Raw genomic sequence first — 57,671 nt, forward strand, 5'->3', positions numbered from 1 at the left:
CCTCTGTGAGTACTAGGCACCTAAACGTAATATACGCGGGAATTTATTTTTGAAATATTCGGGGATTATCTCAAAATTCTCACTAAATCAGTTCAATAGAGCATCTTGTTTGACATCTATAGGCCTCAAAATGCATACTTGCATTGTAAACATTCAACCACTGGTTGAGGCGTAATATTTGCCGAAGAGATAGGTTTCGAACGCCCCTGCACATACCCTTGATGTAACGGGATATGACGTGTGAAGGTTTCGGCCCTCCTAGATATCGATTCCTTCTCCCGGAACGCCATACCCGGGTGAATTTCAGCATCTTCGTACCGTGCCGTTATTCACCGTTGAGTCCTTAATTCCGGCCAGGCGCCCCTCTAGACACCTTCGGATTGAGGTCTCACCAATGATTAGTGTGGGCCCCACGGACATGGTCAATGGGGACTATGTCCGCCACACTAATCCGGGGCTTTTAGGACATTGCATGACTTCGTGGTGGTTCGCCCGCCACGCTATAAATTTACCTGCCGGCACGGGTAACATAGCCGGGTTCTCTACTCACTCGGTAACCCACCCGCTGCAGAACGCATCTTGATTTTTGTGTTGTTCAGAAGATGCGCCCTGTAGCAAAAGAACGAGGGGCACCTCTGCCAGGTGCCCCTCGTTTTTATATGCGCGTTGCAGTGTTTAGCAACTGCCTCGCTGTTTAGTAGATACCACGCTGCGCGGTCCAGCGGATCGTGCCGCGCTCAAAGTCCATGTAGTACACGCCGTTCACGTAGGATTCGTCGCCGCGTGCCGCACCGTAGCGAGCGGTATTCTTCTCCCAGTGCTTGAAGATTGCGCCGTTACCGTTGGTCTCGTACGCACCGTACGCATCCGACCAGAGCAGTACCTTACCCGAGGCGAACTGAATCTGAGCGCCCGTGGAGGTGACAGTCTCGTCGGTCACCGGTGCACCCCAGGTGCCGCGGTGCTGCAGGAAGCGGTGGTAGAACGCGCCGCCGGTGTGCATGCGGTGGGTGCCGGTCTGAGCAGACCACACGTAGGTGGTGCTGCCGGTGAATTCCTGCTTGATGAGGCTGTTGCCCAGGTTCTGCTCGTCGGTGGTGGGCACGCCCCTCATGCCAGCTGCACGCCAGGTCGCATAGATGGAGCCGCGCTCATTGATGATGTGGGTTCCGTATGCGTTGGACCAGTAGCCACCCTCACCGTTGGCGAAGGAGACTGCGATGGTGTCGGAGCGGGCTTCCTCGTTGGTGGTCAGGCCGCGGAATCGTGCCACGTCCGAGCGGAACTTATGATCCAGACCGCCGTTGGTGACCAGCCAGTGCGAACCGTGAGAGTTCGTCCAGTAGATGGTCTTGCCGTTGGTGAACTTCTGCGCGTACACGCCGTTGCCGAGGGTGTACTCGGTACCGATCGGGTTGCCGTAGAAGGAGCGGTTTTCGTTCCAGTAGCCACCGATACCGGTGCGAATATCAATGGAACCGGTCGCAGTGGTCACCACATTCGAATCCTGTGCCGCACGGTCTTTTGCCGCACGGTCCTCAACCGCGCGGTCCTGGCCGTTCGACCAGTTGCGGTGCACGGCCTTCGGGTTCTTCGCCAGAACCTTCAGATCGTTCACGGTGCCGGGGAAGAAGTTCGAGTCACCCACGAACGGGCCCGAATCGGTGAACTGCCAAATGTCGTAGCCGCTCCATCCCGCCGGAATTGCACCGACCACGGTGGAGTAGCTCGCCAGGTGCAGCGGCAGGGTGCCGAACTGCTGTGAACCCACGCAGTGCGACCACCAGGAGGTTGCGGTGTACACCATGGGGTCGCGCCCGGTCAGTGAACGGTAAGTGTCCACGAAGTCGCGGGTCCAGGCGGTCAGCTGCGCCGGGGTCATGTTGAAGCAGGTGTTGCCGTAGGCGGGGTAGGGGTTGAACTCGATGTCCAGCAGGCCGGGCAGGGTCTTGCCGTCGGCAGTCCACGCGCCACCATTCTGCACGAAGTAGCGTGCCTGATCGGCACCCGAGGAGGTGCGGGGGTTTGCGAAGTGGTAGGCGCCGCGCACCATGCCGACCTGTGCCGAACCGTTGTACTGCTGACCGAAGTAGGGGTTGGTGTAGTAGCCGCCCTCGGTTGCCTTCACGTAGGCGAAGCGGGAACCTGCGGCGTAGGCGCTCGCCCAGTCCACGTTCTGCTGGTGCGAGGAGACATCCATGCCGAGGGTGCCGCCGCTCGGGGTCCATGCGGAGCGGCCCTGTGCCAGTGCCTGACCGGCTGCCGGAGCTCGACCAGCTCCCAGACCCTGCGCGGAGCTCTGGGTCGCGGAAATACCGCTCAGAGTTGCGGTAGAAGCGGGGGAGGTGGCTCCGGTGCGTGCGTTCGCGGTGCCCAGTCGTTCGCGTTCGCCCGCACCCATGGCGGGGTTGGAGCGTTCGACCAGGGATGCATCCGGGGCGGGGGCGTAGGTGAGCTCCTCGTAGGATGCGTTGGGGTTGACCTCTGTGTCTGCACTCGCGCTGGGGGCGGCGAAGGCTGCGGGAACGGAGGTGAGGGATGCGGCGACCAGGGAGAGCGCACCTGCGGACGCCATGATGGAGCGGGCTGCCGCGGAGCGCGCGGCAGTCTGGAGTTTCTTCATAGATTTTGCCTGTGTTTGAGAGGTGGATGTGTCGATGTGGCCCTGTGTGGGGGCTTCTGGCACGAGTGAATGGTGAGGTAGTTGAGTGAGGTTTATGTGTCGATTGTTGCCGCGTCAAGCGACCGGCACAGCTATCAGCCTACGGTACCTGCACCGCTGTGCGCAATGCTTTGGCATGTCATTCTGGCGGCATATCTTTCGCAGAGTGCACAGTAATTTGGGGTCTTTGGGGGACCTGTTTAGTTTTGCGGCTTGTCGGTGTATTTATGGGCTCAGTTTTTTGCGAAAAATTTTAGGTGGGTGACACGCCGGGGGCATTGCGAATTTCATTCTGTGGACTGCTCTGTCGGAGGTTGCGCTGCAGGGGCTTTGGCTTGCGGGCATAAGGAAAGGGGTGGGCCGCACACACAAAGACCCACCCCTCATGTTCCGGGTACTGTATTTGGCGCGGCCTCGCACCGGCACCCGGAGTTTCATGGTCGATGCAGGAGAGATGAAGAGTCATCGACCACGTATATGGTGCCTGTTGGCACGTTTTTCTCGGCTCTTCCCGCCCGCTCTTTCAGGTTCTGGTGTCCGGCTGAAAGATCGGGAGGGAAGAGGCGAAAGTTTATTTTTCCTCGAATTTTTTAAAATTTCGAGGGCTTAGAGGAACTTGGCGATGTCCTCGACCAGCGGCTTGAGGGTCTCGCGGTCGATGTACTCAGCCTTGCCGGTCTTGTAGCATTCGAGCATCTGCTTGATGCCCTCGTTGGGGTTCGGGTTGGCCATGAGCCATGCGCGGACCGGGCCCTTCAGAGCAGTCTTGTGAGCCAGCGAAATCTTGTCAAAGTCGATACCGCCACGCAGGTGGTAGACGGGGCGACCTTCGGTCAGTTCGGGGGTGTAGCTCTTGGCGACAGCCTTGTCCAGCAGCTTCTTCGAGTACTCACCGGTGAAGGAGACGGTGAAGAACGCGGTGCGGTTCTTCTTGGGCGCAATGATCGGCAGGATCTTCTTGCGAAGTGCCGGTGCGCCGTTGAGGAATCCACCGTAGTCGCTGCCGGCAATGACGAAAGCATCGAATGCCTCTGCCTGCTCGGGGGTGACCTTGGAGGCGGGGACAGTCTCAACTTCGGGAGCCTGTGGGAGTGCACGCAGATCTTCTGCCAGCCAGGTGGCGTACTGTTCGGTGTAGCCGTAGGTGGAGCCGAAGATAATCAGCACGCGAGTAGTCATCTGTGAACCTTCCAGATATATTTCGCATTTCAAATACTAATTATGGGTTCCAATATAGGCTAGGCGCGCGAAAATGTGAAATCGCCCAGCCCTTGGATGCCCTATCTATCTTCTCATAGCCCACTCTGAGTGTCTCTATGTTTTTGAAACACGCCCGAAGGTTCTCGAGTGTGACTAAATATTGCACAGTGCCCATTTTCTATAGGTAAAAAGCACCCTAATTTACTTTCTGGGTGAGGCGGGGGTTGAGGGGGTGGAAACCGGCTTTCTGTGGTGTGCTCGATGGGGAAGGGGTGATGTTCAAAATGCGACGTGAAACACAAATTCTTCGATGGAAAGAGTTGGGAGAGGCATACCCAAGTGGGCTTAAAACCCCTATAATTGAGAAAGAGTCCCACGCATCCGGCATGTGGTTACCTGTTAGAACACGTGGGAATAATTGGGAATTTGACGTTAGTCTTCCCCGGAAAATCAGTGTGAGCCCTCAGGGGCCACATGAAACAACACACAAAGGTTAGGTACATGAGGCGCGCAAAAATCGTTGCAACCATCGGTCCGGCAATCGAGTCCCCCGAGAAGATCTCCGAGGCAATCAAGGCTGGCCTGAACGTCGCCCGTCTGAACATGAGCCACGGTGACCACGCCGAGCACCAGGCACGCTACGACACCATCCGTGAACAGTCTGCAAAGCTCGGTAAGGACGTTGCTATCCTCGCCGACCTGCAGGGCCCCAAGATTCGCCTCGAGCGTTTCGCAAACGGCAAGGAATACCTTGAGCCCGGCGCAGACTTCACCATCACCTCCGAAGACGTTGAAGGTACCGCAGAAATCTGTGGCACCACCTACAAGGGCCTGCCTGGCGACGTAAAGCTCGGCGACAAGCTCCTGCTCGACGACGGCAAGATTCGCCTTGAAGCCATTGAGGTAACTCCCACCCGTGTTCGCACCCGCGTGGTCGTCGGTGGCCCCATCTCCAACAACAAGGGCATCAACCTGCCCGGCGCAGCAGTCTCCCTGCCCGCGCTGACCGAGAAGGACGCGAACGACCTGCGCTTCGCACTGAAGATGGGTGCAGACATCATTGCGCTCTCCTTCGTCCGTACCGGTGCAGACGTTGACCCCGTCCACAAGATCATGGAAGAAGAGGGTATCCGCGTACCCGTCATCGCCAAGATCGAGAAGCCCCAGGCAGTTGAGAACCTGCAGGACATCATCGACAAGTTCGACGGCATCATGGTCGCTCGTGGTGACCTCGGTGTTGAGCTGCCCTTCTCCGAGGTTCCCCTCGTCCAGAAGAAGGCAATCGACATGGCACGCCGCTGGGCAAAGCCCGTCATCGTGGCAACCCAGGTGCTCGAGTCCATGACCGACAACCCCGTCCCCACCCGTGCAGAGGTTTCTGACTGCGCTAACGCAATCCTTGACGGTGCAGACGCTGTGATGCTCTCCGGTGAGACCTCGGTCGGTAAGTACCCGATCCTGACCCTGCAGGCTATGGCTGCAATCGTTCAGGATACCGAAAAGGGCGGCCTGTACCGCGTGCCCGAGCTGGACCGCAAGCCCCGCACCCGCGGTGGCGCAATTACCCGCGCAGCAGTGAACATCGCCGACCAGCTGGATGCAAAGCTCATCGTTACTTTCACCCAGTCCGGTGACTCCGCACGTCGTCTGGCACGTCTGCGTCCCGAGACCCCGATTGTCGCGTTCACCACCAGCTCGAAGGTTCGTTCCTTCCTGTCCATGCTGTGGGGCGTTGACGCTGAGCAGGTTGAGATGATCACCGATCAGGAAGGTCTGTTCCATTTCGTGGACGAGTACCTGCTGAAGAACGGTCTGGCAGAAGCTGGCGACCTGGTCGTCGTTGCTGCCGGTGCTCCCGCAGGCCGCGCAGGTACCACCAACATGGTTCAGGTACACCGCGTCTACGGTGCTGAGGGCGAGCGCGAGGCTCTGCGTCCTTACGAGGAGGACGAGGTCAAGCGCTAAGCCGCTCACCAATCTTTCCGATGCGTAGCTGAGGGTAATCCTTCGCCTGTACGCCCGGTATATAGAACCGCCGCCCGGTCGTGAACTCTCACGGCCGGGCGGCGGTTTTGCGTGTTGGTGTAGTTGTCCCATCTGATGCGCGGGTGGGGTACAAGGGGTATAGAAGCGGATACAGAAAAGCGGCGGGAAAGCTTCAAACTTTCCCGCCGCTTTTGCGTTGGTGCCCGAGGTGGGACTCGAACCCACACTCCGAAGAACCTGATTTTGAGTCAGGCGCGTCTGCCAATTCCGCCACTCGGGCGTATCACGCATTTGTGCGTAACACCTTTAGAATTCTAACCCAGGCTGTCTAGAAAATCTAATCTATCTGACGTGTTGAGCAGGCTGAGGCGGGGCGCGGAACATCTGCTGAGGGTTTCTGTTGCGCCTCTACACGGGGGTAGGTCTGGTACCTGCCGCGCATTTGCTGAGGGGCGCGGGAGGGGATGTTGAGTGTAAATCCTGAGCTCAGGGTGAACCGGTGCCACTTATCCACAGGTGGAGGCGGGGGAGAAAGCGCGCATCCTGTATCCTTAAAGACTGACTAACCATCCCCGTTCGCCTTCGCGGCTGGGGGCCACCTCAACGTTAAGAAAGTGATCACGGCTCGTGTTCAATTCTCTCTCCGACCGCTTGACGGCAACTTTTAAGAACCTGCGCGGCAAGGGCCGCCTCTCCGAGGCAGACATTGATGCAACCGTCCGCGAAATCCGCCGCGCCCTGCTCGACGCTGACGTCGCCGTCCCCGTGGTCCGCGAATTTACCGCCCACGTGAAGGAACGCGCTCTCGGCGCGGAAGTTTCCGAGGCGCTGAACCCCTCCCAGCAGATCGTCAAGATCGTGAACGAGGAGCTGGTGAGCATCCTCGGCGGTTCGACCCGCCGCATCAACATGGCGAAGAGCGGCCCGACCATCATTATGCTGGCGGGTCTGCAGGGTGCCGGTAAGACCACCCTGGCTGGCAAGCTGGCTCACTGGCTGAAGGGCCAGGGCCACACCCCGATGCTGATTGCATCCGACCTGCAGCGCCCCAACGCGGTGACCCAGTTGAAGGTTGTCGGTGAGCGTGCAGGCGTGCCCGTGTACGCGCCGCACCCCGGTGTGACCAGCGAGTTTGACGTACCCACCGGCGATCCCGTGCAGGTGGCACGTGACGGTGTGGCTGAGGCTCGCGCTAAGCTGCACGACGTGGTGATTGTCGATACCGCGGGTCGTCTGGGTGTTGACGCTGAGCTCATGCAGCAGGCACGTAACATTCGTGACGCTATTGAGCCGCACGAAGTTCTGTTCGTCATCGATGCGATGATCGGTCAGGACGCCGTGAACACCGCTAACGCCTTCAACGAGGGTGTGGACTTCACCGGTGTGGTCCTGTCCAAGCTTGATGGTGACGCCCGCGGTGGTGCGGCGCTGTCGGTGGCTTCGGTGACCGGCAAGCCGATTATGTTCGCGTCCACCGGTGAGAACGTCACTGACTTTGAGCAGTTCCACCCGGACCGTATGGCAAGCCGCATCCTGGATATGGGTGACATCCTGACTCTGATTGAGCAGGCTGAAGCTCAGTGGGATAAGGCTGAAGCCGACCGCATGGCGAAGAAGTTCATCGATCAGGAAGACTTCACTTTTGAGGACTTCCTGGCTCAGATGCAGCAGATTCGTAAGCTTGGTTCCATGAAGAAGCTGCTCATGATGATGCCCGGTGCGGCTCAGATGCGTCAGCAGCTTGAGGCTTTTGACGAGCGCGAGATTGACCGCGTGGAGGCGATTGTTCGCTCCATGACCCCGCACGAGCGTGTGGCTCCGCGCATCATTAACGGTTCTCGCCGTGCCCGTATCGCTAAGGGTGCGGGCGTGACCGTTTCTGAGGTGAACCAGCTGATGGAGCGTTTCGCTCAGGCTCAGAAGATGATGAAGAAGCTCGCTTCGGGCAAGATGCCCGGCATGCCCGGTGGTATGCAGATGCCCGGTATGGCGGCTGCGGCGGGTGGCGCTCGTAAGAACGCGAAGAACAACAACAAGAAGAAGAAGGCTCGCTCCGGCAACCCGCAGAAGCGTGCGGCGCAGGAGGCGGCAGCAGCTAAGGCGCAGCAGGCTCGCGCCGGTGCTGCATTCGGTCAGCAGGCTCAGAACCAGGAGATGGATCTGTCCAGCATGAACCTGCCGAAGGGCTTCGAGAAGTTCCTGCAGTAAGAGCAAATATGAGCCCCGGTGAGGGGTGGTACGGGTGCGCACGTGGTGACGGGGCGCACCCGTACCGGTATGGTGCCCGGTTTGGGTGCATGAATGGGTGTGAAGGGAAGGTATCAATGGCTCAGAACGAGCAGAATTGGGATCGAGAGAACGCGGATGATCAGCTGAATAAGCAGGTCACGCCGTGGTCTCAGCGCGCCTTCGCTGATGATGCTGTAGAGGACCCTGCTGGTGAGTCTGCTGGAGAATCTGCAGGCGATTCTGCAGTTGAGGAGGGCTCGCTGAGCTTCTCTGATGCTCCCGCAGAGGATCTTGAAGACGACCTTTTGGGCGATCTTGAAGACGGCATCGCACACGACTTTGCGGACGGCTTCGACGATGATTCGAGTATCCTTCCCGGGTACACCCCCGTCTGGGCGCGTATTGCCCTCGAGTACGGTGAGCACTCCGCCGAACTGGCTGGCGACCTCGTCTACTCGAGCGAGAGCGACGACCCCGCAGTCGACGATGTTGCCGCAACTATCCTGAACCTCATTCGTGAAGCCCGCAGCATGCACGATGAGGTGAAGGCGGAAGACCCCGATACGCAGCGCGCCTGGAATGACCGCACGAGGGTTGACCGCCTCGCCGCCGCCCTGGAGAGCGAAGAATGGACCGTCGATAAGCTCACCGGCATGTGGGACGATGCCCCCGCACCCGCCGGAACTGGCGAATCGGATAGCCCCGAATACCTGCGCGCCCAGGACGAGGAGCGCACCGCCGAGAAGCAGCGCAATGAGCGCATCGAGCAGACCATGGAGCTGGAAGAGAAGATTCAGCGCCGCCGCATCATGGCTCGTTCCACCACCGATGAGGAGCTGATCGCCGCCCTCATTGAGGCGACCGCCGCCTCCCCGGAGCTGATTGCTTACGAGATGGGTGAGCATCAGGTGCAGCTCTACGTGCTGTGCGCCGTGGATGATGAGGGCTACATGAACGTGCTGGAGGTCGCTGACGGTCACCTGCACGTGGGTACTCCCGTTGAGGATTATGTGGCGCAGCTGGTGGATCAGCTACCGGTTACCGGTGCCGCCCTTGAGGGCGAGGCTACCGTGTGGGAGGATCTGCCCGGTGAGCAGGGTGAGCTGGAGTTCCTGGTGGATGGTGACGCCGCGATGCTCGTTGACCTGCCCATTGACATGATTACGGGGCTTCTTTTGGCGTACCTTCCTGCCGGTACTCGGCAGGTTGTTGCCGCGCCGGCGGGGGAGTGGACCCTCATTTCTGCCGACCCGGTGGACCTGATGGCGCTGCTGGGTCTGCTGAACTGCAACGCCCTGATTGCTGAGGGCAACGCGAACCAACAGCACCTGGTGGTCTATGAAGAGCCCGCCCGCGAACCCTACCCGGATGAGGGGTGGTACCTGGAGGCGTTCGGCGAACCCTACGAGAATATCGTGGAGGAGTTCACCTGGCAGCGCGTGCCTAAGCGCCTGAACCGTGCCCTCAGCCGTGAGGAAGTTGCACGTTTTGGCGGCGTGCTGGAGGACCTGCTCTCGGAGCTTCCCGGTAGCGCCCCGGAGCTGTCGGGTTCGAAGATTTTCGGTTCCGATGAGGAAGAAATCGAGCAGGGCATCGCTAATGTCATGGCGATGTTTGGTGTGGAGGCTGACTCCATTACCGGCCGCCGCCTGAATGCGTACCTGCGCGATACGAGCAATACCCTGGCGTTGGAGTCGGTGCTGCAGCTGCTGGATGTTCCCACGGAGCTGGCGCTGGTTCCGACCACCGGTTTTGATGTGGCGTCGATTAGCACAGCTCGCATCTTCGGCAACGAGGATGAGGGCTTCGCGCAGCCTGCTGCTGAACCTGCTGACGAGGCGCAGACTTCTGAAGCCCTGGACGTTACCTTCCCGCTGGATGACTCCGCTGCCGAGGCTACTTTCTCCGAGAGCACCCCCGTAGAGGACGATTCCTTCGAGGATGACGAGGAGATTGAACCCTACCCGGGCAACTTCCCCTCGCCCATGGAGCGTAGCTACCGACTGGTTGCGACCGGCCGCCGCGTGACCCTCGCCGAGTGGATGGACGCCATCAGTGAAGGCCATATTCCCTTCGAGTACACGCATATGTCTTTCACGGAAGACGCTCTTGATGAGGAAGAAGACTTCCTGGACTCTGAGGCGTTTGATGACTTCGAGGGTCCCTATGAGCAGGACCGCGATTTCGATAGGGACGACGCGGACCAGCCTGTGGGTCGCAGGGTTTTCACCCCGGAGGAAGAAGAAGCTGCTCTTGCGCATTTGAGGGCTTCCCTGGCACCGCACTCTGCCAAGTCCGCAACAGAACAGTCAGCCGCATCGCGGTCCGAGGTGACCCCTGCTGAGGATGCACAATCCGATGCCGCGCGCTCTGATGATGCACAGTCTGAGAACGTATCCGCTGAAGATGCTCCGTCGCAGGTAACGCAGGCTGCCCCCTCCGCAGGGTTTGCCTCAAAGAAGTCTGCCTTGGAGAAGCGCCTGACTCCTGAGCAGATTCGTGCGAAGACCCGCCGTGTGGGTCTTGTCCTGGGTGCGGATGTGACGGCTCAGAGTGCTATCGCTCTGACCTTGGCGAATGTGGCGCGCCGCCGCCGTGCTCAGGGTAAGGCGAGCCGTAAGTTCTCGGTGGCCGCGGCACTCTTTGCGCTGAATGCCACGGTTGAGTCGGCACTGATTCCGACGGTGCTGCGTTCTTTTGAACAGACTCAGATGAAGAAGCATGCCCGCCCGGTGGCGGATGCTGAGCTGGTGCATCCGGGTGACACCGCAGGGGAGCATCCCTCGACCAAGAAGCGTACTTTGATTGATGATTTGCGTGAGGGCCACTACCGCACGGTGGAGGATGCCGCCCCGTCCACGGAGCAGGCACCCTCTGGACTGCGTGAGCGTGCCCTGGGTATAGTGCGTAGCATCAGGCAGCGTGCTGCGAAGAAAACCGACCGCTAAAGGAAAGAAGCCATGAAGGATTCCTATCTGAGCGATGAAGAGCTGAAGGCTTTTATCGCCACCTTGCCCACGCGCCGTTTGGCGGCGGGTGCGCTGATTCGTAATGAGCGCGGCGAGATGCTGCTGGTGAAGCCGAACTATAAGGACGGCTGGATTCTTCCCGGCGGCACCGTGGAGGCTGGCGAGGCGCCCAAGCCCGGTTGTGAGCGTGAGATTGTGGAGGAGCTGGGCCTGGATGTGAAGCTGGGCCGCGTGCTGCTGATTTTCCACGGCTTGTCGCTGGGTGTGTGGGGCGATTCGACCTACTACATGTATGACGGCGGCGTGATTGCGGCGGATACGAAGATTACCCTGCAGGATGCTGAGCTGGTGACCTATGAGTGGGTTGCTCCGGAGAACCTGGAGGGCTATGTGCGTCCGTCGATGGTGGAGCGTCTGCGTGAGTGCTACCGCGCCCTGGAGACGGGGGAGACTCTGGAGATGAGCAACCTCGACTCCTAACAACCTCGCCTAGCGGCGGCTGCAGGGCGGCTCGCCGGGCGTAGCTATCTGAGCCGAGTAACAGCCCAGTGGCCGGGCGCATCACCCGGCGCAGAACACTGTTACGGAACGCTGTTTAAAAGTGATGTTCGGTGCCTTGGGCAATTATTTTTCCGTGTCGCTAGCTTAAAATCTTGGGCTCTGATACCCTAGCTGAGTACCCGGCGACGCGCGACCCCTCTCTTCGCGCGCCGTTGTGTCCATAGAGGCGCCGTGAATGGCCCGCCCCACGGGTGCTGAACCGTGTGCCTCGCACCAAATTATGAAACAGGAGTAACCACTAAAGTGGCTGTTAAGATTCGTCTCAAGCGTATGGGTAAGATCCGCGATCCTCGTTACCGCGTCGTGATCGCTGATTCGCGCGTCAAGCGCGACGGTAAGACCATCGAAGAGATCGGTATTTACCACCCGACCGAGCACCCCTCGCGTATCGAGATCAACTCTGAGCGTGCTCAGTACTGGCTCTCCGTCGGCGCACAGCCGACCGAGCAGGTTCTGGCTCTGCTGAAGCTCTCGGGCGACTGGGCTGCATTCAAGGGCGAGAAGGCAGAGTCCAAGGTTCTGCCCGTCGAGGCTAAGGCTGAGTTCGTTGTTCCCGAAAAGGGTTCCGTGATTCTGCCCGAGGCTATCACCCCCAAGGCTGAGAAGGCTGAAGAGGCTGCTGAGGAAGCAGCACCCGAGGCTGAGGCTGAGGAAGCAGCTGAGTAATTATGTTGGCTGACGCACTCGAACACCTGGTTCGAGGGATTGTCGATCGTCCGGAGGACGTGAAGGTGCGCCTGCGCACTCAGCGTCACCGTGAAACCCTTGAGGTTCGCGTGCATCCGGATGACCTGGGCCGAGTTATCGGCAGGTCTGGTCGTACCGCCAAGAGCATCCGTCTGGTGATGGACGCTATTTCTGATGGCGAGCCGATGCGTATCGACATTATCGACACCGACAAAAAGCGACGCTAGCTCGTAAACGCTTGAAGCCCCCGCTCCCGGAGTTTTTCCGGAAGGCGGGGGCTTTCGCGTACCCGGGTCCCGGTGGTAGTGCGGGCGGCAGCATGCGCCCGTCCTAAGTGCCCGGTAGAATAGTGGGAGCCGTGCACGTGCACGGCGTAGGTTTTTAGCTTGTATCCAGCGGAGGAAAATTATGCAGGTTGTGGTGGCTCGTATCGGTAAGCCTCACGGTATTCGTGGTGAGGTGACGGTTCAGCTCTTTACTGATGCCCCGCAGGAGCGTTTTGCCCGCGGTGAGGTGGTCGGCATCGAGAATTTCAAGCCCGGCTCTGCTGCCGCTTCTGTGGCGCCTACCGGTGAGCTGACGGTTGCCGGTGCCCGCTGGAATAAGAAGATTCTGGTGGTCCGTTTTGATGAGGTGACTACCCGCAACCAGGCTGAGGAGCTGCGCGGTAGCCGCCTGGTCTACGAGGTTCCCGAGGATGAGGGCGATGAAGAGGGCTTCTACGAGCAGGAGCTGGTGAACCTGCCCGTGTACCTGCTGGCGGACGTTCCCGAGGGTGAGAGCCCCGTGGATAACCCGGCTGTGGGCAAGCCGCTGGGTAAGGTGACCGGTCTGCAGACCATGCCGGTTCAGGATTTGCTGCTGATTAAGCTGGCTCGTTCGCCGCGTCTTGCCTCCGGCGCGGGTGAAGAGATCATGATTCCTTTTGTTGAGGAGATTGTGCCTGAGGTGGTTCCCTCGACCGATGATGAGCCCGGCTTTGTGTTGCTGACCCCTCCGGCGGGTTTGATTGACCTGGTCGAGGACGCTGCGCAGGCGACTGAGCAGGCGGGGGAGTAGTCCGTGCGCTACGATGTGGTCACGATTTTCCCCGAGTACCTAGAGCCGCTGAAGCTGTCCCTGCTGGGCAAGGCACGCGAGAAGGGTCTGGTGGATTTGCACCTGCACGATTTGCGTGAGTACACCTTTGACCGTCACCGCACGGTGGATGACACCCCGTATGGCGGTGGCGCGGGCATGGTGATGAAGGCGGAGCCGTGGGGTTTGGCGCTGGATGAGGTGCTTGCCGCCTCCCCGCTGAACGCTTCTGAAGACTCTACTGAGGGTGCCAAGTCTGAGGGCACCGAGCTCGCTGCCGAACCCGCCGCTGATACCCGCCCGCTGCTGATTGTCCCGTCCCCGGCGGGTGCCGTTTTCGATCAGGCGATGGCGTACGAGCTGGCAGAGGAGAAGCATATTGTCTTCGCTCCGGCGCGCTACGAGGGCATTGACGAGCGTGTGCTGGACTGGGCGCAGGAGAGCTTCCGCGTGATGCCCGTGTCCCTCGGCGATTATGTGCTTTACGGTGGCGAGGTTGCGGTCATGGCGATGATTGAGGCTATCACCCGCCTGATTCCGGGCGCGATGGGTAACCCCGCCTCCCTGGAGGAAGAGTCGCATACGGGCGGCCTGCTGGAGTACCCGGTGTACACGAAGCCCGCCGTGTGGCGCGACCGTGAAGTGCCGGAGGTGCTGCTGTCGGGTAATCACGGTGCGATTGCGCGTTGGCGTCGTGACCGTCAGATTGAGCGCACCCTGGAGCGCCGCCCGGATCTGCTGGAGGCGTACCCGGTGGAGCAGTGGGATAAGAAGGACCGCCGCTTCTTGGCTGAGCGCGGGGTGCATTTTGCGAACCCGGCGAAGGCGGCTCAGAAGAAGGCGAAGAAGAACCCCGCACCGCAGGCTGATAGCGCGGCTCAGGCGGCACAGCCTGATACTGCACAGTCTAATACCGTGCAGCCTAATACCGTGCAGACCCAGCCGGATTCCTAAGCTTCGAACGGGTGCTTGTGGGTGCCTCGTGATTCTCTGAATGGGGGTTAGCGTCATATAACTGTTAGTTGGCGCTAACCCCTATTTTTTGTGCCCGCGACCCGTTATTCTGAGGTTACCCTCGCTAAGAACATAGCTCATCTATAGCTGGTGCGAGGTTGTAGCACGCTTTCATCGTTGAAAGCACGTACTCAACAGAAGGAGGACACATGTCCGTTGTTAAGGTTCACCGTCTTGCTGTCGTTGGCGACAACCAGGCTGAGCTGGAGAAGCGCTTTGCCGCTGCCCGCCACATCGCTGACTCTTTCCCCGGCTTTGAGGGTTTTGAGCTGTGGCGCCCCCTGGATGAGGGCGGCGACTATTTCGTGGTGACCCGCTGGGTTGATGAGGCAAGCCATGATGCGTATGCGGCGGCTCGTCGTGAGCGTGACCCGAACACTGTTGTTTCTCACGCTGATGGCACCATGAGCTTCGAGAAGGTGGAGTTCGCCGACTAGCATCTGTGTTTGTCTGCGTCTGACCGGATTTATGGCTGAAGCCCATGTGAGACGAAGAATTTATCTCAAATAGTGAGGGGCTGCACTAACTTTTCTGAATATTGCTTTAAGTGGGTATTAGCCCATGTGGAGGCGATATAAGAAGGGCTTGATGCGGCCCCTCCTTGATTTTTCGGGGCTTAAAATCCGCGGGTATTTCGCGGTGATTGGATATGTGGGTTCAGCGTTATAAAACACCTGAATTATGGTCAATAAATACCCTCTATATCCTTCAACCCGAAAGTGACACCATGATGCAAAAAGGTTATTATTAGTCCCGAGAGCACACATTCGTCCGTGCCGGTAGTTCGGGCGAAGACAGCGATCCCCTCTCAGCTGCATCGCATGACGCGGCTGAGTCACTCAAGGGAAATATTCAGCGCACCCATGTGAGCATCTCCTCTGCATAGGAGGTCTGGCAAGGGTGCCGACTCAACTATCACGTATTCACACAAGTGGTGCATGGTACGGAACCCCGCAATATATGGGATGGGAGCTTGGTGGTTCGAGCGTTCATCGTGGTTGATGACCCTCCCAGCCGCGGATAGGAATGTGCTTTGCAAAGCGGGTGAGCAAGCCGGTGGTCCGGACCGGTGCTCGCCCGCTCCGCTGTTTAAAACCGCCTTTTACACGTCCCAGACTTGGATTCTACGTGTCCCTAACGTTTTTCAGCCTAGTGCTTTTCGGGTACCGGGCGCTCGCGGAACTCAATGGGTCGCTTCGCCTTGGGTAGCGAGTACATGACGCGCAGGTACGCATCCTCCACTAGCTCCTCCAGAACCCGCTCGGTGACACCCTCACCGGCACCCACAGAAATCCAGTGCCGCTTATTCATGTGCCATGCCGGGATGATGCTCGGGTAGATGCGCCGCAGTACCTCGGATTCTTCCGGGTCGGTTTTGAGGTTCACGATGGGGTAGCCGATACCCTCCGTGTACATGGCGAAGATCTTGCCGCCCACCCGGTACACCGTGTGCTCGGGCCCGAACGGCTGATCGCGCGTTGCCAGCGGCATGGCGAGCGCGAGGCGGTGCAGGGTCTGCTCCAGGTCCTCGGGTCGCAGAAGTTTGGGGGAGGGGTTTGTGCTCATAGCTTCGAGTCTAGTGCCCCGCACGGTACCCCGCCTAGCACGCAACCCAAAACTCTCGTATCCTCAGCCGAATCCACGCTAAAATAGGTAACTATGGCTGAATTTATTTATCAGATGATCAAGGCCCGCAAGACTGTGGGCGACAAGGTCATCCTTAACGACGTGACGATGTCGTTCTTCCCCGGCGCCAAGATCGGTATGGTTGGCCCGAACGGTGCGGGTAAGTCGACCATCCTGAAGATCATGGCTGGCCTCGACCAGCCCTCCAACGGTGAAGCACGCCTGACCGCAGGCTACACCGTGGGTATCCTCATGCAGGAGCCGCCGCTGAACGAAGAGAAGACCGTTCTGGGCAACGTTGAAGAAGGCGTGGGCGAAATCAAGTCCAAGCTGGACCGCTTCAACGAAATCTCCGCCCTCATGGCTGAGCCCGACGCTGACTTCGACGCCCTCATGGAAGAAATGGGTCAGCTGCAGGAAGCTATCGACGCCGCTAACGCATGGGACCTCGACTCCCAGCTGGAGCAGGCAATGGAAGCGCTGCGTTGCCCGCCCGCTGACATGCCCGTCACCCACCTCTCCGGTGGTGAGCGCCGCCGCGTGGCACTGTGCAAGCTGCTGCTGCAGAAGCCTGACCTGCTGCTGCTCGACGAGCCCACCAACCACCTGGACGCAGAGTCCGTGCTCTGGCTGGAGCAGCACCTACAGTCCTACGAGGGTGCCGTCATCGCGATTACCCACGACCGTTACTTCCTCGACCACGTGGCAGAATGGATTGCCGAGGTTGACCGCGGTAACCTGTACCCCTATGAGGGTAACTACTCCACCTACCTGGAGAAGAAGCGTTCCCGCCTCGAAGTTCAGGGCAAGAAGGACGCTAAGCTCGCTAAGCGCCTGAGCGAGGAACTGGACTGGGTCCGCTCCAACGCTAAGGGCCGCCAGGCTAAGTCGAAGGCTCGTCTGGCACGCTACGAGGAGATGGCTGCGGAGGCTGAGAAGACCCGCAAGCTTGACTTCGAAGAGATTCAGATTCCTCCGGGACCCCGCCTGGGTAACGTCGTTATTGAGGCTGAGAACCTGCAGAAGGGCTTCGACGGTCGCTCCCTGATTAACGGTCTGTCCTTCTCCCTGCCCCGTAACGGCATTGTCGGTGTGATCGGTCCTAACGGTGTGGGTAAGTCCACCCTGTTCAAGACCATCGTTGGCCTGGAGCCCCTGGACGGCGGCGAGCTGAAGGTCGGCGAGACCGTGAAGATCTCGTACGTCGACCAGAACCGCGCGAACATCGACCCGGAGAAGAGCCTCTGGGAGGTCGTCTCTGACGGTCTGGACTACATCCAGGTCGGCAACGTTGAAATGCCTTCGCGTGCGTACGTTTCCGCGTTCGGCTTCAAGGGCCCGGATCAGCAGAAGAAGGCGGGTGTGCTCTCCGGTGGTGAGCGTAACCGTCTGAACCTGGCGCTGACCCTCAAGCAGGGCGGTAACCTGCTGCTGCTCGATGAGCCCACTAACGACCTGGACGTTGAGACCCTCGCATCCCTGGAAAATGCGCTGCTGGAATTCCCCGGCTGTGCAGTAGTCGTCTCCCACGACCGTTGGTTCCTGGACCGCGTGGCAACCCATATCCTGGCGTGGGAGGGCACCGACGAGAACCCGGATCAGTGGTACTGGTTCGAGGGTAACTTCGAGTCCTACGAGAAGAACAAGATTGAGCGCCTCGGCCCTGAGGCTGCTAAGCCGCACCGCGTGGTGCACCGCAAGCTGACCCGATAGGGTTTGGTGGTGAGCCCCGCCTCCTGATGCTGTTATGGCGCAGGAGGCGGGGCTTTGCTGTATCTGCTTGCTGTGCCAGCCAGGGGAGGGGCGTGTGTTCACCGGTAGAAATAGTCTATTCTCTGGTATCGAGCGGATTATGGTGCGGTTCACAGATGCGGTTTAATGGGCACGTATACCTCATGCATGTAATACGAAAGATTGGATGTCATGCTTTCAAAATATAACTGGATGTCCCTCATTACCGGCGTGCTGCTGGTGGTCATCGCTCTCTACCTGTTCTCGAACCCCGAGGTGCCGCTGGCTATTCTTGGCTCCACCTTTGCCGCCGTGATTCTGCTCGCCGGCGTGTTTGAGCTGGTTCGCTACTTTGGTGCTCCCAAGTCTGTCCGTAATGTATGGGAGCTTTGGGGTGCGATCGGTATGGTCGTGTGGAGTCTGATTCTGCTGAACTCGACGGACAGTACCCAGATTCTGCCAATCTTCATGGGAACATGCCTGCTGATTTGGGGCGGCGCCCGTATTTATGCCGCGCTGATGGTGAAGACTGTGATTCCCGGTGTCGGTCGCCACATGCTGTTCTCCGCTATTGGCGTCGTTGCGTTCGCTATGGCAATGATTTATCTGCCCATGTTCTTCGGTGTGGCGGCAGTATGGATGGCTGCCCTGGCTCTTCTGGTGACCGGTCTGGTGTTTGTGGGTGACTTCTTCGTTTCCCGCCGCACCAAGCGCACCGTGCACATTTCCCCGGACGGTGTGATTGACGTCGAAGCCCGATAAACACCCGTTAGCGGAGCTGAGCGCATAAACTAGATACAGAAAGACCGTGTGAGACAACCACCTCACACGGTCTTTCTGTATGCTTTTACGGTTTGCGCCGGAACCCTAACGGTGCTCGGCTTTATCGGTACTCTGCTTTAGCGGTACTCAGGCAGGCGGAACATCATTTCCTGCGCCACGGTCGCCACCAGCTCACCGGAACGATTGAAAATCGAACCCTGCGCGAGCATCCTGCCGCCCTGCGCGCTCGGGGAATCCAGCACGTACAGCAGCCACTCGTCGGCACGCGCCGAACGGTGGAACCACATCGCGTGATCCAGAGAGGCGCTCTTGAGGCCCGGCTCCAGCCAGAACTTGCCGTGACGGCGCAGAGCCGGCTCCAGCGGCAGATAATCCGAAGCGTAGGCGATAGCGGCGCGGTGCTCCGCCTCCGAGGCCTCAGAACCATCAGCGTGCACCAGGCGGTCAAAGGTCTTGAACCACACGCAGGCACGCGGCTGTGTCGAGGAAGAATCCGGCTGAGTGTACAGCGGTGCATCCACGTGTCGCATATCAATCGGGCGTTCCCACGCGACCGCCTGTGCAATGGGGTGGGGGAGCTGGCCCAGGTAGTCGCTGACCTTCGGCAGGGATTCGGGGTCCGGGACCTCAGGCATGGTTACCGCGGTGTGCTCCGGGCCGCGGCTTTCGGATTGGAACGACATAATTGCCGAGAACATGGGCGCCTCATCCTGGAACACCTGCACGCGGCGGGTCGAGAAGGAACGGCTATCATTCAGGCGCTGAGTGGCGAAGAATAGTTCACGCTCAATATCGCCGGGACGCAGAAAATAGGCGTGAATCGAGTGGATGTCCTTGCCCTCCACCGTGCGGTCGGCGGCAATAATCGACTGGGCAAGAACCTGACCACCGAAAGTACGCGGCTGCTCGCGGGTGAGCGTCACGCCGGTAGACACTTCATCACTACCGAAGGAGGCGGGTGCCGCCTCCACGGGGGAGAGGTCCAGCATCCGCATGAGGTTTTGGGTCACAGTGGGCTTGGTCATGGTTTTATTCTCGCACGTTTTCAATGAACCGGTTTCTGGCGTAGAGTGGGAGAGCATACTCTGAGACAACCACGACAGGTTGATTCGGAGCATTGACTAGGAACAATGACACCGGATATCGATCCGGAACGTCTGCCTAACACACCATCGCAGATATCACCCACCCGCAGATATCACCCACCAACTTGCCACCGAGCAGGCCAACGCCGAAAAGGAGCAGAAATGACTACGCCGTCTGAAAACACCCCTGACAATACCCCCGTGCAGGAGAACGCTCCCGACCAGAACAGCGCATCGAACGCGGCAGCACCCATTGAGCTCAAGTACAACCCCCACGAAGGCGTGGAGGAGCCCTACCTGATTCTGCCCGGCGGCGCGCAGGGTGCCGCAGTCGTCAAGGATCTTGCTACCTACATTTCTCGCGCCCTGGCGGTGAACCCGGACGCCGCTATCCGCCTGACTGCGCGCGGTCGCGTGGTGGCGGTGTTCGCCTGCTCCCTGGAGCCGGAGGACGCCTCCTCGGAAACCCCGGTCATCATGGGTCTGCGTGCCCTGCACCTGCTGGCTGACTCCACCCTGGACATGACCGTACAGGCGCAGTCGCTGCTGGACCGTCTGGCGCGTCTGCAAAAGCAGGCAGAAGAACAGAGCAATGAAGAGAACCCGCAGCTGGTGCTGTTCATGCCGCCGGTGACCGTCAACGCCAGCTGGGCTGGCAAGTCAGCCCCGCTCAGCGGCTGGTACGAGGTCGGCACCGTCCCGGTTGAGGAGTTCCACCGCGCCACCGCAGAGGGCCTGGAGGCGGTAGAACGCGCACTGCCCGAGAACCCCGGCGCTGCTGTGCTTTCCACGGTGCGCTCGCGTATTTGGTCCTCCGATATGGTGCTGGAGTACCTACCTGAGTTCGATACCGTGCTTGTGCCGACCGGTGCGGCATTCGCCCTGCGCGTGTTCGGTTTCATTCCGGAAGGCTTCACGGGGGACCTGCCGTTGTTCGCGGCGCACGTAGGTTCGGAGGAGTGGCTGCGCATTGTGGCGCCCGCCGGTATGGTGCTGGTACGCCGCGGTTCCGGTTCGCTACTCTAACTTTCCTCGAGACATTTCTAGACTTTTTACGCTGGTGGTGTGGGCTCTTTGCCCGCGCCACCAGCGGTTTTTCTAGGCGTACTGAAATAAAGATGATGAGCTTAATATGACGCTTGATAGGGCATTACTTTACGAAAATAGGGTATTCTAGAAAAACTACGCCCTTTCACCGGGGCGTCTTTGACACACCGATTACCAGCCACACCGCACGGGAACTCTTCCGCCGCGCCCTCACCAGGCGCATTCTTCCCGTACGGATCGAAAGTGAGACCTATATGGATCTGATTGCAGTCGACATTGACGGTACCCTTGCCAGCAACCGAGATCAGATGGACAAGTACCTGACCGGTTTCTTCGCAAGCAACCGCCGATTCTTCAAGGCCATCCGCAACGCCACGGTCAATGTTGAAGTTGCCGACCGTGTTCGCGAAATCGCGGCAGAAACCGGCGCAGAGGTCGTAGTGATTACCGGCCGCGACGGCACCTACATGAAGGAACTGAACCAGTTCATCGCCCGCGCGGGTCTGGAACCCAAGCACGTGTTCGCTAAGCCCGGCAACGACGGCTCCAACAGCCCCGCATGGAAGGACTCCGTCATTGAGTCCCTGATTGCTGACGGCAACCGCATTATCCACGCTTTTGAAGACACTGACCACGAGGTGTACCTGCGCCGCGGCATTCCTGTCACCTGGGTCGCCCCGATTCGCGACTACATTGGCGAATGGCACTACGAGTCGATTGACATTGACCCTGTCGCCTGGGCTGCCGAGCAGCGTGAGAAGGAAGCCGCTCGTGAGCGTCAGAAGCGTCGCCTTGCGGAGGGCGTGCTCGCACACCAGAAGGCTGAGGCGAAGGAACGCCAGGCAAGCGTCGCGGTATAAAACCCGCACACTAACTTGAGAGCTGCGGTGGGTAACCCACTCAAACGAATGAGGCGCCGGAAGGACATAATTCCTTCCGGCGCCTCATTCTAATGCTATATGCGTTGATTGAAGCTGATGTACTCGGCTGATTACACAGTTAGTTTACGCGGTGCCGAGCAGTTCACGCAGGCGAGCCTCGAACGGTGCCGCCAGCTTGTACTGCGCCTCATCCTTCAGATGCACGCCATCAGCCATGTCACCCTCAGCCAGGTAGAGGCTCTGCCAGCCCGAGGTGTCCATGAACAGCACGCCGGTCTCGCGGGCACCCTGCCTTGCCACCTCGTTTGCCACGTGACGCTTATGCGCCACCTGCTTATCCGTCGCCGCATCCTCACTCATCGACACCACGCCGCCGAACACGATCTTCGACGACGGGTACATGCGTCGTAGCTGCTCAATGACCTGAGTCTGGTGAGCGTTCACGTGTTCGCGAGCCTTCGTCTCATCCTCGTGAATGTAAATGTCATTGCCGGAGGCGTCCAGGTAAATCACGCCGGGGTTACCGTTCGGCAGAGCCCAACGGCCACCCATCACCCCCTGATAGTAGGAAGGGCACACACCCTCGCGGGCGGTCACAAAACCGATGCCGCCGCAACGGAACAGGTACGGGACGAAACCTGCCTGCTTCAGACCCAAACCAACCCAGGAGGTTGCGGTCACCTGCGAGTCACCAATCACTAGGGCGTCCTTAGGGCCAAGAACGTTGGTGTTACGCGGCAGACCGTTCGCCGTATCCCAGTAGAGTTCAGCCTTCTCGAACTTGGTGTACAGAACGCCGTTCTCGGAACGCCAGCTCACCGGCAGACCCTCCCAGCCAGCAAAGTCACTGTACTCGCGCTGCTTCCACCAGTGCGTGTAGACGCCGGTTTCCACCGCGACCGGGCCGTACTTGGGGGTGTACATGACCACGCCGCCCTTGAACTGCTGAACCAGCATGTCGGCGGCATCAGCGGAGGTGGAGAACGGCGCCTGAATCTCACCGGTTGCCTGCGCGCCTTCCTTGCCGAAGGCGTTCTGCGCGGTGCGTTCCATCTTCTGAGCCGGGGTAGTCGGTTCCGGAGTCGGCTCGGGGGAGGGGGACTCGCTGGGGCTTTCCTGCGCCGACTGGGTAGGCTCGGCGCCCGCGGCAGCGGTAGCGGCGGTGCCACCGGGCGCGTTGAAGCCTCCTGCGGAGTACACGCCAAAGGAACCGGCGGCAACCACCGCAACGATTGCGCCGGTCAGAGAAGCTTTCGCGATAGGAGACTTGATAGAAGGCATGCACAACAGTATACGATAGGCGCAACCCCAAGTAGAGAGCTTTTGAGGGATATTCAAATGAAAACGACGAAAAATATGCACCGCAGTGACAATATTTTGAACTTGGGGTGTAACTCGGTGTGAAACTGCTGCGCAAACCGGTACGCGACTTGGGGCGCAACCCAAAATAGAACCGGCATACCCCAATACAGAAACGTCCCCTCCCACCCCGCAAATGGGGTAGAAGGGGACGAACAGAAACTCATGAGAGCGGGCAGTGAACCCGCCTCAGCTCACAAGCATTGTTAGTTGTCAGCCGCCTGAACCTTCAGCGCACGAGCCACGCCGTCGCGTGCCTCCGCAATCTGACGGTACAGAGCCGCAGCATCCTCAGGCAGAGATGCCAGGTACGCCTCGGTACGCTCCAGCAGCTCAGCGGTCGGCTCGCTCGGGTACATGCCACCAATAATCTGCATGGAAATCTCGTGCGAACGCGAACGCCAAATACCCTCAATCTGCTCGAAGTACGGCTCATCGTACTGGGCAATCAGCTCGGGCTTGCCGGACTTGAAACCGGAAATGGCGTAACGCTGAATCATGTTCGACAGCTCGCCGGTTACCATGATCTTGTTCCAGTACTCAGCCTTTGCCTCGGCAGTCGGAAGCGACGCGTATGCCTGAACGGCGTACTGCTGGCCGTTCGCGGTGTTGTCGTTCTCCAGCTCCGCAGCGATCTGCTCGGCGGAGAAACGGCCACCGGTAGCCAGGCGGCACACCAGGTTCCAACGCAGGTCAGCGTCAATATCCAGGCCCTCAAGGGTCAGCTCACCCTCGAAGAGACGCTGCACATTGTTGTACTGATCCTCGGTGCGGGTCTGGTTGATGAACGCCTGCAGCAGCTGCAACTGAGCATCCGAATCGGGCTCTGCAACGCATGCCAGCTCCCACAGACGGTCAGCGGCACGGTGACGGGTCTCCTCGCGAGCTTCAGGAGCCACGAAGGAGTGCAGGGTAGCGGACAGGTTGTTAATCTGGGTGCGCAGAGCGGTGGAGTTGGTCTCCTTACCGATGTTGTTCAGCACCAGGTCAACGTACTTACGCGCCGGCATCTGGGCATCGCGCACGGTGTCCCAGAGCGAACCCCAGACCACGCCACGAGCCACGGAGGAATCGATGTCGCCCAGGTGCTTGATAGCGGTCTCGATGGAGCGCTCGTCCAGGCGAATCTTAGCGTAGGCCAGGTCCTCATCGTTCAGCAGCAGCAGGTCGGGGCGCTTCTTGCCGAGAGCCTCCTCAACCACGGTCAGCTCGCCGTCAATGTCCAGCTCGATGCGGTCGGTACGGGTCAGCTTACCGTCCACCAGGTTGTAGAAACCAATCACCGCACGGTGCGGGCGCAGGGTCTCGAAGCCCTCAGCGTAGGACTGGCGGATACCCAGCGAAGAGATGTTGCCAGCCTCGTCATTCTCAATCTCAACGGCGAGAGTGTTAACACCAGCGGTCTCAAGCCACTTAGCGCTCCACGCACGCACGTCACGGCCGGAGGTGCGCTCCAGCTCAACCAGCAGGTCATCCAGAACGGTGTTGCCCCAGCTGTGCTTATCGAAGTACACCTTCAAGGCAGCCATGAAGTTCTCCTGGCCAACCCACGCCACCATCTGACGCAGCACCGAAGCACCCTTCGCGTACGTAATGCCGTCGAAGTTCACCTGAACATCGGCAAGGTCACGGATCTCAGCCACAATCGGGTGAGTCGAAGACAGCTGATCCTGACGGTACGCCCAGGTCTTCTCCGACGCGGCGAAGGTGGCCCACGCCTCCTTCGCGTAGCGGGTGTTCTCCGCAGCAGCCAGGGTCGACATGAACTCAGCGAAGGACTCGTTCAGCCACAGGTCGTTCCACCACTTCATGGTGACCAGGTCACCGAACCACATGTGAGCCAGCTCGTGCAGAACGGTGATAGCGCGGCGCTCACGCAGAGCCTCCGCAACCTTGGAGCGGAAGACGTAAGTCTCCAGGTAGGTCACGCAGCCAGCGTTCTCCATCGCACCGGCGTTGAACTCGGGCACGAACAGCTGATCGTACTTCTCGAACGGGTACGGGGTCTTGAACTGCTCCTCGTAGAACTCGAAGCCCTGACGAGTCAGCTCAAACATGTCCTCAGCATCCACGAACGGCATGAGGGACTTACGAGCGTACACGCCCAGCGGAATCACGCGACCCTCAGAGTTGGTCAGCTTGCTGGTGACCTTCTCGTAGGGGCCAGCCACAATCGCGGTAATGTACGAAGACATGCGCGGGGTCGGCTTGAAGAACCAGGTCTTCGCACGGCCGCAACCGCACTCCTTCTCCTCAACCTTCACCTCGGGCTGGTTAGACACAACCACCCAGTGGGAGGGAACGCGCACAATAAACTCGAACTCAGCCTTCAGGTCGGGCTGCTCAAAGACGGGGAACACACGGCGGGAGTCCGGCACCTCAAACTGGGAGTACAGGTACACTTCGCCGTCGGCGGGGTCCACGAAACGGTGCAGACCCTCACCGGTGTTGGTGTAGAACATCTCTGCGTCAATGACCAAGGTGTTCTCAGCAGCAAGGTTCGGCAGCTGGATGCGCTCGCCGTCCGCCAGGTCGGTGCTCAGCTCTTCGCCGTTGAGGTTAATGGACTTGACCGAGGAGGTGATGGCGTCAATGAAGGTGGAGGCACCTTCCTGAGCGTCGAAGCGGATTTCAACCTTCGAGGAGAAGACGTCTTTGTCCTTCGGAAGATCGAGTTCAATACGGTACGAGTGCACGCGCTTAATGATGGATGCGCGTTCGGTTGCCTCATTGCGGGTTAGGTTCAGGCCGGGCATACAGCTCCCTCTCCTTAGATGTGAATAGCGTGCCGTGTTGACACGCCCTGTCATGGTGCGCTGGTTCCCGAGGTGCGCGGCTCCTGCGACGCTGCATACGTAGCGCTGGAGGCCTTCAAGCTTGGGCGCGGCGAATCGGGACACCAAAAAGTGCCATATCCCACAGTCTACCGTATAGGTGGGGGTCTAGAAGGCTCCGCATTACCCGAACCCGCGCGAATTCGATACAGTTAAGACAGAAAAAACCCAAACGGGGAAGCGTATCCCACCTGATGGATGCGCGGCGCACTCTAGCAACGGCGCTCAGAACTGAGAACCGGCGCCTCCCACGAACGCACAAACGCACGTCACACCAAGACAAAATCACCAGGAGAGTACCATGCGCGTACACATCGCAACCGACCACGCTGGCCTCGAACTGAGCCACTACCTGATCGAGTCCCTCACCGCTGAGGGCTACGAAATGATTGACCACGGCCCCGCCGACTACGACCCGCTGGACGACTACCCCTCGTTCTGCATTAACGCAGCCCTTGGCGTGAAGCGTGACCGCGAGGCTGGCCTGGACTCCCTGGGTATTGTGCTGGGCGGTAGCGGCAACGGTGAGCAGATGGCTGCGAACAAGGTTGATGGTATCCGCGCGGCTCTGGCATGGAACCACGACACCGCGGCGCTGGCTCGCGAGCACAACAACGCACAGGTTGTAGCTGTGGGCGGCCGCCAGCACAGCAAGGAAGAAGCACTGGAAATCATCAAGGTCTTCCTGGCTACCCCCTGGACCAACGAGGAGCGTCACGCACGCCGTATCGGTCAGCTGGCTGAGTACGAGCAGACCGGCGACATTGCCGGCAAGCAGATTGACGCTGCCTAAGCTCTAAAATCTGAGGCGCATAGTGCAGGCTATGCGCCTCAGTCGTCCCTGCACCCCATATAATCCGCAGCTATTTCTAGCCGACAAGTTTTCGAGGAGAACCCGTGCCCGAAGGCCACTCCATCCACCGTATCGCCCGCCAAATCAGTGACGTCTTCACCGGCGAGCGCGTGCAGGTTTCCTCCCCGCAGGGCCGCTACGCTGAGGGTGCCGCCCTGCTGGATGGGCACACCATCACCGGGGCGTACGCGCACGGTAAGCACCTGTTCGTGACCTTCGAGAACGACCTGACCCTGAACGTGCACCTGGGTATTTACGGTAACTGGAGCTTCGGCGGGGACGAGACGTTCACGGGTGCTTCGAGCATTGGCGCGCCCCGCAAGATCGGCGAAAAAGAATACGCGGCGGGGGAGGGGGAGCCTTACGCCGGTCCTCCCGAACCGAAGAGTACGGTGCGTTGCCGTATTGTTTCGGAGCACGGCTGGGCGGACCTGGTGGGCCCGACTATCTGCCGCACCCTCACCCCGGAGGAGGTGCGCACCGTCCGCTCCAAGCTCGGCCCCGACCCGCTCAACCCGGATGCCGACCCCGAACAGTTCTACCGCGCGGCACGCAAGAGCTCCCGCCCGATCGGTGTGATTCTGATGGATCAGGCGGCAATCTCCGGCGTGGGCAATATCTTCCGCGCCGAATCGCTCTACCGCCAGGAAATTGACCCGCTGCGCCCCGGCAAGAGCCTCAGCGACGAGGAACTGGAGCGACTCTGGGAAGACAATAAGCACCTGCTGGTCATCGGCGTGCGCGTGGGGCGCATCATCACCACCGAACCCGAAGACCGCCCCGGCATACCCGAAACCGAAGCATGGCCCGACCACGCCAACTACGTGTACATGCACCACGGCGAGCCCTGCCGCCGCTGCGGAACGACCATCCGCATGGAAGAAATTGCCGGCCGCAAACTCTACTGGTGCCCCGGCTGCCAGAAGTAGCTACAGGAGGAGAAGAACAATGGCTGAGGCTCTATTGGTGGTGGATGTTCAGAGGGGTTTTCTGCATCCGCAGCTACCGGCTAGAAATAATGACGGTGCGGAAGAGAAGATGCAGAAGATTATGGAGGGTTTTCGCTGTTCAGGGCGCGAAATAATCCATATTCAGCATCGGGGAACGGATTCGAGCTCCTTCTTTTACGATGAGGAAAATATTAGGTTCCAGAGCGGATTTGAGCCTCGTGTGGGGGAGAAGGTATTTACAAAAAATGTGAATAGCGCATTTATTGGTACAAATCTGCTTGCCTATCTGCGTGAACGCGGGATTGATCGGCTCACGGTGATGGGTTGTACGCTGCCGCATTGTGTGTCTACCACTGTGCGGATGGCGGCAAATTATGGTTTTCAGGTGACTCTTGTTGAGGATGCCTGCGTAACCTTTGCTCTTTCTGATGGTGCCGGTGATTTTCTTTCCCCGGAGATGGTGCACCTCTACAATATTGCGGCGTTGCGCGATGAATTCGCCACGATTGTCTCGGCGCAGCAGGTGCTTGAGAAGTATATGTAAGTTAGGCTGGAGCGTGCGGATTCCGAGCGCGCGAGGAAACAAATCCGCATGCGGAAGCGGTTCCCACGATTCGTTCAGGATAGTTCTCGAGGGGATGACGGGCTGGAGGGCGAAAATCCCGAGCGCGCGAGGGAATGCATTTTCGCCCGTAAGCGATTCCCGGCATCCCCGAGCACAAAAAATCCCCCCGACAACGTCGGGGGGATTGTGCGAGGGGATGACGGGAATCGAACCCGCGTAATCAGTTTGGAAGACTGAGGCTTTACCATTAAGCTACATCCCCGGAATGGAACTTGACCATAGTAGCGAGGTTCCATCTGTGCTGTCAAACTCTTTGGCGTGTTGGCGCGGTTTTGCGTGGTGGCCTTTGCCTGTTCTTGTGGGCGCTCGCCTCCTCTTTTTGTGCCGGTCTGCCCATCCTTATTAGGGGAGTACGCGCACAGTGGAAATAAACCGCGCACGAGCCGCTGTGTTGGGCATTTAGAGGGAAAACAGGTAAACTAGGGCACTGACTGTGTTAAGCACGCAAGTGCGCAACACGGTCGGTTTCACGGGGCGTGGCGTAGCTTGGCTAACGCGCCTGCTTTGGGAGCAGGAGATCGCAGGTTCGAATCCTGTCGCCCCGACGTGAAACGGTTGCCGCGACGCTACAAGGTCGTGGCGCTCTTTCCACTAAGCAACCGCGGCACACACGATTCGTGCCGCACCGAAACTATATGAGGAGATCACGGACGTGAAGACCGCCGTCGAGAAGCTCAACCCGACCCTCGCAAAGATTGAGGTCGAGGTTCCCTTCGCAGAATTCAAGCCCTACCTGGACCGCACCTACAAGAACCTCTCGGGTCAGATCAGCGTTCCCGGCTTCCGCAAGGGTAAGCTGCCCAAGCAGCTCATCGAGCAGCGTGCGGGCTTCGACTACATCGTCGAGGCATCCCTGAACGACGCTCTGAACGACTACTACGCACAGGCACTGGGCGAGAACGAACTCTCCCCCCTGGCACAGCCCGAGCTGGACGTTCAGTCCCAGCCCTCCACCGAGAACCGTGAGGCAGACGTCAAGCTGACCATCACCGTCACCGTCCGCCCCGAAATCGAGCTGCCCAACTACGAGGGCCTCGAGGTTGAGGTTGACGAGGTAGAGGTCACCGCTGAGGACGAGGTTCAGGCACTGGACGCTCTGCGTGAGCGCTTCGGCACCCTGAAGACCGTTGAGCGCCCCGCAGCTGACAAGGACTTCGTGACCATCGACATCGCCGCAGAAATCGACGGCGAGCAGGTAGACGCAGCAAACGACCTGTCCTACCAGATCGGTTCCGGCACCATGCTCGACGGCATCGACGAGGCTCTGACCGGCCTGTCCGCTGGCGAGGACGCAACCTTCGAGACCAAGCTCTCCGGTGGTGAGCACGCAGGCGAGCAGGCAACCATCAAGGTCAAGCTCACCGCAGTCAAGGAGCGCGAGCTGCCCGCAGCTGACGACGAGTTCGCACAGCTGGCTTCCGAGTTCGACACCATCGACGAGCTGAAGGAAGACATCAAGAAGCAGGTTGCAGAAGCTAAGGTTGCCGAGCAGGGCACCCAGGCACGCGACAAGGTCCTCGCAAAGCTCGTTGAACTCGTTGAGATCCCCGTCCCCGAGAAGGTTATCGAGGACCAGCTCGAGCAGCACTTCAACAACCCCAACGCTGAAGCAGACCACGACACCGAGGAGCACCGCGCCGAGGTTCGCGAGAACACCGAGACCGCATTCAAGAACGAGATGGTTCTCGACGCTGTTGCGGACAAGGAAGAAGTGACCGTTGACCAGGCTGAGATGATTAACTACATCATCACCATGAGCTCCCAGTACGGCATGGACCCCAACCAGTTCGCACAGATGCTGGACGGCTCCGGCCAGGCTGGCGCACTGGTCGGCGAGGTTCGCCGCTCCAAGGCTCTGGCAGCAGTGCTGAAGACCGCAGTGGTCAAGGACACCAAGGGCAACGTTGTTGACCTGTCCAAGTACCTGGGCGAGGGCGAAGAGGCAGCTGCCTAAATCCCCGCCACGGTCTGCAAAAAGCCACCCCGCTAGAGGGCGTGAGCTGATTGCTTGAAACGTGTAGCCTCAGCGGGCATCCACCGAATTACCGGTTGGGTGCCCGCTGAGGCTCTTTTCACCCCAAACTATTCCGTCCTCAAGTTATTCCGTACCGAGGTTTTCGCATCTGCTTCACCCCCTGGCGAACGAACAACCCGAAGGGAAGCGGGGGAGAGCAACTATCGGTAAGGTAGTAGCAACGAAACTTTTCGCGTGCGCTCCGGCGCGTAAATCGCGCAAAGATGCAGCGAAGACCCATTAGAGAAGAAGAGGAAGAATGTCCAGCTACATGCCTCTGCCCATCGGCGCCTCCCAGGCAGCCGGCGTGGCGCCCGCGCCGTCTATGGCAACCCCCATCGTTGGTGCCCAGGAAGATTACGTCTACAACAGCCTCCTGAAGGAGCGCATTATCTGGCTCGGCTCCGAGGTGCGCGACTCCAATGCCAACCTCATCTGCTCCCAGATGCTGCTGCTCTCGGCTGAAGACCCCGAGGCAGACATCTACCTGTACATCAACTCTCCCGGCGGCTCCGTCACCGCCGGCATGGCTATCTACGACACCATGCAGCTCATCCCGAACGACGTGGTGACCGTGGTGACCGGTATGGCAGCATCCATGGGTCAGTTCCTGCTCACCGCAGGCACCATCGGCAAGCGCTACGCAACCCCGAACGCCCGCATCCTCATGCACCAGCCCCTCGGCGGTATTGGCGGTACCGCATCGGATATCCGCACTCAGGCTGAGCTGATTCTGGACATGAAGAAGCGCCTGGCAGAAATCACCGCTGAGCGCACCGGCAAGAGCCTGGAAACCATCCTGAAGGATAACGACCGCGACAACTGGTTCAACGCGGAAGAAGGCCTGGAATACGGCTTCTTCGACCACATTGCCACCACCGCCGGTAAGCTGCCCGAATCGAAGAACGCATAAGGGAGATGCACATGAACTACCTGCCGAACGATATCACCACCTCGGCGCCGGCTATGCCGAGCAACCGCTACGTGCTCCCCAGCTTCGAGGAGCGCACCCCCTACGGTTACAAGCGTCAGGACCCGTACGCAAAGCTGTTCGAGGACCGCATTATCTTCCTGGGCACCCAGGTGGACGACGCATCCGCTGACGACATCATGGCTCAGTTGCTGGTCCTGGAGGCACAGGACCCCGAGCGTGACATCACCCTGTACATTAACTCGCCCGGTGGCTCCTTCACCGCAATGACCGCCATCTACGACACCATGCAGTTTATCCGCCCCGAGATCCAGACCGTGTGCCTGGGCCAGGCGGCATCCGCTGCGGCGGTTCTGCTGGCTGCCGGTACTCCCGGCAAGCGTCTGGCACTGCCGAACGCTCGCGTGCTGATTCACCAGCCCGCGCTGAGTGGCCAGCAGGGCGGTCAGGCATCTGACATTGAGATTCACGCGAACGAGGTTATGCGTATGCGTGAGTGGACTGCACAGACCCTGGCACTGCACTCGGGCAAGACCTACGAGGAAGTTGACCGCTCCATTGAGCGTGACAACATTCTGACTGCGGCTGCTGCCCTGGAGTACGGCCTGGTCGATAAGGTGCTGGAGTCGCGTAAGCTGCGTAAGCCTGCGACCAACACCGCTATTTCCCACACCTAAACTTTAGTTTTGAGGAATATCCCCGAGCATTTTTCGGGGGAGGGGCGGCATCGCTCCGTGTGCGAGCCTTCGGGCTGGTGCGCGGTGCGGTGCCGCCCTTTTTGCACCCGCCGGGTGGGGGCGGCGAACCAAGCTGATATGTGGCGTTGACCTGCTCTTTCTTGCCGGGCTTTAGCGTCACATACCTATCGTCATATGCCGGAGTATCAGCCTCGCCGCCGTCATAAAAGACGCGCTTTGTCATATGCCCGGTAAGTCCGTTCATTTGCGGTGCGTAATTCTTGGTTCCGGGGTGAACTCCGGTAGCCTTAGAGAGGGAGAAAATTCGAGTATTTCATACCGGTTTCTCACTCAAACCACGGCGCCCACCACCCGCCGGTGCCCCTCCTGAGAAATCACCGCAGACATCAGGTCACTGACCCTTCTGCACCGATTTCACCACGCCGATCGAAAGGGAATCTTCGTGGCCACAGACATCATTGTGCCTCCCGAACAGCCCAACGCCAGCATGCGATGCTCCTTCTGCAAGAAGACTCGCGCGCAGGTTTTCAAGATTGTGCTCGGCCCGAATGTTTCGATCTGCGACGAATGCGTGGAGCTGTGCGAAGAGATCCTCGCTGAAGAGCGTCTGAAGGTGAAATCCTCCGCGGCGGCGCCTGCATCTCAGCTGGCTACTCCGCGCGAAATTTACAGCTACCTCAACGACTACGTCATCGGTCAGGACGCGGCGAAGCGCACCCTGGCGGTGGCGGTGTACAACCACTACAAGCGCATCCACGATATTGATAACCCGGTGCTGACCTCCCGCATTCTTTCGGCGACCGCGGGGGAGCAGGTGGAGCTGGGCAAGTCGAATATTCTGATGCTCGGCCCGACTGGCTGCGGTAAAACCTACCTGGCGGCAACCCTGGCGAAGAAGCTGGATGTGCCCTTCGCCCTGGTCGACGCAACCACCCTCACCGAGGCGGGCTACGTGGGTGATGACGTGGAGAACATTCTGCTGCGCCTCATCAACGCCGCTGACGGTGATATTGCCAAGGCTCAGCGCGGCATTATCTACATTGACGAGATCGACAAGATTGCCCGCAAGGGCGGCGAGAACCTCTCCATCACCCGTGACGTGTCCGGTGAGGGCGTGCAGCAGGCGCTGCTGAAGATTATTGAGGGCACCGTGGCGACCGTACCGCCGGAGGGCGGACGCAAGCACCCGGCACACGCGAATATTGAGATTGATACCTCGAACATTCTCTTTATCGTAGCTGGCGCCTTCGACAATATCGACGACCGCATCGCAGCCCGCGTGGGCGCCGGCGGCATCGGTTTCGGCGCTGAACTGGGCAGCTCCGTAAAGAACCTGCTGGACCAGATCATGCCCGAGGACCTGGCGCACTACGGCATTATCCCCGAGCTGATTGGCCGCCTGCCGGTCATCTCGACCCTGAGTGAGCTCAACGAAGAAGAGCTGGCTCGCGTGCTGACCGAACCGAAGAACGCGCTGCTCAAGCAGTACCGTCACCTCTTCGCCCTGGACGGCGTGGACCTGGTCCTCGACGACGCTGCGATCGCGGCTATTGCCCGCCTCGCCGCCGAACGCGGCACCGGTGCCCGCGGCCTGCGCGCCATGATGGAGCAGATTCTGCAGCCGATTATGTTCGACATCCCGGACCGCACCGATGTGGTGTCCATCGTCATCGGTGAGGACACCGTGCTCAACGGCACGGAACCCCGCTACGTGCTGCAGGCGCCCGACCCCGAAACCGAGACTACCCGCACCGTGAAGGGGGAGGCGAAGGCCGCCTCCCTGAAGGAAGCGGACCGTCAGGCGGCATAACCGAATACTTCCAGCCGATAGGCTAGGGAATAAAGAAGCCGTCGCCCCGGTTATACGGGGTGACGGCTCACTAGCAGGTACCGTTCTCGCTGGCACGTCCTGATGAGCGTGTACTAAGAGCGTGTACCGAAGAATAAGCGCCGGCTCATAGAAGCGGCTGGCGCAACCGTATGAGAGAGGAACACTCATGACTGAGAACGCACCCGCACAGATTGATTTCTGGTTCGACCCGATCTGCCCCTGGTGCTGGATTACCTCCCGCTGGATTGGCGAGGTGCAGAAGGTCCGCAACGTTGAGGTGACCTGGCGTCCCTTCTCCCTGTCCATGCACAACCAGGGCCGCGACCTGCCCGCCGACTACCAGGCAATGATGGACCAGTCCTGGGCGCCGACCCGCCTCATTACCGCTGTGCGCGAGTTGCACGGCAACGAGGTCATCAAGCCCCTCTACGACGCTCTGGGCGAGCAGATTCACCACAACAAGAACAAGGCTGATTCCTACCGCGACGCAATCGTCAAGGCGCTGGAGGAGGTAAACCTGCCCGCTGAGCTGGTGGACGTCGCCTTCACCGACCAGTACGATGAGCAGATGCGCGCCTCCCTGGATCTGGCACTGGAGACCGTGGGCGGCACCGATGTGGGTGTTCCGCTGATTTCCATTAACGGTACCGCTTTCTTCGGCCCGGTCATCTCCCCGAGCCCCGCCGGTGAAGAGGCTGGTAAGCTCTTCGACGGCGCCCTGGCGCTGGCTTCCTACCCCGGCTTCTTTGAGCTCAAGCGCCCCCGTAACGTGGGCCCGATTTTCCACGGCGAAAAGGGCGAAGCCTAAGAACCCTGCAATGTGCTGAGATTCCTACAATGCGCGCAGGCTCGGTAGAGTCTGCGGCTGCAGAGCAAAAAAGTACCGCCCGATCATGTACTGACCGGGCGGTACTTTTCTATTCACTATGTTGCGCTGAAACGTGCAATCCCTGAAGCCTGCATTCTATGCGCGGTGAGCGCTACTTGCAGAGGTAGCCTTGCGTGCCTTCTGCGCATTGTGCGTCTTCTGTGCTTTCTGAGCTTTCTGAGCCTTGCGCTGAGCCCTGTGCTCCAGAACCTTCGGGTGCGTTGCTCGCTGCACAATCTTCGTATCGCGCATATGGAAGGTGCGGGTTGCCGTGTACTGGACCGCCGCGTCCGAGGTGAACGCCAGCATCGCGAACACCGCAACACCCAGCTGGAAGAAAATCGTGGACAGCGGCAGGGACTGGTGGCCCCACAGCACACCGCCGGTAATCGCTGCGAAGTTCAGCGCCGTCAACAGCAGAGCCAGACGACGAGCCTTCGACGAGCCGCGCAACGTGCTCCACAGCAGGAACAGGTGCACCGCCGAATAAATTGCTACAAAACCCACCAGCACGGTGCCGGTAATGGTGAGCAGCACGTTGCTATCCACCTGATCGAAGAGGTTCAGCAACTCAATGTCGTTGCCGGAGCCTTCCTCCAACAGCTTGGCGCGAAGTGCCGGGCGGCTGAGCGCCAAAATGACGCTGTTGACAATGTCGGCGAGGGTCACGGCGATCAGCATACCCGAACCAACCAGCAGGCTCAGCGGCATGCGGTACGCCAGGTCGTGCGCGCTGGAGAGGTGAATTTCTTCCTGCTTCTGCGGCTCCAAGCCCTCATTGTTCAGCACGATGACCGGGAGCGCGCCGTCCGTGCGGATCGCGTCGCCACCGCCGTTACGGGCGTGGTAGCCGGAGGAAAAATCGTGCAGAATCTCAACGTGAGTTTCCGGGTGGGCGTACTGAATGGACTCCACAATGTAGTCGCGTTCAAAGTCGGTTTCAGCGTCAATGCGGTGCGTGACCTGCAGAGTGAAGAAGCTGAAACCCACACCGGAGTCGTACGTGCCCGCCGCCAACCAATCCACCTGGTGGCCCCCCGGCAGAAGCCAGCCGTCCGGGGTTTTCCAGAAGCGCACGTGGTGGCGCTTCTCGGGGTTGCCGTCCACTTCCTTCTGGTAGGCGAAAGCCTGCGTCTTACCAAAAATTTTCAGCGGGGAGACGGGCGCCTCCGCGTAGGAGCGGCGGGTGATGGTGGAGAGAATAATCTTCCAGGAAGAGACGAGGGTGACGTTGTCAGCGCGGGTCCAGCCGGCGTCCTGCATGACCTGGTGAATCTGCTCCTCGGTACCAATCAGACCGATATTGACCGGGTCGCCGAGCAGACCGTCCGGGGTGCGTGTGCGCCCAATAAAGTAGTCGGGCACGTAGATGCGGGTCATGATCGCGTGAAAACGCGGTAGCGTCAGGTACGCGGTGACCGCCCAGAAAATAAAAGCGATGGGGAAACCCCAGAAAGAATGGCCAACCGTATTCGCCAGAATCATGAAGGTCAGCACGAGGGCCGCGATACCGGCGAAGATGAAGAAGAGAGTGTCCCAGAAATCGACCCACAAGCTACGCGGGACGAGGTCTTGCGCCGTGCCGCGCGCGTCAATATCACCACGGTAGACCGGTGGGGAGGTAACTGGGGGAGCGACATCGCTACGTATAGGCCGCAGGACGCGTTTTTGGTGGGACATTCCCGCCCTTTCTGCAACATAGTTAGGGTCTTTGAATATCCATAACTATAGCAAGGGGGCAGGTTGTGTGAAGTACGCATTCCGGGCAGGGCTTAATCGCTTGGCTCGATAGCCCCGCCGCGGAAAAACGCGGTACAACGCGGAGTGCTGGCGTTGCCGCGCGAAAGAAATAAAGGGTGACCCTACTCGGGGAGGGGCTTAGCCTCAACCGCAGCACGTGCGGCGGCAATGGAGCTTTCGTGGTGCAGCATATCGCGGCTTTCACGCATGAGGCGCACCCATTTGCGGGTCAGCTCCTCAAGCTGCTGAGCGGTCAACGAACCGGAGGCGATGCTCGCCTCATCGGTGGCGGCGCTGGTGGAAATGTGCTGAAGCCAGAGTTCATACACTTCGTTGGTGTAGCTGGCACGCAGCGCCTGGGCATGTTCACGTGCCTGGCTGATGTACTCGTTCAGGCTCGTGTGATAGTGCTGAAGCTGGTCGGGGGAAATGTTGGCTTGTGCTCCTGGCGGCGTGCTCGGGGTTGAGCTCTGCCTCGTCTGAGGCTCTTGCGGTAATCCGGAAGATGAAGAGTGTGAATTCATAGTAATTATGGGTGCGCCTACTTTGGCGCGGGTCAGAGTCAGGACGCATCGCTGCGCCTGACGGGTGGTTTACTGTCGTGCGGTTGGTCGGGGTATGTCGTTACTCGTACCGGTGATTTGTCCGTTGCTGAAGTTGAATAGAGGGTTGCTCCGGGTGGTAAAACCCTCGCATCAACAATCATACATAAAGTGACAGTCAATCTCATAAGGTTGATTATGCTCTTTGCACATTGATGAATATAAAAAATGGGTTGGAAATCCCACAGAATCCCCACAGATTAGCAGGCTAAACCCACATCGTTGGGGAAGGAAGCTAAGGAAAGCTCTTCGAATCAGACGCAGGTACTTGCGGGCCCCACAGAAATAAAACCCAAAGTCAGCACCGTATAGGTCCGCAGTCGGAATCTCACACCCGGCGAGCTGCAACAAACAGCAGGCACAGAAAACGGGGCGGTACTGAAAACCAGTACCGCCCCGTTACCAACACCAGAGCGGCGTCATAAAATCAAGCGATAAACGCTAAGACGTGATTACTCAGCTGCTTCTTCAACAACGAGCACAACGTCGCGAACCTCCAGCTCGCCCTCAGCCGCCACCAGGGACAGCTCACGAGCGTTACCGGCAGCCTTCAAATCAGCCATGCCAGCAGCAATGCGATCCAGCTGAGCCTGGGGAGCCGCAATAGTTGCGGACTCAACCTCGGTGCGCTGCTTAACCTTCGCGTCGCTCTTAGCCTTACGCAGACCACCCAGAGCCTCAGCAACATCCGGCAGAATCTGCTTCAGCGACTCAATCTGAGCCGGGTCAGCGTCTGCCAGGACCCACTGAGCAGAAATGCCAGCAGTCGGGTTCTGTGCAGAGTACTCAGCCAGCAGGGTACCCTCCAGGATGGGCAGTGCCTGCGGCCACTCGGCGCGGTGCACGCTACCTGCACGCCACCAGGACCAAATCTCTTCGGTCACGAACGGCAGGAAGGGTGCGAACAGGCGCAGCAGAGCATCCAGGGTGGTTGCCAGCGCAGCCAGAACAGAAGCCTGCTCCTGCTCGCCGCGAGCACCGTACGCACGGTCCTTAATCAGCTCAACGAAGTCGTCGGTGAAGGACCAGAAGAAGCTCTCGCAAATCTGCAGGGCACGAGCGTACTCGTACTTCTCGAACGCTGCGGTTGCTTCCTCAATCAGGTACGCCAGGCGAGCCAGCAGGGAGCGGTCCAGAGCGTTGATCAGCACGCGGCCCTGAGCCTGAGAAGTGATGACGGACTTCTCGGTAGCGCCCAGGTTCAGTACGAACTTGGATGCGTTCAGCAGCTTGATGGCAAGGCGGCGGCCAATCTTCATCTGGCCTTCGTCGTAGGCGGTGTCAGCACCCAGGCGAGCCGAAGCAGCCCAGTAGCGCACAGCGTCCGAACCGTACTTCTCCAGTACCTCGTTGGGGACCACTACGTTGCCCTTAGACTTGGACATCTTCTTGCGGTCCGGGTCAAGAATCCAGCCGGAGAGCGCGGTGTTGTACCACGGCACGGAGGAAGCCAGGGTCTCCGCGCGAACAGCGGTGGAGAACAGCCAGGTACGGATAATGTCGTGACCCTGCGGGCGCAGATCCATGGGGAAGGTCTTCGCGTGCAGGTCCGGGTTCACGCCCCAACCGGTCGCAATCTGCGGGGTCAGGGAGGAGGTAGCCCAGGTGTCCAGAACGTCCGGGTCGGCGATGAAGCCGCCCGCTACGCCGCGCTGATCCTCGGTGTAACCGGGAGCAGCCTGAGAAGCGGGGTCAACCGGCAGCATCTCTTCGGTCGGCAGAATCGGGTTCTCGTAGTCCGGCTCACCCTCAGCGTCCAGCGGGTACCAGACGGGGAAGGGAACGCCGAAGAAACGCTGGCGAGAAATCAGCCAGTCGCCGTTCAGGCCCTCAACCCAGTTCTCGTAGCGGCTACGCATGAAGGAGGGGTACCAGTTCATCTCACGGCCGCGCTCGATGAGCTTCTCGCGGCGTGCAGCGTCACGGCCACCGTTGCGGATGTACCACTGGCGGGAAGCAACGATTTCGAGGGGCTTGTCGCCCTTCTCGTAGAACTTCACGGGGTGGGTAATCGGCTTGGGGTCGCCGTCCATTTCGCCGGCCTCAACCAGCATCTCCACGACGGTCTTCTGTGCGGTGAAGACGGTGGTGCCTGCCATGCGCTCGTAGCGCTCGCGACCCTCAGCAGAGGTGATCCACTCGGGGGTTTCGCGGGAGAAACGGCCGTCGCGACCGATGAGGGCGCGGGTGTCCAGCTGCAGTTCACGCCACCAGGTGACGTCGGTGGTGTCACCGAAGGTACAGATCATGGCGATACCGGCACCCTTGTCGGGCTGTGCCAGCGGGTGCGCCTTGATTTCGACCTCAACGCCGAACAGCGGGGAGGTGACGGTGGTGCCGAACAGCGGCTTGTAACGCTCGTCGTCCGGATGCGCCACGAGAGCCACGCAGGAGGGCAGCAGCTCGGGGCGGGTGGTCTCAATCCAGACCTTCTCGCCGTTGGGGCGGTGGAAGCTGATGCGGTGGTACGCGCCGGGGCGTTCCTTGTCTTCCAGCTCAGCCTGTGCCACTGCGGTGCGGAAGGTGACGTCCCACATGGTCGGTGCTTCTGCCATGTAGGCGTTGCCTGCTTCCAGGTCCTTCAGGAAGGCGAGCTGGGAGACCTTGCGGGAGTGCGCGTCGATGGTGCGGTAGGTGCGCGACCAGTCAACGGACAGACCCAGGGTGGTGAAGAGGTTTTCGAAGACCTTCTCATCTTCAACCGCGAGCTCTTCACAGAGTTCAATGAAGTTGTTGCGGGAGATACGCGGCCACTTTGCCTGGCTGCGGTCGGGCTTGGGGGTACCGTCTGCCTTCCAGGTGATCAGGTCACGGAAGGAGTCGTTGTCTGCCACGGAGGGGTCGCAGAGAACGCCGTAGTAGTTCTGAACGCGGCGTTCGGTGGGCAGGCCGTTGTCATCCCAGCCGAGGGGGTAGAACACGTTCTTGCCGGTCATGCGCTGGTAGCGTGCAATGACGTCGGTCTGGGTGTAGGAGAACATGTGACCCACGTGCAGGGAGCCGGATGCGGTCGGCGGCGGGGTGTCAATGGAGTAGACCTGTTCGCGAGTGGTGTTCTCGTCGAATGCGTAGGTCTTCTCGTCGGCCCAGCGCTGCGAGAGCTTCTCTTCGAGGCCTTCGAGGGCGGGGCGGTCGGGAACGTTAATCTGTACGGGCGAGTCTGAGCCCAAAATGTTTTCAGCCATAACGGCTATTTTCTCATATTCACGGCATTCTCTCAGCTCCAGGGGAATTCTGCGCCGCGCCGTGCTGTTCGTACCGCTCGATGGCGGCTTCTAGACGCGCCAGGAGGTGCCGGTATCGGCGCGCAAATTGTGCCCTGCGTACTGCGGCGCGTACCCCGGTAGAGGCGGTGAGCTCTTGCCAGCTGGCGGGGTCGAGGTAGCTCTGCCCCAGCAGCAGGTGCACCTCAGAACTGTAGGGGGTTCCGGTGGCGGCACGGATAGTGCGCGCCCTCTGTTGGAGGGTGCGGCGCCGCTCTTTAAGGTCGGTGATGTGCTGGTGCGGTGTTGCTGTCATGTGGAGGTTCCCTATATGAGGAGTAATTGGCGGTTCAGCGGCAAACTCGGTGGAAACGGTAATGGGGGAGAGACCCCCTAATATACTGCCCTCGGTTACCTGCAGTGTATGCGCGAAAATCTGCAGTATCAATGCCCACGAATCCTTCTCAGCAGAGCGGGCGCGGCGTAGACTGAAGATACACGACCTTTGAGGAGTTGCCAATGAGTTCTCTGAGTATTTTTGGTTTGGGTACGCCTGAAACCGTTCTGCTGATACTGCACCTGACGCTGGTGGCGTTGTGCCTCTGGCATTTGACGGTGCGTAGCGGCTACGGCGAGGCGCGCATGCGGTTCGTGCTACCCCTGCTTGTGTTCATGCCCGGCGCCGCGGCTCTTTACCTGTTGTCGGCGCGTGAGGGTGCGGTCCCTCCGGACACGATCAAGACTGGTAGTAGCTCGCCCGTGTACTTTGAGCACCGTCTCGGTTTCCGTGACGGCGGTAGGAGTCGTTGGGGTCTGCCTCGCCGCCGCAAGTAGTAGCCTGACAGAGCGCCGGGCGGTTGTGGCACCGGCATCTATCTCACTATCGAAAATTTCAAAATATATGCCCGCGAGCCTGCTCGAACAGAGCACTCGCGGGCATCCTTCTCATAGGATTAAAGTATGACTGAGAACACCCACATTCCTGCATCTCCTTTCCTGCCTCATACCGGCGACGGCAAAGTTGCCGTGGTGACCGGCGCATCCAGCGGTATTGGTCGAGCCACCGTACAGCAGCTAGTAGCAAGTGGCTGGACCGTCTATGCTCTGGCTCGTCGCACCGACCGTCTTTACACCCTTTATGCGGAGACCGGCGCTCACCCGGTGACCTGCGACGTGACCGACGAGCATTCCGTGCGCTTTGTCGCCGAGCAGATTCTGGAGGAGCAGGGCACCATTGACGCCCTGGTCAATATTGCCGGTGGTGCTATTGGCGTGGATAAGGTTGCCGACGGCAAGCCTACCGATTATTTGAAGATGTACCAGATGAATGTGCTCGGTATTCTGCACATGGTGCGTGCCTTCGCGGAGGCGTTGCGCCTGAACGGTCACGGCACGATCCTGAACCTGACCTCCACTGCGGCCGAGCACGGTTACGAGGGCGGTGCCGGATACAATGCGGCGAAGTTCGGCGCTCGCGGCCTGACGGAGGCGCTCCGCCTGGAAGAAGCGGAACATAACGTTCGCGTGATTGAGATTTGCCCGGGCATGGTGCACACCGAAGAGTTCTCTCTAAACCGCCTGGGGTCCAAGGAAGCCGCCGAGCGCGTCTACGCGGGTGTTGAGAAGCCGCTGACCGCAGAGGACGTGGCGCAGACCGTGACCTTTGCGCTGAACGTTCCGCACCACGTGAACCTTGACCGTATTACTATTCGCCCGGTGGCGCAGCCGAGCCAGTTCAAGGTGATTCGCAAGGAGAGCTAAGCTCGCGGCGCGCCGTGACGCTTGAGCCTCAGTGAGGCATCGACTTTGGTAGCCCCGCCCGCATCCCTATCTGGATGTGGGCGGGGTGTTTCTCTGTGTTCTCGGCGCGTAGAGAAGGCATACATGAAGGTGCCCGTGGGATGTTGAGAGGCGGGGGAGAGGCATGAAGGAGAACTTGAGGGAACTGTGAAGTGGTACGTGAGACTTTAAGGTTCACTAAGGTGAAAATGGCGAGCTGAAATCACCTATGGAACACCCTATATTTTCTTCAAATGCAATCAAAAGATAGGGTTATATGTCCTCGTATGTCAGTAGATGGGCGCAAAATCCCCGGATTGGTCTGTATTAACCCTCAAGTTAAGGGGTTGTTTTATAACGATTTCGTTACAGTTGGGCAAAGATGACGGTAAGCATGCTAAACGTCCAGGGGCAAATGCTAGCCTTTTAGCAGTCACACCCATGTATGGGCCTACTGCACCTTCAAAGACGGGGGCGCACTACGGTAGGCTCAACACCGATAATCAGAGATCGAGGAAAAATGTCGAAGACTACCCGTCGCGTTTACAAGATCGCAGCAGCGGCAGCCTTTACTGCCGGTTCCGTGGCAGCAATCCCGGCAACTTTTGCGGCAGAAGCACCCGCTGATCAGCAGCAGCAGGTTGTCGACCAGAAGGCAACTGCTCAGACTTCTTCCCTGCCTGGCGGCAACGCAACCGAGACCCCCAAGGCTGAGGCAACCCAGGCTCCTAAGGCTGAAACCCCCAAGGCTGAGGCTCCTAAGGCTGAGGCAACCGAAGCTCCCAAGGCTGAGACCCCTGCCCCCACCGCTCCTGCAACCGAGGTACCCAAGGCTGAAACCCCCAAGGCTGAGGCAACCGAGGCTCCTAAGGCTGAAACCCCCAAGGCTGAGGCAACCGAAGCTCCCAAGGCAGAGACTCCTGCCCCCACTGCCCCGGCTACCGAGGCTCCTAAGGCTGAAACCCCCAAGGCGGAGACTCCCAAGGCTGAGGCAACCGAGGCTCCTAAGGCTGAGACTCCTAAGGCTGAGACTCCTAAGGCTGAGACTCCTAAGGCAGACGCAACCGAGACCCCCAAGGCAGAGACCCCTGCCCCCACTGCTCCGGCAACCCCCGAGCCCACCACTCCGGCAACCCCCGAGCCCACCACTCCCTCCACCCCGGCTCCCGAGGTGAAGCAGGCTGACCCCTCCGTCGTTATTGAGAACGCTCACTTCCCCGGTGACGCACAGTTCAACACCGTGAGCGTTGTTGCAACCGGCTTCTACGGCGAGAAGGTTGGCCCCGGCGTTCAGGTCAGCATCTACGCACTGGATGCAAACAAGCAGGTCACCGGCGATGCTATCGCAACCGTTTCCGTGTCTGCAGACCAGATTCAGGACGGCTCCTTCAAGACCGCCTTCACCGTTGAGGCAAGCAAGCTGCCCGCAGGCGCATCCTACGCTCTGGTTGCTGTCAGCAACCCGCAGGGTCAGCCCGATCAGAAGCTCGTAGCTCTCTCCTCCTTCAGTGTCACTGAGTCCACCTCTCCCAAGGCTGAGACCCCCAAGGCTGACGAGACTCCCGCTCCCGTAACCCCGGCACCCGAGACCCCGAAGGCTGACGAGACCCCGGCACCCGAGGCTCCCAAGACTGAGACTCCCAAGGAAGAAACTCCTGCTCCGGAAGCCCCCAAGGCTGAGACCCCCAAGGCTGACGAGACCCCCGCTCCTGAGGCTCCCGCAGCACCCGAGAACGCAACCCTCACCACCGAGGATGCTTCCCTGAACCCGAACGACCAGTACAACGTTCTGACCATTAACGGTTCCGGTTTCACTCACGAGTCTGTTGCTCGTGGCGTTCAGATTAATGTCTACCGTCTGGATGCTAACGGCAACATTACCGGTGAGGCTCTGGCAACCTACGATGTGCCCGCTTCCGAAATTATGGAGGGCACCTTCCGTGCGAAGGTCAGCATCCTGTCTGAGCGCCTGCAGCCCGGTTTTGCTTACGCAATGGTGGCAACCAGTGACCCGAACGGTCTGGTACACCAGGTGGCAGTCACCACCGCTGTTGTGAGCGACGCGGACCACCCGGCACCGACCCTGCCGGCGGCTACCGAGGGTGACAACACTACCGTTCGCGACAACGGCGACGGCACCACCAGCGTCTTCACCGCTGAAATGCGCGAAGATGGCTCGGTTGTGGTGAGTGAGACTCGCGTGCCTTCTTCGCAGGCACCGAAGGCTAAGGTTGGCAGTGCATCCGCTACTACCTCGTCGAAGGGTCACGGCCTGAGCACCTCCGGTTATCAGGGTTCGTCTTCGTCCTCTTCGAAGCAGCAGCTGGCTCACACTGGTGCTGAGGGTGTTGCAGGTATCGCAGGTGTTGGCGCCGCAGCTCTGATTGCTGGTGCCGCACTGATGCTCCTGCGCCGCCGCAGCCTCTAATAGCTCAGCCCCTATAGGCTAGGCTCTGAATATCTGATACTCGCCGCAAGGTGAGTGATTCAAGTGCCGCCAATACTCTGAAAGGGTATTGGCGGCACTTTTGCATGCCAGCAGTTTTTATTGAGCTGTTCTTTGGATCTGGGGGTAGTTGTGTGTGGCAAGGTGTGTGCGGTAAGCGGGGTGAGAGGGGTGGCTCTTCCGTATTGGGGGTGCAGGCAGGCGTAATGGAATGATATTGTCGACTTATTTTGTGTGTGGTTATTGGTACGCACGCTTTTAATCAATGTGCGGGGAAAGGCGCTGTGACCTGCATTTTTTCACTTAAAAGAAATAAATTAAATGCATGAATGTGCAGAATATTTTTATCTCAAATCCATTAAAACTGCATATGCATGCAATAAAACCCTGAACCTCAAGGGAGAGTTGAAAAATTTCGCCTAGTCCATGCAATTTGAGTGCTCTTGATACTGTTCTGGAGGGTAAAAAATATTCCATGTGGGTTATTGCACAAGAAAATAGTCAGGACGTAAAGCGTATTTACAGCAATAATCTAAAAAGTATTGTTAGTGTGGAATTACCGATAAATAGAGCGATTCCCTTCGCGGTAACTTCCACCATTACAGGAATGTTATGACTAGTCCGTGCGTTATAGCGTTCATTCCTGAAGAAGTACCCAACCATCTTCACTCCGTGGCACCCTCCGGAGGGTATCGTTCACACTCACAGAAAAGGTGTGTTCCATGCCCGAACCCGCTCACTCAAAAACCCGAGCAACAGCCGCTATTGCTGCATCCGTCCTGTCCGTTACCGGTGTTGGTGCTGCGCACGCAGATGTGCAGGTGCAAAATACTGGCGGAATTGCTTCATCGACTGCGGTAGAACCCGACAATCCCCCCTCCGCAGCAAACGCAACCCCCGTCGAAAACGTTGCCACCCAGACTTCCCCGCAGGTGTATGTGGAGCAGGGGGTTGTCATTAACCCCGCACGCCCCCAGAGCATCACCGTCACCGGTGAAGGCTTTACCGGCGGTGCCGTTGAACGTTACGGCGTGGCAGTCTACGTGAGCGAATACCGCCAGTACCCCCTCTACGCACTGGGCCGCGGCTCCGCAGTGACGATGACCCTCGTACCCGAACTCGATGTGGACGGTGGCCGCTTCAGCACCCAGTTGACCCTGCCCGCAGGTACCCTCGACCCCAACCAGCAGTACGTCGTCGCAACTGCCGTGGTTGATCCTGCCAAGGGCTACGCGACGGAGGATCCCTCCTACAACTCCTCTGCACCGCTGGAGCTGCTGCCCGCAAATACTCAGGATGAGCCGCTGAATGCTCAGATTCTTTCGGGCCAGATGGAAATTCCACAGGAGAAGAACCTGGTGGTTTACAAGGTCACCGGCCTGGGTGAAGCGCAGGCATTTGAAGTGATGACCTACGTCTACGCCTTGGATAGCCAGGGTAACCGCATGCTGCTGGCTGTTTCTCCCGCGCGCGCCGACGTTGTGAACGGTACCCTCCTGGATGGCATTGAGGTGCCCGGATCCATGCTGGAAGAAGTTCAGAACGTCCACGAGAATCTGCGTTACGTGCTGAGCGTTGAGGTGGCTCCCTCTGCAGCTAATGGTTATACCGCCCAGGAAGTTGAGGTTCCCTTCATGAATGGTTGGAATGTACAGCACGGCTCCGCTCCGGTTGCTACCGCCGAGCGTGCAATGGCGGAGCAAGAACTGTCTGAGAAGAAGCAGGTCAGTGAGGAGGTGCCGGCTGAGCAGGCTACCCAGCCGACTCAGGGTGTTCAGTCTGAGCAGGTGGCCCCCTCAAATACTGCCGAGCAGTTCGACCACGTATTGCCCGAGGATGATCCGCGCCGCCACTACAGTCTGCCGCGCAATACCGTCTTTGACCGCGTCCACGACACCACTGAAGAACAGGCCTCTAACCCCGTGATGACCGCCCGCCTGCACGTAGAAGAAACCGTAGTTCCCGAAAACGACTCCGAGAAGACTCTGACCGTGCGTGGCGAGGGCTTCACCGGCGTTGGTTCGGTGCACCTGATGGTCAGTGCTGTCGACGAATACGGTGCGGCAACCGGCGGCGTGATTGCGTCGGCTGATGTTTCTGAAATTGATGCATCCGGCGCATTTAGTGCTCAGGTGCAGATTCCTGGCTCGGCGCTCAAGCCCGGCACCACCTACCGCGTGAGTGCTGTGGCGGAGGATGAGCAGGGCACTGTGCGCATGGTCAACGGTGGCTTCACTGTCGAGCGCGATAGCGTGGATAACACGCCCGCAACCCCTGAGCAGGATGCACCTGCTGCCGAGGCTCCCGCAGCTGATGCTTCGGTGCCCGCTGAGCCCGCTGAATCTGCACCGGTGGCTGATCAGGCTTCCGCCGCCGAGCAGAAGGCGGGGGAGGGTAGTGCCGAGCAGAAGAAGGACGCTCCGGCTAGTGCTCAGGGTGCTCCCGCGCAGAATGTCCCTGCACAGAATACCTCTGTGCAGAAGACTGAAGCGCAGAAGGGCAACCCGCAGAAGGTTGAAGCGCAGGCATCTGGCTCCCAGAAGGTTGCCTCTGGCACCCAGCAGAAGCGCGAGCAGTTGGCGGCTACTGGCGCCTCCAATATGCTGGTCATTAGTGCCGCTGGATCGCTGTCACTGCTTGCCGGTATGCGTTTGAGTCGCCGTCGCCGTAGTGAGATGCGGCTCAGTTCTCGCCACTAAAACGGGGTAATTATTGCCCCACTAGGCAAAATATTCATATAGATGTAGGGATGTCCGAAATGCAAGATTCGGGCATCCCTACATCTTTAACTTTTTCTAAGGTTATACCTATAATTTAGAGTGCTGTTATAGACGGTACTATCACTCTTTATCACCTCGTTCACCCGGGGTGAGGAGTCGCTGTGAAGCGCCTCCGGTCACCGATATGAGAGAACCGTTATTCTGCGCCTACTTCCGACCTTTGGGCGCAGGAGTCACACGACGATTCATCACACTCACTCACGAAAATAGGTGACCATGTTTTCCACGCAGCGAACTGCTCGCGGCGCGGCGCTAGTAGCGTCTGCCGCCCTCGGTTTGGGCGGCTCCGTCGCGCCTGCAACTCTGGCCCCCGCAACCTTTGCATCTGCCGCTCACGCGCAGACTCAGCAGCCCCCGAAGCCTGAACTTCCCATCGCTGTCGCCACCGACGTAGTCAGCCACGATACCACCCTGGATCTGGTAGCTCAGAGCAAGGACTACACCCTGCTGTCGATGACTGGCGTGACTTCCCTGGACAACCTGAAGGTTCGCCTGATCGCTATTTCCGTTGATGACGGTCCCGTGGCGGCAATGACCGTGCCCGCCTCCCAGATGACTGCCTCTCTGAACGATGAGGGCGCCCTGGAAGTTAGCATTCACCAGCGCCTGAACATTGAGCAGCCGTACATGGTTGAGGTGCTGAACCTGCGCACCAATGACACCGTCTCGGTTGAGTTCATGCCCGAACAGGGTGCGACCGTTGACGAGATTCTGGCGAGCCGCCAGAACATTTTCTTCCCTGACACCCCTGGCGTTCCCCGTGCTAACCGCGTGGAGGCGAATCCTGCCCCCGAGGTGTCCCTGAGCCCCAGCGCATCCCCGAGCGCCGCGAAGGATAGCCCGCGTCCGACGGTCGCCCCGGTACCATCTGAAGCGCCGTCTGCATCGCAGAAAGTTTCGGCTCGTCCTTCTGCGAGTGCATCTGCTAGCACCTCGGTGAGTGCGTCCGCGAGTGAGTCTGCTTCGGCGAGTTCTTCTACCGATGATGCGGCGCCCGCTGAGGTGACCGAGGATCGTCTGCTGGTGCACTCCCGCTCCGATCGGGCTCCCTCGGAGACCCGTGAGGCGACCCTGGAAATTTCCACCGCAGAGCTGCGCGGATCGGATGAGCTGCAGCCGATTAGCGTGCGCGCTAGGAACGTTGCGGAGAGTGGCCTGGGTTATGACGTGATGGTCTTTGAAATGCCTGCTGACGGCGGTGCCGTGGGTTCGCCGCTGGCGACCACGCATGTGAGCCCTCAGCAGGTGACTGATGATTCTTTCTCTGCTGATTTGAAGGTTCCTGGCACCTCTTTGAATGCGGGTAAGCGCTACCGTGTGGTTGTGGTGGGTGGTAACTCCACTGAGGAGCTGCAGCTCATGGCGACCAGTGCTTTTGGTGTGAGCGTGATTCAGCGTGCGGTTCCTATTGATCCGGATCCGAAGCCTACGAATACTGTTGTTCACCCGCAGATCCCGATGATTTCTGATGCGAATCAGCGTGTGAGCCCTTCGGCCCCTTCGGGGCGCGTGAGCGCTGTGGATTCTTCAGGTGCCTCTGCGGATGCTCAAGATTTGGTGACTGATTCTGTTGCTAAGATTCCCTCGGTGGATAGCGCTCTGGGCTATATTGTGCAGGCGCAGCAGTCGGCGCGTGCGATTACCGCGCAGGCTCGTAGTTCTGTGGCTGAGACTGCAGTGGTTCCTTCGACGATGGTGATGTCTGGTTATGCGACGCTACTGCCTGGTCGTACTGTGGTGAACCTGCTGGGTTATCAGTCTTCGGAGTCTGAAACGGTGACTGTTGCTTCGCCTCAGGAGAATGCGGGTGCTGCAGGTTCGGGTAGTTTCTATACGCGTAGCTCGAAGTCGCGCGGTGATTCTGCCGGTTCGAAGCTGGAGGCGAGCGCTCAGGATAATGGCCCGCTGCCGGAGGGTACCTTGCCGCTGAGTATTGCTCTGCTGGGTTCGGTTGCCTTTGTGGGTACTGCTGTTGCGGTTAATGTGTATCGTCGCCGCCTTGAGGGTGCTGAGGAGCTGGGTGCTGAGTAGTTCAGCTATTTGTTGCTTAGCGCTGTGAGGCGTGGCTCTCTGTAGGGGAGTTTGTTGAGTGGGAGGCGCTCTGTCGGGTGCGTGCCGTGTGGGTGCGTGTTTGGCGGGGCGCCTTCTGTGTGCCCGGATGTTTGACTCTATTGCGCGGTGGTCTGGATTGCACGGTGGTCTGGTGCGCTTTGGGGTGGTGTAAAAAATTCTTTTTGGTGCACTCTGGGGAATATATTTTGACATTCGAATTTTGCGTTATATATATCTCAGTAAAGTAATTAATTCCCTTTTATTTCGGTAATTATCGCGACATAAAGTTTTAGCACGTGAATGCAATGCAACATTAAGTGCAATATCCGTGTTAGGCTAGGGTGTAACCGACGTACTGGTGCGCAAATACTTGGATAGAAACACCGGCTTGTGGTGAGCCTTCCCTAGTCCACGCTTTGCGCCTACATCGATCGAAATGGCGCACATGACTATCACTCGACTTCCGAAACGCATTCATGCTCTTTCGCTTGCAGCCGCTTTAGGTGCAAGCGCTTTTGTGCTTCCTGGCGCCTCCGCAGTAGAGGCTGAAGCAATTAACGTGAATGATTGCCTGACGGCTCTGGTTAATAGCGAATTTAATTCGAGCTGCCCCTACGAAGACCTCGAAATTGAGGTCGACACCATTGAGATTCAGATTCAGTCCATCAAGGACGGTCAGGCAACCATTAAGCTCGTGCCCCTCTATGAGGGCGGCTACGTGGGCGATGCCTCTAGGGTGTACCTGGTAATGCAGTACTACGACGCCACTGGCACGTTGCTTGGGTCTGACACTTACGAGCCCTCCGCAATGCAGGTTGAGCGTGCTGATGACGGTTCGATGCTCGTCACCTTTGAGATGCCGCAGATGCCCCAGGAGGGCTACTACTCCATGAGCGTCATGGACCTGACGACCTCCGACGCGGGCTATGGCGAATTCATGATTTCTGAAGGTTCCCTCGTTCCGCACGTTATCCCGATTGAGGATGACCCTGACGAGGTTATGGTGGACAAGAAGGAAAACGCCCACCAGGTGCCGACCATTGACGAGCTGAAGACGATGGAAAAGCTCCGTGAAGAGGAGCAGAAGAACCAGCAGGATGCAGATCAGAAGGGTAGCAAGGATAAGGTTAAGACTGAGGTGCCTTCCGAGTCTGCTGAAAACCCGAACCTCGAAACCCACACGCAGAAGCTGGAGCAGATTCCCGGTGGATCGACCTCTTCTCGCGATACTCAGACCCTGAGTGCTACGGAACTGAAGGTCGCCTATGCTGAGGTTCGCTCCGATAAGGAAACCAAGCCGGTGACTATCAGTGCAGAGCGTCTGGCCGCGAATGCGGCTGGCTACGACCTGATCGTGGTTGAAACCGATATGAGTGGCAACCATAAGGGTGATGCGCTGTCCATTACACGCATCAGCTCTGATCGCATCGTGAATGGCGCGTTCAAGGAAGAGGTTGGCATGCCCGGCTCTCTGTTGAAGACCGGCTCGGTGTACACCGCCTACCTGGTGCGTGCGGACGATACTGAGTATGCGGAAGAAGTTGTCTCGGTGCGATTCAAGGTCAGTGGCGAGGCGACCGGCAACTCAACCTCCTTGACGGAGGATGAGTCACCCCGCCAGGATGCCAGCGCATCGCTCACGCCCAGCGCCAATACAGCCGAGGCGACCGGTGCCACTCAGGGTAGCCCCTCCGCTGCTACTAGCGCCGTCTCGACTCGTTCTGATGATACCCAGTCGGGCTCGGGTCAGTCTGCCGCGAGCGCACCCCGCTCCACTCTGGATGCGGTGAGCGCCATGTCCAAGGCAAAGGAAGCGAAGGCTGAGCGTCAGCGTCAGGCTCTGCAGGCTTTGGCTCAGGCACGTACGATAGCTCCGCGTTCGGCTTTTGAACCGACCCGCACCAATCAGATTTCGGCGTACAGTTCGGGTTCTGACCCGGCATCTATCGCTGCTGCCGCGAACTCGGCTGCTTTGACGGATGAAGAAAAGGCGGCGTCGGCAGCTTCTGGTAATGGCAATAAGGGTTTCACCCCCGTGGTTCATTCGGAATCTAATAATCGTTCCGCTACGGTGAACTCGAATACCACCCAGGTGCACTCCAACGCGAATGCTGATCGTCAGGATGGCGTGAAGGCTGTAGCTTCGGCGGCGTCTCCCGCTAGTGAAGAGGTTGCGCAGCACGGTGTAGCTTTCTGGGCTCTTGGAGGCGCCGGTTTGGCGCTGGTGGTTGGTGCCGCATGGATGGCTCACCGCAGGGGAGTCCTCGGCGGCTAACGCCCCTAATCCGTGCTTTTTGACGGCATCGCATAGTATGTTCGTTGTTTCATGAGGAATGCTCGCCCCCGCTATCTGTTGGCGCAGATCGCGGGGGCGAGTCGTGCGTTCAGGGTGTTCAAAAAAACTCTACCCTCGCGTGAATAAACCTTAAGGTTCGTGATAGGGTTGAAATAACCGATAAATAGATGCGAGCTGTTGTCAGGTCTTCTTCACCTGAAATATGAAGCGGAGTATGGTACGACGAATCCGGGTGTATGGCGCTCCCGAAAGGCTCCCTGAGGCGCATGAAGAATGGGCAGTAGCACGCACAATTCCATCATGAAAAGACGCATTGCATGAGTATTTATTCAGCGAAGCACCGTATTGTCACCGCAACTGTTTTGGTTGCGGGGCTTCAGTGCGGGCTTGTTGTACCCTCTGTCGCAACGGAAGCACCCGTCACGACCCACTCTGCCGTGCAAAAAACCGCGACCTTGAACACGAACCAGGCTGAAGACAATCAGGAGGCACAGGGCGCCGCCTCCACCATCACCATGAAGGCGCAGCTCAAGGATGGCGGCTATCTTCTACGTTGGACGGGCTTCCCTAAAGATCTGGAGGCCTCCAGCGTTCTGGTTGACGTGAACTTCTACACCCCTTCCGGTGAGTACGGCGGCTCCGTCCTGGAAAGCCCCGCCCTAACTGAGGGGACCAAGGAGGGGGAGTTTCGCCTCCTGATGAGCCCGGCGACGGACTCTAATGTCGTGTACGTAATCGTTCTGGAGGATACCGCGCACGGTGTCTCCTACGAATTTTTTGTGACCGAGCGGGGGAACCGCCTGGTAGAGGCTGCTGACCCGCGCAACGGCAAAGCAAAGCCCACCGAACCTCCGGTCGATATTGAGCGTGAAGAAGCAGAAACCGCTGACGCAACTGTTACCCCAAGTCCCGAGGCGGTAAACCTGCCTTCGCCGACCGCTACGTCGCCCACCGCTGAGAATGGTGACGCGGTTCGCCGTACCGTAGACAACCCGCAGAACCATGAATCTGGCCAGTACGTTATCTCCGAAGACAACAGCGTGTACGATCCGATGAACCAGAGGGATGGCAAAGCGCACCTGTCCATTCAGGACTCGCAGGGCGACTCTCAGGATGACACGAAGCCCGTCACGGTCCGTGCCACGAACTTCCCCCAGAATGACAAGGGCTACGACCTGATCGTCATGGAAGTCGACTCCAATGGCAACACCGTGGGCGATGCGCTCGCCATTGTGCACGTTGGCCCGGAATCTATTTCTGCGGGTGCGTTCGAGGCTGTGATTGGTGTGCCCGGTGCGTCCCTACAGATCGGTAAGACGTACCTGGTGGCGGCTTTTGATGCTGCCGGTGACGGTAACCTTCAGCTCAATACGGTGCGTTTTACGGTGACTCAGGCATCCTCTGAGAGTGGGGGAGTATCGTCCGGTTCTTCGTCTATGAACGAGGAGAAGCCGGTTGCTGTACCTTCCGCGTCTGCCTCTGAGGCTGCGGACGCATCCGGCGCGAATGCACCCGCTGCGGGTTCTAAGTCTAAGACCCGCGGTATTCAGGCTGATACCGCCATGGCTCCGGGTACTAATGACGCCACGATTTCTGTTCCGCGCGCTGCCGGTAGCCCTGCCACCGCGTCTTCCTCGGCGCTGGGGTACCGCACCGGGGAGGCGCAGCCTGTTGAGGTGGTGACCCCCGAGTCTAACCTACCTTCGGGTACCGATTCGGCGGCTCAGTCTCGCCGTGCCGCGATTCTGAACGGTTCTTCCTCTCAGGTTCGTACTGATCCCGGATCGCCGAACGGTGTGAAGGCAACGGAGGCGCAGATTACCCGCAACATGGATAAGAGCTCGCCGCTTCTGCCGATTTTGGTGACCCTGGGCGGCGGTCTGATTCTGGGTGCTTTGGGTATGTCACGTATGCACGCTTCGAAGAAGGATTAGTCGCGTAGGGGGTGGGGGAGTAGCGGCCCCTGTTGCCTGTTGAGGTGTGCTGGTGCGGGGTGGGTTTATTGCCCTGTCGGTGTGCTGTGAGATGTTTTGTCATAAAATGGCTCATTTGGTGTATATCTTGAGAAATGTACACACTGTCGATATAGTAAGCCTGTCCTAACAATGTCGATAGTATGGATGCACACCAATGAAGATTTTCACATCTGGCACCCGCCTCTCCAAGGGAGCCTGCGCCCTCGCCGTTGCTGGCGCTGTTGCCCTGCCCCTGGCACCCGTTCTCGCCGAGAACATTAATATCGCTGCCCAGAACGTTGCCGCACAGAACGTCGCTGCAGGCGACCAGGCAACTGCAGGCGCGTCCTTCGGCTGGGGCGTGCGCGCCTCCTTCCTGTCCTACAACGGTATGCCCCGCGAAATGACCGACGGCGCAGCCTGGGACGCAACCGCAAAGCAGTTCACCTTCACCCCGACCTCCACCACCGTCTCTGAAGACGGCAAGCAGGTCACCCTGCAGGCTGCCGGCCGCCTCTGGTTCACCGGCCACTGCGCCGAAGGTCAGGACCCCGAAACTGGTTGCGCCCTGAACCTCACCTTCTCCAACCCCCGCGTGGAACTGAACCTCGCTGACGGCACCGGCTCCCTCTACATGACCGTGCGCACCAAGAACTACGCCTCCGGCAAGTTCGAGGGCCCCATGGAAGTCAAGATGGCGACCCTGAGCACCGGCACCGCCAAGCAGAGCGAGAAGGACGGCGTGGTCAGCATCAGCGGCATCTCCGCGAACCTGACCGCCGACGGTAACCACGCCTTCTCTGACTTCTACAACGAAGGCGCCAGCCTCGACCCGCTGAGCATCTCCTACAACGGTAGCGCAGCTAACACCCCCAAGAGCGCCTACAGCGTCGCCGAGTCCTACAACACCGGCGCGGGCGTGAGCCTGCCCCAGAACACCGCACGTCTGGGTCAGAACCACATCGTGCACGTGGCACCCCCGAGCTTCGGCGGCAACACCACCTACACCGTGCTGACCAGCTCCAACCTGAAGATGACCGACACCGGCGTTCTGAAGGCAATCAAGGGCGTTTTCGCGGTGGATGCTGACGGCAACCGCATGCTCGTCATCGGCAGCGAGACCAACAAGCCCGAGCTGTACACCGTGACCGCTGAGGGTAAGCTCGTCTCCTCCGGTACCTACTCCGACGCAGAGCTCGGCGCCAACACCGTCAAGGCAATCGGCTACAACCCCGCCAACAACACCTGGGGCATCGTCAGCATTGACGGCCAGGGCGGCGGTAAGCTGACCATCATTGACGCATCCGGCAAGGCAACCTCGCAGGCTCTGCCGAAGCCCGACTCTATCGACCCGCAGGTTGTGAACGCCTACTCGCTCGACGAGTACTACGGTGACTCGTTCTCCAACAACACCGTGACCCTCGCACCGCTACCCGACGGCAGCTTCGTGTACGCGCCGTCGACTTCCATCTACGATGCGGCCGGCGAAAAGGTGGTTCAGAAGGGTCACCTGCTGCACATGAGCAGCAACGGCGTGTCCCTGGTGCCGAACTCTTCACCCGCAGGCTATGACACCGCCCTGCCCTCGACCCTGGTCAGCCCCAAGGGCTACATTTACCGTTGGAACAACTGGTACGGCGGTAAGGTGCAGATCCTCAAGTACGAGAACGGCACTTTCAGCGTGGTCCGCGAGTCCGCAACTCTTGAGGGCTTCGAGAAGACCGAGGTTGCCACCATGTTCCTGACCCGCGCGGGTAACGTGGTTGTGGTGGACGCATCCGGCTCCCGCCTGGTGTTCATGGACGAGACCCTGAACAAGGTGAACGAGGTGGTGCTCTCCTCGATGCGCAAGACCGACAAGAGCGGCGGCTACAACGCTCTCGAACTGCCCAACGGCGATATTATCTACCCGACCAGCTTCGAGAACCCGAACACCTACGAGGATCAGCTGTGGCTGAACCGCCTGGCAGCGAACTCGGCACCGGAACAGACCCCGGCACCCGAGCCCACTAAGTCTGCTGAGCCTACCGTGGCACCGACTGCTGAGCCGACTGTCGCGCCTTCTGCTGAGCCTACCGTGACTGCGGAGCCGACTGTTGCTCCGACCGAGGCACCGACCGCAGAGCCCACTAAGTCTGCTGAGCCGACCGTCGCGCCCACCGAGGCACCCTCTGCTGAGCCTACCGTCGCGCCCACCGCTGAGCCGACTGTGGAGCCTTCTGCTACTGCAGAACCCACTAAGACCGCAGAACCCACTAAGACCGCAGAACCCACCGTAGCGCCTTCGGCAACGGCTGAGCCCACCAAGACTGCAGAACCGACTGCTGAGCCCACCAAGACTGCAGAACCCACCGCAGTTCCTTCGGAGGAGCCCACCTCGCCGTCTCTGCCGACCGCGTCCGTGGCGCCTTCTGCTGCCCCGAGTGCTTCTGCAACTCCGAGCGCATCGGTGAGCGCATCCCCGACCGCGGTTCCGAGCGTTCCCGCCGTGACCCCCTCGGCGAGCGAGTCCGCATCCGCTAGCGCGTCTGCTTCTGCGAGCGCATCGAGCTCCGCAAGCAGCTCCAGCAGCGCATCGGCGACTGCATCGGCTAGCGCCTCGGCTTCTTCGAATGCGTCCGCGAGTGCGTCCGCAAGCGAGTCTGCATCCGCGAGCGCTTCTGCTTCTGAGAGCAACACCGCTGACCAGAACGCAGCCGGCCACAAGGGCGGCTCCAACGGCGGTTCTGATGCTGGCTCTGGTGCCTCCGACAACTTGGGTGTGAGCGGCTCCAATGGCGGCTCCTCTAACGGTGGTTCTTCCGCAGGTGGTTCCTCGACCTCCGGTAGCTCCTCCTCGAAGCTGGCGCAGACCGGCGCATCCGGCGCTATGTTCGCTGCCGCAGCTGGTGCTATCACCCTGGCTGCAGGTGCCGCACTGGTTGTGGCTCGCCGCCGCAAGAGCTAAGATTTAGCCTTCGTGCAACACCCCGCTTCGCCACTCGTGTTCATGAGTGGGGAAGCGGGGTCTTCCTTTCATACAATGGAAATATGACTATTCTGAATGTAATCGCAACCTCGCACGGCACCGACTCGGTCGCCGGTCGCGAGGCTATCACGCTGATTCGTGAGCAGATTAAGTTCCTGCTTGCCCAGCGTAACGACGGCGTGGAGTACCGTGTCCACGCCGCATACGTGGATGTGGAATCTCCCAGCGTTGATGACGCCGCAGCCTCCCTGCCTAAGGATGAGCCCTGCGTTATCGTGCCGATTCTGCTGTCGACCGGCTTCCATACTCAGGTGGATTTGCGCCGCGCCGCACGCAATAGCGGTATTGAGCGCATCAGCATTGGTGAGTCTCTGGGCCCGGATGCACGTCTTGCCGCTCTGACCCGCGCCCGACTGGAGGAGGCTGGTTGGACTCCCGGCGACGGCCCTGTGGTGCAGGGTGCCGCTGGTTCTTCCCGCGCCGATGGTCGTGCCGATATGGAGCGTGCCGCTGAGCTGCTGGCTGACGAGCTGAACGCTCCGGTACATCACGGCTTTATTGCCGCTATCGATCCGAAGTTCCACGAGGTCGTTGCCGAGCACAAGCCGGAGTTTGCCGCGACCTACCTGCTGGCGGAGGGTTTCTTTGCCGGTAAGATGCGCCGTGACGCTGCTTCGACCGGTCTGCCGGTAAAGGTTGCTGCACCGCTGGTCAACGCGCAGGATTCTGCCGCTGCTGCTGTTGTGGCTGAGTGCTTTATTGACCGTATGGATGCGGCTATCGCCCAGCTGGACGCCGCCTAGCTGTTCGCCCAATTTAGTTTGGGGCTTCTAAAAGCACATACAAAAACCTCGGGAGGTGATTCTCCCGAGGTTTTTTGTATGTAGCTGAAGTAGCTGAGTGCTTAGGCAGTCTTGAGGTAGACGTCGCCGTCGCGGACCTCTACGGGGTAGACCTTGATGGAGTAGGAGGGGTCAGAGACGCACTCGCCGGTGGTCAGGTCGTAGACCTCCTTGTAGAGGGGGGAGGTGATGGTGGGGTTGCCGTTCTTCTCACCGACGATGCCGCGTGCGAGGACCAGTGCCTGGCTGTGCGGGTCGAGGTGATCGCCGGCGAAGATGCCGTGCTTGGTCTTGTAGATGGCGTACTGGTAGCCGTCGACCAGGGCGACTTCGCCCCAGTTTTCTTCGAGGTCAGATTCGGCGCAGATGCGTACCCAGTTCTCAGCCATGGGGGTTTCCTTTCGAAGTGGTGGTCTGCGCCGCGCGGGGTGCAGGACACAATAGCGGTTCGTGTGTTCTTTGTTTGGAGTTTACCTTATGAAACCCACATTTGGAAATGGGGCACGC

Annotated in this window: 40 protein-coding genes and 3 tRNA genes; 31 read left to right on the forward strand and 12 right to left on the reverse strand. The window is 59.4% G+C overall.

Features of this window, described 5'->3' with window-relative positions:
• Positions 1-694 precede the first annotated feature (694 nt).
• Both HMPREF2999_RS06060 and HMPREF2999_RS06065 read right to left on the reverse strand, forming a co-directional pair.
• Positions 695-2,623 carry a GH25 family lysozyme gene (locus HMPREF2999_RS06060; RefSeq protein WP_070676675.1) on the reverse strand — a complete coding sequence of 643 codons (1,929 nt, stop codon included), beginning with the start codon at positions 2,621-2,623 and terminating at the stop codon, positions 695-697.
• A gap of 645 nt (positions 2,624-3,268) precedes the next feature.
• Positions 3,269-3,841 (reverse strand): flavodoxin domain-containing protein, encoded by a 573-nt coding sequence (locus HMPREF2999_RS06065; protein ID WP_044150346.1) that lies wholly within the window; start codon positions 3,839-3,841, stop codon positions 3,269-3,271.
• Positions 3,842-4,363: 522 nt separating this feature from the next.
• On the opposite strand from HMPREF2999_RS06065, the gene pyk reads away from it, so the two are divergent.
• Positions 4,364-5,827 carry a pyruvate kinase gene (pyk, locus tag HMPREF2999_RS06070; RefSeq protein WP_070676673.1) on the forward strand — a complete coding sequence of 488 codons (1,464 nt, stop codon included), beginning with the start codon at positions 4,364-4,366 and terminating at the stop codon, positions 5,825-5,827.
• Positions 5,828-6,045: 218 nt separating this feature from the next.
• On the opposite strand, the gene HMPREF2999_RS06075 is transcribed toward pyk, so the two are convergent.
• Positions 6,046-6,128: transfer RNA gene (locus HMPREF2999_RS06075), tRNA-Leu, on the reverse strand.
• A 347-nt stretch (positions 6,129-6,475) separates the two neighbouring features.
• Here HMPREF2999_RS06075 and ffh point away from each other — a divergent pair.
• The 8 genes from ffh to HMPREF2999_RS06115 all read left to right on the forward strand — a co-directional run bounded on the left by ffh (position 6,476) and on the right by HMPREF2999_RS06115 (position 14,822).
• Entirely contained in the window at positions 6,476-8,056 is a 1,581-nt protein-coding gene (ffh, locus tag HMPREF2999_RS06080) for a signal recognition particle protein (RefSeq protein ID WP_049342095.1), read from the forward strand.
• Between the two features lie 116 nt (positions 8,057-8,172).
• Positions 8,173-11,025, forward strand: a complete 2,853-nt coding sequence (locus HMPREF2999_RS06085) for a hypothetical protein (RefSeq protein WP_070676671.1) — start codon at positions 8,173-8,175, stop codon at positions 11,023-11,025.
• 12 nt (positions 11,026-11,037) lie between these two features.
• Positions 11,038-11,526: an NUDIX domain-containing protein gene (locus HMPREF2999_RS06090; protein WP_005505687.1), complete on the forward strand. Its 489-nt coding sequence runs from the start codon at positions 11,038-11,040 to the stop codon at positions 11,524-11,526.
• A gap of 324 nt (positions 11,527-11,850) precedes the next feature.
• On the forward strand, positions 11,851-12,273 hold the full coding sequence (gene rpsP / locus HMPREF2999_RS06095; RefSeq protein ID WP_005505689.1) for a 30S ribosomal protein S16: 423 nt from the start codon (positions 11,851-11,853) through the stop codon (positions 12,271-12,273).
• Between the two features lie 2 nt (positions 12,274-12,275).
• Complete coding sequence (locus HMPREF2999_RS06100; RefSeq protein ID WP_005505691.1) at positions 12,276-12,521, forward strand: RNA-binding protein; 246 nt, start codon at positions 12,276-12,278, stop codon at positions 12,519-12,521.
• Between the two features lie 181 nt (positions 12,522-12,702).
• Positions 12,703-13,353: a ribosome maturation factor RimM gene (gene rimM / locus HMPREF2999_RS06105; RefSeq protein WP_070676669.1), complete on the forward strand. Its 651-nt coding sequence runs from the start codon at positions 12,703-12,705 to the stop codon at positions 13,351-13,353.
• A 3-nt stretch (positions 13,354-13,356) separates the two neighbouring features.
• Entirely contained in the window at positions 13,357-14,325 is a 969-nt protein-coding gene (trmD, locus tag HMPREF2999_RS06110; RefSeq protein ID WP_070676667.1) for a tRNA (guanosine(37)-N1)-methyltransferase TrmD, read from the forward strand.
• Between the two features lie 209 nt (positions 14,326-14,534).
• Positions 14,535-14,822 (forward strand): antibiotic biosynthesis monooxygenase family protein, encoded by a 288-nt coding sequence (locus HMPREF2999_RS06115; protein ID WP_070676665.1) that lies wholly within the window; start codon positions 14,535-14,537, stop codon positions 14,820-14,822.
• Between the two features lie 712 nt (positions 14,823-15,534).
• On the opposite strand, the gene HMPREF2999_RS06120 is transcribed toward HMPREF2999_RS06115, so the two are convergent.
• Positions 15,535-15,951, reverse strand: coding sequence for an MmcQ/YjbR family DNA-binding protein (locus HMPREF2999_RS06120; protein ID WP_070676662.1), 417 nt, complete (start codon positions 15,949-15,951; stop codon positions 15,535-15,537).
• A gap of 93 nt (positions 15,952-16,044) precedes the next feature.
• Between HMPREF2999_RS06120 and ettA the strand changes: the two genes are divergently transcribed.
• Both ettA and HMPREF2999_RS06130 read left to right on the forward strand, forming a co-directional pair.
• Complete coding sequence (ettA, locus tag HMPREF2999_RS06125) at positions 16,045-17,724, forward strand: energy-dependent translational throttle protein EttA (protein WP_005508129.1); 1,680 nt, start codon at positions 16,045-16,047, stop codon at positions 17,722-17,724.
• 210 nt (positions 17,725-17,934) lie between these two features.
• The gene (locus HMPREF2999_RS06130; protein ID WP_070676659.1) at positions 17,935-18,504 is read left to right on the forward strand and encodes an HdeD family acid-resistance protein; all 570 of its coding nucleotides are present in this window, start codon (positions 17,935-17,937) and stop codon (positions 18,502-18,504) included.
• Positions 18,505-18,641: 137 nt separating this feature from the next.
• Here HMPREF2999_RS06130 and HMPREF2999_RS06135 read toward each other — a convergent pair whose 3' ends face one another.
• The gene (locus HMPREF2999_RS06135) at positions 18,642-19,550 is read right to left on the reverse strand and encodes an acyl-CoA thioesterase (protein WP_070676657.1); all 909 of its coding nucleotides are present in this window, start codon (positions 19,548-19,550) and stop codon (positions 18,642-18,644) included.
• A gap of 222 nt (positions 19,551-19,772) precedes the next feature.
• Here HMPREF2999_RS06135 and HMPREF2999_RS06140 point away from each other — a divergent pair, with 222 nt between their 5' ends.
• Both HMPREF2999_RS06140 and HMPREF2999_RS06145 read left to right on the forward strand, forming a co-directional pair.
• Positions 19,773-20,636, forward strand: coding sequence for a DUF8185 domain-containing protein (locus tag HMPREF2999_RS06140; RefSeq protein WP_070676655.1), 864 nt, complete (start codon positions 19,773-19,775; stop codon positions 20,634-20,636).
• A 275-nt stretch (positions 20,637-20,911) separates the two neighbouring features.
• Positions 20,912-21,517 carry a phosphatase domain-containing protein gene (locus tag HMPREF2999_RS06145; protein ID WP_070676653.1) on the forward strand — a complete coding sequence of 202 codons (606 nt, stop codon included), beginning with the start codon at positions 20,912-20,914 and terminating at the stop codon, positions 21,515-21,517.
• 144 nt (positions 21,518-21,661) lie between these two features.
• On the opposite strand, the gene HMPREF2999_RS06150 is transcribed toward HMPREF2999_RS06145, so the two are convergent.
• Both HMPREF2999_RS06150 and pepN read right to left on the reverse strand, forming a co-directional pair.
• On the reverse strand, positions 21,662-22,819 hold the full coding sequence (locus HMPREF2999_RS06150; protein WP_070676651.1) for an SGNH/GDSL hydrolase family protein: 1,158 nt from the start codon (positions 22,817-22,819) through the stop codon (positions 21,662-21,664).
• A 284-nt stretch (positions 22,820-23,103) separates the two neighbouring features.
• Positions 23,104-25,653 (reverse strand): aminopeptidase N, encoded by a 2,550-nt coding sequence (gene pepN, locus HMPREF2999_RS06155; RefSeq protein ID WP_070676649.1) that lies wholly within the window; start codon positions 25,651-25,653, stop codon positions 23,104-23,106.
• A 379-nt stretch (positions 25,654-26,032) separates the two neighbouring features.
• Here pepN and HMPREF2999_RS06160 point away from each other — a divergent pair, with 379 nt between their 5' ends.
• The 3 genes from HMPREF2999_RS06160 (at position 26,033) to HMPREF2999_RS06170 (ending at position 28,078) form a co-directional block, all read left to right on the forward strand.
• Positions 26,033-26,524 carry a ribose-5-phosphate isomerase gene (locus HMPREF2999_RS06160; RefSeq protein WP_049327797.1) on the forward strand — a complete coding sequence of 164 codons (492 nt, stop codon included), beginning with the start codon at positions 26,033-26,035 and terminating at the stop codon, positions 26,522-26,524.
• 104 nt (positions 26,525-26,628) lie between these two features.
• On the forward strand, positions 26,629-27,513 hold the full coding sequence (locus HMPREF2999_RS06165) for an Fpg/Nei family DNA glycosylase (protein WP_005508136.1): 885 nt from the start codon (positions 26,629-26,631) through the stop codon (positions 27,511-27,513).
• Positions 27,514-27,532: 19 nt separating this feature from the next.
• A complete protein-coding gene (locus tag HMPREF2999_RS06170) occupies positions 27,533-28,078 on the forward strand; it encodes a cysteine hydrolase family protein (protein WP_070676647.1) in 546 nt (181 codons plus the stop codon).
• A 212-nt stretch (positions 28,079-28,290) separates the two neighbouring features.
• On the opposite strand, the gene HMPREF2999_RS06175 is transcribed toward HMPREF2999_RS06170, so the two are convergent.
• Positions 28,291-28,361, reverse strand: a tRNA-Gly gene (locus tag HMPREF2999_RS06175).
• A 268-nt stretch (positions 28,362-28,629) separates the two neighbouring features.
• On the opposite strand from HMPREF2999_RS06175, the gene HMPREF2999_RS06180 reads away from it, so the two are divergent.
• The 6 genes from HMPREF2999_RS06180 (at position 28,630) to HMPREF2999_RS06205 (ending at position 34,441) form a co-directional block, all read left to right on the forward strand.
• A tRNA-Pro gene (locus HMPREF2999_RS06180) sits at positions 28,630-28,704 on the forward strand.
• A 107-nt stretch (positions 28,705-28,811) separates the two neighbouring features.
• The gene (tig, locus tag HMPREF2999_RS06185; RefSeq protein WP_049327800.1) at positions 28,812-30,113 is read left to right on the forward strand and encodes a trigger factor; all 1,302 of its coding nucleotides are present in this window, start codon (positions 28,812-28,814) and stop codon (positions 30,111-30,113) included.
• A gap of 319 nt (positions 30,114-30,432) precedes the next feature.
• Positions 30,433-31,086, forward strand: coding sequence for an ATP-dependent Clp protease proteolytic subunit (locus tag HMPREF2999_RS06190; RefSeq protein WP_005505718.1), 654 nt, complete (start codon positions 30,433-30,435; stop codon positions 31,084-31,086).
• Between the two features lie 5 nt (positions 31,087-31,091).
• Complete coding sequence (locus HMPREF2999_RS06195) at positions 31,092-31,781, forward strand: ATP-dependent Clp protease proteolytic subunit (protein WP_012903382.1); 690 nt, start codon at positions 31,092-31,094, stop codon at positions 31,779-31,781.
• 508 nt (positions 31,782-32,289) lie between these two features.
• Entirely contained in the window at positions 32,290-33,612 is a 1,323-nt protein-coding gene (gene clpX / locus HMPREF2999_RS06200; RefSeq protein ID WP_210399543.1) for an ATP-dependent Clp protease ATP-binding subunit ClpX, read from the forward strand.
• A gap of 187 nt (positions 33,613-33,799) precedes the next feature.
• Positions 33,800-34,441: a DsbA family oxidoreductase gene (locus HMPREF2999_RS06205; protein WP_070676642.1), complete on the forward strand. Its 642-nt coding sequence runs from the start codon at positions 33,800-33,802 to the stop codon at positions 34,439-34,441.
• Between the two features lie 156 nt (positions 34,442-34,597).
• On the opposite strand, the gene HMPREF2999_RS06210 is transcribed toward HMPREF2999_RS06205, so the two are convergent.
• The 3 genes from HMPREF2999_RS06210 to valS form a co-directional block, all read right to left on the reverse strand.
• On the reverse strand, positions 34,598-36,181 hold the full coding sequence (locus tag HMPREF2999_RS06210) for an LssY C-terminal domain-containing protein (protein ID WP_070676640.1): 1,584 nt from the start codon (positions 36,179-36,181) through the stop codon (positions 34,598-34,600).
• A 182-nt stretch (positions 36,182-36,363) separates the two neighbouring features.
• Positions 36,364-36,765 carry a hypothetical protein gene (locus tag HMPREF2999_RS09550; RefSeq protein ID WP_141757049.1) on the reverse strand — a complete coding sequence of 134 codons (402 nt, stop codon included), beginning with the start codon at positions 36,763-36,765 and terminating at the stop codon, positions 36,364-36,366.
• A gap of 530 nt (positions 36,766-37,295) precedes the next feature.
• On the reverse strand, positions 37,296-40,028 hold the full coding sequence (gene valS / locus HMPREF2999_RS06220) for a valine--tRNA ligase (protein ID WP_049345610.1): 2,733 nt from the start codon (positions 40,026-40,028) through the stop codon (positions 37,296-37,298).
• 537 nt (positions 40,029-40,565) lie between these two features.
• On the opposite strand from valS, the gene HMPREF2999_RS06230 reads away from it, so the two are divergent.
• The 9 genes from HMPREF2999_RS06230 to HMPREF2999_RS06270 all read left to right on the forward strand — a co-directional run bounded on the left by HMPREF2999_RS06230 (position 40,566) and on the right by HMPREF2999_RS06270 (position 57,125).
• Positions 40,566-40,880 carry a penicillin-binding protein gene (locus HMPREF2999_RS06230; RefSeq protein ID WP_070676636.1) on the forward strand — a complete coding sequence of 105 codons (315 nt, stop codon included), beginning with the start codon at positions 40,566-40,568 and terminating at the stop codon, positions 40,878-40,880.
• A 126-nt stretch (positions 40,881-41,006) separates the two neighbouring features.
• Positions 41,007-41,807 carry an SDR family oxidoreductase gene (locus HMPREF2999_RS06235; protein ID WP_005505741.1) on the forward strand — a complete coding sequence of 267 codons (801 nt, stop codon included), beginning with the start codon at positions 41,007-41,009 and terminating at the stop codon, positions 41,805-41,807.
• A 538-nt stretch (positions 41,808-42,345) separates the two neighbouring features.
• Positions 42,346-44,253 carry an LPXTG cell wall anchor domain-containing protein gene (locus HMPREF2999_RS06240; RefSeq protein WP_070697743.1) on the forward strand — a complete coding sequence of 636 codons (1,908 nt, stop codon included), beginning with the start codon at positions 42,346-42,348 and terminating at the stop codon, positions 44,251-44,253.
• 740 nt (positions 44,254-44,993) lie between these two features.
• Complete coding sequence (locus HMPREF2999_RS06245) at positions 44,994-46,970, forward strand: adhesin (protein WP_070676630.1); 1,977 nt, start codon at positions 44,994-44,996, stop codon at positions 46,968-46,970.
• 297 nt (positions 46,971-47,267) lie between these two features.
• Positions 47,268-49,082, forward strand: coding sequence for a propanediol dehydratase (locus HMPREF2999_RS06250; RefSeq protein WP_070676628.1), 1,815 nt, complete (start codon positions 47,268-47,270; stop codon positions 49,080-49,082).
• A gap of 466 nt (positions 49,083-49,548) precedes the next feature.
• Complete coding sequence (locus tag HMPREF2999_RS06255; RefSeq protein ID WP_246823092.1) at positions 49,549-51,378, forward strand: hypothetical protein; 1,830 nt, start codon at positions 49,549-49,551, stop codon at positions 51,376-51,378.
• Positions 51,379-51,854: 476 nt separating this feature from the next.
• Positions 51,855-53,333, forward strand: a complete 1,479-nt coding sequence (locus HMPREF2999_RS06260) for an enoyl-CoA hydratase (protein WP_246823093.1) — start codon at positions 51,855-51,857, stop codon at positions 53,331-53,333.
• A 196-nt stretch (positions 53,334-53,529) separates the two neighbouring features.
• On the forward strand, positions 53,530-56,301 hold the full coding sequence (locus HMPREF2999_RS06265; RefSeq protein WP_070676622.1) for an HtaA domain-containing protein: 2,772 nt from the start codon (positions 53,530-53,532) through the stop codon (positions 56,299-56,301).
• Between the two features lie 83 nt (positions 56,302-56,384).
• The gene (locus HMPREF2999_RS06270; protein ID WP_070676620.1) at positions 56,385-57,125 is read left to right on the forward strand and encodes a sirohydrochlorin chelatase; all 741 of its coding nucleotides are present in this window, start codon (positions 56,385-56,387) and stop codon (positions 57,123-57,125) included.
• A 101-nt stretch (positions 57,126-57,226) separates the two neighbouring features.
• Here the strand turns inward: HMPREF2999_RS06270 and nirD are convergent, their stop codons facing one another.
• Positions 57,227-57,553 (reverse strand): nitrite reductase small subunit NirD, encoded by a 327-nt coding sequence (nirD, locus tag HMPREF2999_RS06275; RefSeq protein WP_005505749.1) that lies wholly within the window; start codon positions 57,551-57,553, stop codon positions 57,227-57,229.
• Positions 57,554-57,671: the final 118 nt, after the last annotated feature.

Source organism: Rothia sp. HMSC066H02 (assembly GCF_001814995.1).
Lineage (GTDB): Bacteria > Actinomycetota > Actinomycetes > Actinomycetales > Micrococcaceae > Rothia > Rothia mucilaginosa.

Excerpts from the sequence above, each read along its gene's own strand:
- HMPREF2999_RS06205 (WP_070676642.1), top strand. The coding sequence starts at position 33,800 with ATGACTGAGAACGCACCCGCACAGATTGATTTCTGGTTCGACCCGATC.
- ettA (WP_005508129.1), top strand. The coding sequence starts at position 16,045 with ATGGCTGAATTTATTTATCAGATGATCAAGGCCCGCAAGACTGTGGGC.
- pepN (WP_070676649.1), bottom strand. The coding sequence starts at position 25,653 with ATGCCCGGCCTGAACCTAACCCGCAATGAGGCAACCGAACGCGCATCC.
- HMPREF2999_RS06145 (WP_070676653.1), top strand. The coding sequence starts at position 20,912 with ATGGATCTGATTGCAGTCGACATTGACGGTACCCTTGCCAGCAACCGA.
- HMPREF2999_RS06115 (WP_070676665.1), top strand. The coding sequence starts at position 14,535 with ATGTCCGTTGTTAAGGTTCACCGTCTTGCTGTCGTTGGCGACAACCAG.
- valS (WP_049345610.1), bottom strand. The coding sequence starts at position 40,028 with ATGGCTGAAAACATTTTGGGCTCAGACTCGCCCGTACAGATTAACGTT.
- HMPREF2999_RS06100 (WP_005505691.1), top strand. The coding sequence starts at position 12,276 with ATGTTGGCTGACGCACTCGAACACCTGGTTCGAGGGATTGTCGATCGT.
- HMPREF2999_RS06150 (WP_070676651.1), bottom strand. The coding sequence starts at position 22,819 with ATGCCTTCTATCAAGTCTCCTATCGCGAAAGCTTCTCTGACCGGCGCA.
- HMPREF2999_RS06085 (WP_070676671.1), top strand. The coding sequence starts at position 8,173 with ATGGCTCAGAACGAGCAGAATTGGGATCGAGAGAACGCGGATGATCAG.
- HMPREF2999_RS06065 (WP_044150346.1), bottom strand. The coding sequence starts at position 3,841 with ATGACTACTCGCGTGCTGATTATCTTCGGCTCCACCTACGGCTACACC.
- HMPREF2999_RS09550 (WP_141757049.1), bottom strand. The coding sequence starts at position 36,765 with ATGAATTCACACTCTTCATCTTCCGGATTACCGCAAGAGCCTCAGACG.
- rimM (WP_070676669.1), top strand. The coding sequence starts at position 12,703 with ATGCAGGTTGTGGTGGCTCGTATCGGTAAGCCTCACGGTATTCGTGGT.
- HMPREF2999_RS06130 (WP_070676659.1), top strand. The coding sequence starts at position 17,935 with ATGCTTTCAAAATATAACTGGATGTCCCTCATTACCGGCGTGCTGCTG.
- pyk (WP_070676673.1), top strand. The coding sequence starts at position 4,364 with ATGAGGCGCGCAAAAATCGTTGCAACCATCGGTCCGGCAATCGAGTCC.
- clpX (WP_210399543.1), top strand. The coding sequence starts at position 32,290 with ATGCGATGCTCCTTCTGCAAGAAGACTCGCGCGCAGGTTTTCAAGATT.
- HMPREF2999_RS06255 (WP_246823092.1), top strand. The coding sequence starts at position 49,549 with ATGACTATCACTCGACTTCCGAAACGCATTCATGCTCTTTCGCTTGCA.
- HMPREF2999_RS06170 (WP_070676647.1), top strand. The coding sequence starts at position 27,533 with ATGGCTGAGGCTCTATTGGTGGTGGATGTTCAGAGGGGTTTTCTGCAT.
- HMPREF2999_RS06210 (WP_070676640.1), bottom strand. The coding sequence starts at position 36,181 with ATGTCCCACCAAAAACGCGTCCTGCGGCCTATACGTAGCGATGTCGCT.
- HMPREF2999_RS06195 (WP_012903382.1), top strand. The coding sequence starts at position 31,092 with ATGCACATGAACTACCTGCCGAACGATATCACCACCTCGGCGCCGGCT.
- HMPREF2999_RS06240 (WP_070697743.1), top strand. The coding sequence starts at position 42,346 with ATGTCGAAGACTACCCGTCGCGTTTACAAGATCGCAGCAGCGGCAGCC.
- HMPREF2999_RS06090 (WP_005505687.1), top strand. The coding sequence starts at position 11,038 with ATGAAGGATTCCTATCTGAGCGATGAAGAGCTGAAGGCTTTTATCGCC.
- nirD (WP_005505749.1), bottom strand. The coding sequence starts at position 57,553 with ATGGCTGAGAACTGGGTACGCATCTGCGCCGAATCTGACCTCGAAGAA.
- HMPREF2999_RS06135 (WP_070676657.1), bottom strand. The coding sequence starts at position 19,550 with ATGACCAAGCCCACTGTGACCCAAAACCTCATGCGGATGCTGGACCTC.
- HMPREF2999_RS06265 (WP_070676622.1), top strand. The coding sequence starts at position 53,530 with ATGAAGATTTTCACATCTGGCACCCGCCTCTCCAAGGGAGCCTGCGCC.
- HMPREF2999_RS06160 (WP_049327797.1), top strand. The coding sequence starts at position 26,033 with ATGCGCGTACACATCGCAACCGACCACGCTGGCCTCGAACTGAGCCAC.
- HMPREF2999_RS06140 (WP_070676655.1), top strand. The coding sequence starts at position 19,773 with ATGACTACGCCGTCTGAAAACACCCCTGACAATACCCCCGTGCAGGAG.
- HMPREF2999_RS06120 (WP_070676662.1), bottom strand. The coding sequence starts at position 15,951 with ATGAGCACAAACCCCTCCCCCAAACTTCTGCGACCCGAGGACCTGGAG.
- HMPREF2999_RS06230 (WP_070676636.1), top strand. The coding sequence starts at position 40,566 with ATGAGTTCTCTGAGTATTTTTGGTTTGGGTACGCCTGAAACCGTTCTG.
- HMPREF2999_RS06250 (WP_070676628.1), top strand. The coding sequence starts at position 47,268 with ATGTTTTCCACGCAGCGAACTGCTCGCGGCGCGGCGCTAGTAGCGTCT.
- HMPREF2999_RS06235 (WP_005505741.1), top strand. The coding sequence starts at position 41,007 with ATGACTGAGAACACCCACATTCCTGCATCTCCTTTCCTGCCTCATACC.
- HMPREF2999_RS06060 (WP_070676675.1), bottom strand. The coding sequence starts at position 2,623 with ATGAAGAAACTCCAGACTGCCGCGCGCTCCGCGGCAGCCCGCTCCATC.
- HMPREF2999_RS06190 (WP_005505718.1), top strand. The coding sequence starts at position 30,433 with ATGTCCAGCTACATGCCTCTGCCCATCGGCGCCTCCCAGGCAGCCGGC.
- HMPREF2999_RS06270 (WP_070676620.1), top strand. The coding sequence starts at position 56,385 with ATGACTATTCTGAATGTAATCGCAACCTCGCACGGCACCGACTCGGTC.
- HMPREF2999_RS06245 (WP_070676630.1), top strand. The coding sequence starts at position 44,994 with ATGCCCGAACCCGCTCACTCAAAAACCCGAGCAACAGCCGCTATTGCT.